Source organism: Pandoraea sp. E26 (genome assembly GCF_000681415.1).
GTDB classification, from domain to species: Bacteria; Pseudomonadota; Gammaproteobacteria; order Burkholderiales; family Burkholderiaceae; genus Pandoraea; species Pandoraea pnomenusa.
Genome location: NZ_AYXJ01000009.1, coordinates 516,536 through 573,187 on the forward strand (window position 1 = coordinate 516,536; position 56,652 = coordinate 573,187).

The 56,652-nt window shown below is 65.0% G+C and carries 51 protein-coding genes and 1 tRNA gene (1 of these 52 running past the window's edge); 23 read left to right on the forward strand and 29 right to left on the reverse strand.

The annotated features are described in order from the left end of the window. The 4 genes from zapE to W930_RS0107770 all read right to left on the reverse strand — a co-directional run. Positions 1 to 499, reverse strand: partial view of a cell division protein ZapE gene (gene zapE, locus W930_RS0107755; protein WP_023595634.1) — the 5' end (the start) only. It extends 599 nt beyond the left edge of the window; the window shows 499 of its 1,098 coding nt (coding positions 1-499); the start codon lies at positions 497 to 499; the stop codon falls past the left edge of the window. A gap of 93 nt (positions 500 to 592) precedes the next feature. Then, positions 593 to 2,032: a dihydrolipoyl dehydrogenase gene (gene lpdA / locus W930_RS0107760; protein ID WP_023595633.1), complete on the reverse strand. Its 1,440-nt coding sequence runs from the start codon at positions 2,030 to 2,032 to the stop codon at positions 593 to 595. Positions 2,033 to 2,126: 94 nt separating this feature from the next. Next, the gene (gene odhB / locus W930_RS0107765) at positions 2,127 to 3,395 is read right to left on the reverse strand and encodes a 2-oxoglutarate dehydrogenase complex dihydrolipoyllysine-residue succinyltransferase (protein ID WP_023595632.1); all 1,269 of its coding nucleotides are present in this window, start codon (positions 3,393 to 3,395) and stop codon (positions 2,127 to 2,129) included. An 89-nt stretch (positions 3,396 to 3,484) separates the two neighbouring features. Then, complete coding sequence (locus tag W930_RS0107770) at positions 3,485 to 6,346, reverse strand: 2-oxoglutarate dehydrogenase E1 component (protein ID WP_023595631.1); 2,862 nt, start codon at positions 6,344 to 6,346, stop codon at positions 3,485 to 3,487. A 543-nt stretch (positions 6,347 to 6,889) separates the two neighbouring features. Here W930_RS0107770 and W930_RS0107775 point away from each other — a divergent pair. Both W930_RS0107775 and W930_RS0107780 read left to right on the forward strand, forming a co-directional pair. Beyond that, a complete protein-coding gene (locus W930_RS0107775; RefSeq protein WP_023871585.1) occupies positions 6,890 to 8,755 on the forward strand; it encodes an assimilatory sulfite reductase (NADPH) flavoprotein subunit in 1,866 nt (621 codons plus the stop codon). Positions 8,756 to 8,894: 139 nt separating this feature from the next. Then, positions 8,895 to 10,613, forward strand: coding sequence for an NADPH-dependent assimilatory sulfite reductase hemoprotein subunit (locus W930_RS0107780; protein WP_023871586.1), 1,719 nt, complete (start codon positions 8,895 to 8,897; stop codon positions 10,611 to 10,613). A gap of 63 nt (positions 10,614 to 10,676) precedes the next feature. Here W930_RS0107780 and W930_RS0107785 read toward each other — a convergent pair whose 3' ends face one another. Both W930_RS0107785 and W930_RS31060 read right to left on the reverse strand, forming a co-directional pair. Then, positions 10,677 to 11,078 carry a hypothetical protein gene (locus tag W930_RS0107785; RefSeq protein ID WP_023871587.1) on the reverse strand — a complete coding sequence of 134 codons (402 nt, stop codon included), beginning with the start codon at positions 11,076 to 11,078 and terminating at the stop codon, positions 10,677 to 10,679. A 110-nt stretch (positions 11,079 to 11,188) separates the two neighbouring features. Continuing rightward, positions 11,189 to 12,811 carry a methyl-accepting chemotaxis protein gene (locus W930_RS31060; protein WP_023595627.1) on the reverse strand — a complete coding sequence of 541 codons (1,623 nt, stop codon included), beginning with the start codon at positions 12,809 to 12,811 and terminating at the stop codon, positions 11,189 to 11,191. Positions 12,812 to 13,122: 311 nt separating this feature from the next. On the opposite strand from W930_RS31060, the gene W930_RS0107795 reads away from it, so the two are divergent. The 5 genes from W930_RS0107795 (at position 13,123) to W930_RS0107815 (ending at position 18,170) form a co-directional block, all read left to right on the forward strand. After that, positions 13,123 to 13,425, forward strand: coding sequence for a hypothetical protein (locus W930_RS0107795; RefSeq protein ID WP_023871588.1), 303 nt, complete (start codon positions 13,123 to 13,125; stop codon positions 13,423 to 13,425). Positions 13,426 to 13,517: 92 nt separating this feature from the next. After that, a complete protein-coding gene (locus W930_RS0107800) occupies positions 13,518 to 14,150 on the forward strand; it encodes a LysE family translocator (protein WP_023595624.1) in 633 nt (210 codons plus the stop codon). A 151-nt stretch (positions 14,151 to 14,301) separates the two neighbouring features. Then, positions 14,302 to 16,818, forward strand: coding sequence for a penicillin-binding protein 1A (locus tag W930_RS0107805; protein ID WP_023871589.1), 2,517 nt, complete (start codon positions 14,302 to 14,304; stop codon positions 16,816 to 16,818). A 237-nt stretch (positions 16,819 to 17,055) separates the two neighbouring features. Continuing rightward, positions 17,056 to 17,850, forward strand: a complete 795-nt coding sequence (locus W930_RS26605; RefSeq protein ID WP_023595622.1) for an AzlC family ABC transporter permease — start codon at positions 17,056 to 17,058, stop codon at positions 17,848 to 17,850. After that, positions 17,847 to 18,170 carry an AzlD domain-containing protein gene (locus W930_RS0107815; protein ID WP_023595621.1) on the forward strand — a complete coding sequence of 108 codons (324 nt, stop codon included), beginning with the start codon at positions 17,847 to 17,849 and terminating at the stop codon, positions 18,168 to 18,170. Before W930_RS26605 ends, W930_RS0107815 begins: the two co-directional genes overlap by 4 nt. A gap of 66 nt (positions 18,171 to 18,236) precedes the next feature. Here W930_RS0107815 and gshA read toward each other — a convergent pair whose 3' ends face one another. Further along, positions 18,237 to 19,859 carry a glutamate--cysteine ligase gene (gshA, locus tag W930_RS0107820; RefSeq protein WP_255343976.1) on the reverse strand — a complete coding sequence of 541 codons (1,623 nt, stop codon included), beginning with the start codon at positions 19,857 to 19,859 and terminating at the stop codon, positions 18,237 to 18,239. A gap of 378 nt (positions 19,860 to 20,237) precedes the next feature. Between gshA and W930_RS0107825 the strand changes: the two genes are divergently transcribed. Next, entirely contained in the window at positions 20,238 to 20,993 is a 756-nt protein-coding gene (locus W930_RS0107825; protein ID WP_023871591.1) for a sulfite exporter TauE/SafE family protein, read from the forward strand. 15 nt (positions 20,994 to 21,008) lie between these two features. Here the strand turns inward: W930_RS0107825 and W930_RS0107830 are convergent, their stop codons facing one another. Beyond that, a complete protein-coding gene (locus tag W930_RS0107830) occupies positions 21,009 to 22,697 on the reverse strand; it encodes an AMP-binding protein (RefSeq protein WP_023871592.1) in 1,689 nt (562 codons plus the stop codon). Positions 22,698 to 22,987: 290 nt separating this feature from the next. Between W930_RS0107830 and W930_RS0107835 the strand changes: the two genes are divergently transcribed. The 4 genes from W930_RS0107835 (at position 22,988) to W930_RS0107850 (ending at position 24,444) form a co-directional block, all read left to right on the forward strand. Continuing rightward, positions 22,988 to 23,064 (forward strand) — tRNA-Pro (locus W930_RS0107835). Positions 23,065 to 23,398: 334 nt separating this feature from the next. Then, complete coding sequence (locus W930_RS0107840; protein WP_023871593.1) at positions 23,399 to 23,611, forward strand: cold-shock protein; 213 nt, start codon at positions 23,399 to 23,401, stop codon at positions 23,609 to 23,611. 76 nt (positions 23,612 to 23,687) lie between these two features. Continuing rightward, positions 23,688 to 23,969 carry a hypothetical protein gene (locus W930_RS0107845; protein ID WP_141571879.1) on the forward strand — a complete coding sequence of 94 codons (282 nt, stop codon included), beginning with the start codon at positions 23,688 to 23,690 and terminating at the stop codon, positions 23,967 to 23,969. A gap of 277 nt (positions 23,970 to 24,246) precedes the next feature. Then, the gene (locus W930_RS0107850; protein WP_023871595.1) at positions 24,247 to 24,444 is read left to right on the forward strand and encodes a hypothetical protein; all 198 of its coding nucleotides are present in this window, start codon (positions 24,247 to 24,249) and stop codon (positions 24,442 to 24,444) included. 49 nt (positions 24,445 to 24,493) lie between these two features. Here the strand turns inward: W930_RS0107850 and W930_RS0107855 are convergent, their stop codons facing one another. Together W930_RS0107855 and W930_RS0107860 are read right to left on the reverse strand one after the other, a co-directional pair. Then, positions 24,494 to 25,201: a VIT family protein gene (locus tag W930_RS0107855; protein ID WP_023871596.1), complete on the reverse strand. Its 708-nt coding sequence runs from the start codon at positions 25,199 to 25,201 to the stop codon at positions 24,494 to 24,496. Between the two features lie 116 nt (positions 25,202 to 25,317). Beyond that, positions 25,318 to 26,229, reverse strand: coding sequence for an AraC family transcriptional regulator (locus W930_RS0107860; protein ID WP_024788505.1), 912 nt, complete (start codon positions 26,227 to 26,229; stop codon positions 25,318 to 25,320). Positions 26,230 to 26,401: 172 nt separating this feature from the next. Between W930_RS0107860 and W930_RS0107865 the strand changes: the two genes are divergently transcribed. Further along, positions 26,402 to 27,235 (forward strand): oxidoreductase, encoded by an 834-nt coding sequence (locus tag W930_RS0107865; protein WP_023871598.1) that lies wholly within the window; start codon positions 26,402 to 26,404, stop codon positions 27,233 to 27,235. 68 nt (positions 27,236 to 27,303) lie between these two features. Here the strand turns inward: W930_RS0107865 and W930_RS0107870 are convergent, their stop codons facing one another. From W930_RS0107870 to W930_RS0107900, 7 genes are all read right to left on the reverse strand, one after another. Further along, entirely contained in the window at positions 27,304 to 27,669 is a 366-nt protein-coding gene (locus W930_RS0107870) for a cupin domain-containing protein (protein ID WP_023595549.1), read from the reverse strand. Positions 27,670 to 27,823: 154 nt separating this feature from the next. Then, on the reverse strand, positions 27,824 to 29,095 hold the full coding sequence (locus W930_RS0107875; RefSeq protein WP_023595548.1) for an FAD-binding oxidoreductase: 1,272 nt from the start codon (positions 29,093 to 29,095) through the stop codon (positions 27,824 to 27,826). 54 nt (positions 29,096 to 29,149) lie between these two features. Beyond that, the gene (locus tag W930_RS0107880) at positions 29,150 to 29,854 is read right to left on the reverse strand and encodes a helix-turn-helix domain-containing protein (RefSeq protein ID WP_023595547.1); all 705 of its coding nucleotides are present in this window, start codon (positions 29,852 to 29,854) and stop codon (positions 29,150 to 29,152) included. Between the two features lie 101 nt (positions 29,855 to 29,955). Then, positions 29,956 to 31,251 (reverse strand): MFS transporter, encoded by a 1,296-nt coding sequence (locus W930_RS0107885; RefSeq protein WP_023871600.1) that lies wholly within the window; start codon positions 31,249 to 31,251, stop codon positions 29,956 to 29,958. Between the two features lie 265 nt (positions 31,252 to 31,516). Continuing rightward, positions 31,517 to 31,990: a DUF934 domain-containing protein gene (locus W930_RS0107890; protein ID WP_023871601.1), complete on the reverse strand. Its 474-nt coding sequence runs from the start codon at positions 31,988 to 31,990 to the stop codon at positions 31,517 to 31,519. Next, positions 31,980 to 33,986: a DUF2849 domain-containing protein gene (locus W930_RS0107895; protein ID WP_023595544.1), complete on the reverse strand. Its 2,007-nt coding sequence runs from the start codon at positions 33,984 to 33,986 to the stop codon at positions 31,980 to 31,982. Before W930_RS0107895 ends, W930_RS0107890 begins: the two co-directional genes overlap by 11 nt. 202 nt (positions 33,987 to 34,188) lie before the next feature. Further along, entirely contained in the window at positions 34,189 to 34,512 is a 324-nt protein-coding gene (locus tag W930_RS0107900) for a hypothetical protein (RefSeq protein ID WP_025249017.1), read from the reverse strand. A gap of 238 nt (positions 34,513 to 34,750) precedes the next feature. Between W930_RS0107900 and W930_RS0107905 the strand changes: the two genes are divergently transcribed. Then, positions 34,751 to 34,996: a hypothetical protein gene (locus tag W930_RS0107905; RefSeq protein ID WP_023595542.1), complete on the forward strand. Its 246-nt coding sequence runs from the start codon at positions 34,751 to 34,753 to the stop codon at positions 34,994 to 34,996. Positions 34,997 to 35,024: 28 nt separating this feature from the next. On the opposite strand, the gene W930_RS0107910 is transcribed toward W930_RS0107905, so the two are convergent. Next, positions 35,025 to 35,384 carry a hypothetical protein gene (locus W930_RS0107910; protein WP_023871603.1) on the reverse strand — a complete coding sequence of 120 codons (360 nt, stop codon included), beginning with the start codon at positions 35,382 to 35,384 and terminating at the stop codon, positions 35,025 to 35,027. A gap of 234 nt (positions 35,385 to 35,618) precedes the next feature. Between W930_RS0107910 and W930_RS0107915 the strand changes: the two genes are divergently transcribed. Continuing rightward, on the forward strand, positions 35,619 to 36,707 hold the full coding sequence (locus W930_RS0107915) for a hypothetical protein (RefSeq protein ID WP_023595540.1): 1,089 nt from the start codon (positions 35,619 to 35,621) through the stop codon (positions 36,705 to 36,707). A 5-nt stretch (positions 36,708 to 36,712) separates the two neighbouring features. Here W930_RS0107915 and W930_RS26610 read toward each other — a convergent pair whose 3' ends face one another. Next, complete coding sequence (locus tag W930_RS26610) at positions 36,713 to 38,257, reverse strand: diguanylate cyclase (protein WP_024788506.1); 1,545 nt, start codon at positions 38,255 to 38,257, stop codon at positions 36,713 to 36,715. Positions 38,258 to 38,488: 231 nt separating this feature from the next. Here W930_RS26610 and W930_RS26615 point away from each other — a divergent pair, with 231 nt between their 5' ends. Then, a complete protein-coding gene (locus W930_RS26615) occupies positions 38,489 to 38,884 on the forward strand; it encodes a BLUF domain-containing protein (RefSeq protein WP_023595538.1) in 396 nt (131 codons plus the stop codon). Positions 38,885 to 39,010: 126 nt separating this feature from the next. Here the strand turns inward: W930_RS26615 and W930_RS0107930 are convergent, their stop codons facing one another. The 7 genes from W930_RS0107930 to W930_RS0107960 form a co-directional block, all read right to left on the reverse strand. After that, a complete protein-coding gene (locus W930_RS0107930; RefSeq protein WP_023871605.1) occupies positions 39,011 to 40,057 on the reverse strand; it encodes an ABC transporter substrate-binding protein in 1,047 nt (348 codons plus the stop codon). A gap of 80 nt (positions 40,058 to 40,137) precedes the next feature. Next, a complete protein-coding gene (locus tag W930_RS0107935; protein WP_023871606.1) occupies positions 40,138 to 41,301 on the reverse strand; it encodes an FAD-binding oxidoreductase in 1,164 nt (387 codons plus the stop codon). Next, positions 41,294 to 42,763 carry an NAD(P)/FAD-dependent oxidoreductase gene (locus W930_RS0107940; protein ID WP_023871607.1) on the reverse strand — a complete coding sequence of 490 codons (1,470 nt, stop codon included), beginning with the start codon at positions 42,761 to 42,763 and terminating at the stop codon, positions 41,294 to 41,296. Before W930_RS0107940 ends, W930_RS0107935 begins: the two co-directional genes overlap by 8 nt. Beyond that, positions 42,756 to 43,160 carry a (2Fe-2S)-binding protein gene (locus W930_RS0107945; RefSeq protein ID WP_023595534.1) on the reverse strand — a complete coding sequence of 135 codons (405 nt, stop codon included), beginning with the start codon at positions 43,158 to 43,160 and terminating at the stop codon, positions 42,756 to 42,758. Before W930_RS0107945 ends, W930_RS0107940 begins: the two co-directional genes overlap by 8 nt. A 23-nt stretch (positions 43,161 to 43,183) precedes the next feature. Next, positions 43,184 to 43,978: an ABC transporter permease gene (locus W930_RS0107950; protein ID WP_023871609.1), complete on the reverse strand. Its 795-nt coding sequence runs from the start codon at positions 43,976 to 43,978 to the stop codon at positions 43,184 to 43,186. A 39-nt stretch (positions 43,979 to 44,017) separates the two neighbouring features. Further along, the gene (locus tag W930_RS0107955; RefSeq protein ID WP_023871610.1) at positions 44,018 to 44,923 is read right to left on the reverse strand and encodes an ABC transporter permease; all 906 of its coding nucleotides are present in this window, start codon (positions 44,921 to 44,923) and stop codon (positions 44,018 to 44,020) included. Further along, the gene (locus W930_RS0107960) at positions 44,916 to 46,025 is read right to left on the reverse strand and encodes an ABC transporter ATP-binding protein (protein WP_023871611.1); all 1,110 of its coding nucleotides are present in this window, start codon (positions 46,023 to 46,025) and stop codon (positions 44,916 to 44,918) included. Before W930_RS0107960 ends, W930_RS0107955 begins: the two co-directional genes overlap by 8 nt. Positions 46,026 to 46,322: 297 nt before the next feature. Here W930_RS0107960 and W930_RS0107965 point away from each other — a divergent pair, with 297 nt between their 5' ends. After that, entirely contained in the window at positions 46,323 to 47,183 is an 861-nt protein-coding gene (locus tag W930_RS0107965) for an IclR family transcriptional regulator (RefSeq protein ID WP_023595531.1), read from the forward strand. A gap of 246 nt (positions 47,184 to 47,429) precedes the next feature. Then, positions 47,430 to 47,906: an OsmC family protein gene (locus tag W930_RS0107970; protein ID WP_023871612.1), complete on the forward strand. Its 477-nt coding sequence runs from the start codon at positions 47,430 to 47,432 to the stop codon at positions 47,904 to 47,906. 42 nt (positions 47,907 to 47,948) lie between these two features. Here W930_RS0107970 and W930_RS0107975 read toward each other — a convergent pair whose 3' ends face one another. After that, positions 47,949 to 48,587 carry a glutathione S-transferase family protein gene (locus W930_RS0107975; protein WP_023595529.1) on the reverse strand — a complete coding sequence of 213 codons (639 nt, stop codon included), beginning with the start codon at positions 48,585 to 48,587 and terminating at the stop codon, positions 47,949 to 47,951. A gap of 63 nt (positions 48,588 to 48,650) precedes the next feature. Continuing rightward, positions 48,651 to 49,673, reverse strand: coding sequence for a DUF72 domain-containing protein (locus tag W930_RS0107980; RefSeq protein ID WP_023871613.1), 1,023 nt, complete (start codon positions 49,671 to 49,673; stop codon positions 48,651 to 48,653). Between the two features lie 355 nt (positions 49,674 to 50,028). Here W930_RS0107980 and W930_RS0107985 point away from each other — a divergent pair, with 355 nt between their 5' ends. From W930_RS0107985 to W930_RS0108005, 5 genes are all read left to right on the forward strand, one after another. Beyond that, positions 50,029 to 50,649 carry a flavin reductase family protein gene (locus W930_RS0107985; RefSeq protein WP_023871614.1) on the forward strand — a complete coding sequence of 207 codons (621 nt, stop codon included), beginning with the start codon at positions 50,029 to 50,031 and terminating at the stop codon, positions 50,647 to 50,649. Further along, entirely contained in the window at positions 50,646 to 51,851 is a 1,206-nt protein-coding gene (locus tag W930_RS0107990) for a sensor domain-containing diguanylate cyclase (protein ID WP_023871615.1), read from the forward strand. The genes W930_RS0107985 and W930_RS0107990 overlap by 4 nt, the downstream gene beginning before the upstream one ends. Positions 51,852 to 51,899: 48 nt before the next feature. After that, positions 51,900 to 52,481: a TMEM175 family protein gene (locus W930_RS0107995; RefSeq protein WP_023595525.1), complete on the forward strand. Its 582-nt coding sequence runs from the start codon at positions 51,900 to 51,902 to the stop codon at positions 52,479 to 52,481. Positions 52,482 to 52,575: 94 nt separating this feature from the next. Next, a complete protein-coding gene (locus tag W930_RS0108000) occupies positions 52,576 to 52,794 on the forward strand; it encodes an RNA-binding S4 domain-containing protein (RefSeq protein WP_023595524.1) in 219 nt (72 codons plus the stop codon). Between the two features lie 281 nt (positions 52,795 to 53,075). Then, complete coding sequence (locus W930_RS0108005; RefSeq protein WP_023595523.1) at positions 53,076 to 55,709, forward strand: EAL domain-containing protein; 2,634 nt, start codon at positions 53,076 to 53,078, stop codon at positions 55,707 to 55,709. Between the two features lie 58 nt (positions 55,710 to 55,767). On the opposite strand, the gene W930_RS0108010 is transcribed toward W930_RS0108005, so the two are convergent. Then, positions 55,768 to 56,001: a DUF3717 domain-containing protein gene (locus W930_RS0108010; protein WP_023595522.1), complete on the reverse strand. Its 234-nt coding sequence runs from the start codon at positions 55,999 to 56,001 to the stop codon at positions 55,768 to 55,770. Positions 56,002 to 56,652: the final 651 nt, after the last annotated feature.

Genomic DNA, 56,652 nt, shown 5'->3' on the forward strand with positions numbered 1-56,652 from the left:
ACGTGTCGGGACGATAGTTGGACGTCATCACGAACTGCACCCCGTTCTTGAACAACTCGGCGAGCAACCGGTGCAGGATCATGGCGTCGGCCACATCGGACACGTGAAATTCGTCAAAACAAATCAGGCGGTATCGCTTGGCGATGCGCCTGGCCAGTTCGTCGAGCGGATCGGGCAAGCCCTTGAGCGCCTGCAACTGGTGGTGCACTTCGCGCATGAACTCGTGAAAGTGCAGCCGCGTCTTGCGCTGGAGCGGCACCACCGAGTAGAAGCTGTCCATCAGGAAGCTCTTGCCGCGCCCCACCCCGCCCCACAGGTAAACCCCCTTGGGCAGTTCCGGATGCACGAGCCACTTCTTGAGGGTATTCGAGCGACGGGACTTGTATGCCGCCCATTCGTCGTAGCATTGTTGCAGACGATCGACGGCGCGCTCCTGCGCCTCGTCGGGCTTGTAGCCGCGCGCGGCGAGCTCTTGTTGGTAGTATTCGCGAACGTTCATGCGGTACGGCGACGGGCCGGGGGGCAAGGGTCATCGGGAAAAAACAAAGGCGAGTCGCCTCGCCTTTGTTCCTGCAAGTCAGCGCGAATCCGCTTACTTGTTCAGTGCGCGCTTCTCGACATCGAGCGCCGCTTCACGCATCACTTCCGACAGCGACGGGTGCGGATGGCAGATACGGCCGATGTCTTCCGACGCGGCCTTGAACTCCATTGCCACCACGGCTTCGGCGATCAGATCCGAAGCGTTCAGGCCGATCACGTGCACGCCGAGGATCTCGTCGGTCTTGGCGTCCGCCAGCACCTTCACGAAACCGTCCGACGAGCCCATGCCCAGCGCACGGCCATTGGCCGCGAACGGGAACTGACCCGGCTTGAACTCGCGGCCCTCGGCCTTGAGCTGCTGCTCGGTCTTGCCGACCCATGCGATTTCCGGCGAGGTGTAGATGACCCACGGAATGCAGTTGTAGTCGATATGCGGCTTCTGGCCCGCGATGACTTCGGCGACCAGCACGCCTTCGTCTTCGGCCTTGTGGGCCAGCATCGGGCCGCGCACCACGTCGCCGATGGCGTACACGTTCGGCACCGACGTCTTGCAATGGTCGTCGACGGGGATGAAACCGCGTTGATCGGCCGCCAGACCGATGGCTTCCAGACCAAGGTTGTCGGTGTTCGGCACACGGCCGACCGACACGATCAGACGGTCGACCTCGAGCGTGTTCGCCTTGCCGTCCTTGTCCGTGTAATGGATCGTGACGTTGTTCTTGCCGGTCTTCACTTCGTCGACCTTCACGCCGACGTGAATGTCCAGACCCTGCTTCTTGAACTGCTTCGCGGCTTCCTTGGCCACGCCCGCGTCGGCGGCAGCCAGGAATTCCGGCATGGCTTCGAGCACGGTGACTTCGGCACCCAGACGGCGCCACACCGAACCCAGCTCCAGACCGATCACACCGGCGCCGATCACGCCCAGCTTCTTCGGCACGGTGTCGAACGAGAGCGCGCCCTCGTTATCCGAGATGAGCTTGTTGTCGACCGGCATGCCCGGCAGATGACGGGCCTTCGAACCCGTGGCAATGATCACGTTCCTGGCCGTGACCGTCTCGACTTCGCCGTCCTGGGTCGGCGAGACTTCGATCTGCACACCGGCGTCGGTCTTGCCGACGAACTTGCCGTGACCCTTGAGCCACGTGATCTTGTTCTTCTTGAACAGGAACTCGATACCACCGGTCATCTTGTCGACGATGCCCTGCTTGCGCGCGAGCATCTTCGAGATGTCGATCTTGACATCCGACGTGGTGATACCGTGATCGGCCAGATGGTGACCGACCTTCTCGAATTCCTCCGACGAGGCGAGCAGCGCCTTCGACGGAATGCAACCGACGTTCAGGCAGGTACCACCCAGCACCATTTTGCCGGTCGGGTTGGTCCACTTCTCGACGCAAGCGACGGAGAAACCGAGTTGGGCGGCGCGGATCGCGGCGATATAACCGCCGGGGCCGGCGCCGATGACGACGACATCAAATTCTTTGTTTGCCATTTTGAGACTCAGTGAAGGTTGACGGCAGGGGGAGGCGCGGGGCGCCGGCCACGCTGCGCGTGGCCGGGCAACGCCGCGCAGTGCGCGCTAACGCTTACAGGTCGAGCAGCAGGCGAGCCGGATCTTCCAGCGCTTCCTTCATCGCGACGAGGCTCAGCACGGCTTCACGGCCGTCGATGATACGGTGGTCGTAGCTCATGGCCAGATAGTTCATCGGGCGGATGACGATCTCGCCGTTTTCCACGACCGGGCGGTCCTTCGTGGCGTGCACGCCCAGGATGGCCGACTGCGGCGGGTTGATGATCGGGGTCGAGAGCATCGAGCCGAACACACCGCCGTTCGAGATCGAGAACGTACCGCCGGTCATTTCCTCGATAGAGAGCTTGCCGTCGGCAGCCTTCTTGCCGTACTCGGCAATCTTCTTCTCGATGTCGGCGAGGCTCATCTGGTCGGCATTACGCAGGATCGGCACCACCAGACCACGCGGCGAGCCCACGGCGATACCGATGTCGAAGTAGCCGTGATAGACGATGTCGTTACCGTCGATCGAGGCGTTCACGGCCGGGTACTTCTTGAGCGCATGGACGGCGGCCTTCACGAAGAACGACATGAAGCCCAGCTTCACGCCGTGCTCCTTCTCGAACTTGTCCTTGTACTTGTTGCGCAGATCCATCACCGGCTTCATGTTGACCTCGTTGAACGTGGTCAGAATGGCGTTGGTCTGTTGCGACTGGAGCAGACGCTCCGCGATACGGGCGCGCAGGCGCGACATCGGCACGCGCTGCTCCGGACGGCCTTCGAGCGACGTGTCGCGGCCCACCGGGGCCGAGACGGCCGGCAGCGAGGCGCGCGGGGCCGGCGCCGGAACCGACGACGTGGCAGCGGCGGCCGGCTTGGCACCGGCGGCCAGGGCGTCGCCCTTGGTCACGCGGCCGTCGCGGCCCGAGCCGGCCACATCCGTGGCCGACAGGTTTTTCTCGGCGAGCACCTTGGCTGCGGCCGGGCTGGCAATGCCACCCGACGCGCCGCCGGCCGCGGGGGCAGCGGCCGGTGCGGCGGCGGCGGCCGGTGCAGCGGCTTCGGCCGGCTTGGCGGCGACCGGGGCGGCAGCGCCTGCCTTGGCTTCGGTGTCGATCTTGGCGATGATCTGCTCGGACGTCACGGTATCGCCCGCTGCGGCGCTCACCTCGACGAGCACGCCGGCTGCCGGCGCCGGCACTTCGAGCACGACCTTGTCGGTCTCGACTTCGATCACGGTTTCATCTTGTGCGAAAGCTTCGCCGACTTTCTTCTTCCAGTCGAGCAGCGTGCCTTCGGAAACCGACTCGGAAAACTGGGGGACTTTGACTTCAACAATGGCCATTTCTGGATCCTGGATTCGATAAACGTTCAATTCGGAAATACGGCAGCGGCCGTCCCTGGGGGAGGACGACCGCTGTAAGACCTGACCGGTTACTGCTTCACGGTCGCGCCCTTGAGGCGACCGAACGCGGTGTCGAGCAGCGACTTGAGCTGTTCGTAGTGCTTGGCGTAGTAACCCACGGCAGGCGAGGCCGAAGCCGCGCGACCCGCGTAAGCCAGCTTCTGACCCGCGCTCATCGCATCAATCAGGTGGTGTTCGATGTAGAACCACGGACCCTGGTTTTGCGGCTCATCCTGGGCCCACACCACTTCGGCGAGGTTTTCGTACTTCTTCAGTTCGTTCTCGAACGCCTTGTGCGGGAACGGATACAGCTGTTCCACGCGCACGATCGCGACATCGCTCGACTTTTCTTCGCGACGACGGGCGATCAGGTCGTAGTAGAGGCGGCCCGAGCAGGCAACGACACGCTTGACCTTCTTGGCGTCGATCGAGGCATCGGTCTCGCCGATGACCGTCTGGAAGCCACCCTTGGCGAGTTCCGACAGGTCGCTCACGGCTTCCTTGTGACGCAGCAGCGACTTCGGCGTGAACACGATCAGCGGCTTGCGCAGCTGGCGGATCATCTGACGACGCAGCAGGTGGAAGATCTGTGCCGGCGTGGTCGGCTGGACCACTTGCATGTTCGTGTCGGCGCACAGTTGCAGGTAACGCTCGATACGTGCGGACGAGTGCTCCGGACCCTGGCCTTCATAGCCGTGCGGCAGCAACATCGTCAGGCCCGACACGCGGCCCCACTTCACTTCGCCGCTCGAGATGAACTGGTCGATCACGACCTGAGCGCCGTTGGCGAAGTCACCGAACTGGCCTTCCCACAGCACCATCGTGTTCGGCTCGGCGGTGGAGTAACCGTATTCGAAGCCCAGCACGGCCTCTTCGGACAGCACCGAGTCGATCACCGTGAAGTTGGCCTGACCGTCGGCCACGTGTTGCAGCGGCACGTACGTACCGTCGTTCCAACGCTCGCGGTTCTGGTCGTGGAGCACGGCATGGCGGTGCGTGAACGTACCGCGGCCCGAATCCTGACCGGTCAGGCGCACGGCGAAGCCCGACGAGACCAGCGATGCGAACGCCAGATGCTCGCCCATGCCCCAGTCGAGCGGCTGCTCGCCCTTGCCCATCTTCTCGCGGTCCTTGATGACCTTCTCGACGAGCGGGTGAACCTTGAAGTTCGCGGGAATCGTGGTGATGCGCTCGGCAAGACGCTTGAGCTCGTTGAGCGGCACGGCGGTGTCGCCGGCGTCGGTCCACTTCTTGTTCAGGAACGGCACCCAGTCGACGGCGTACTTGCTCTTGTAGTTCGAGAGCACCGGGTCGATGGTGTGATGGCCGTCGTCCATGGCCTTGCGGTAGGCCTTGACGAAGCCGTCGCCCTCGTCGGCCGAGATCACGCCTTGCGTGACCAGCTTCTCGGCGTACAGCGCGCGCGTGCCCGGGTGCTGGGCGATCTTCTTGTACATCAGCGGCTGCGTGACCGCCGGGGTGTCCTGCTCGTTGTGACCCAGCTTGCGGAAGCAAACGATGTCCACCACGGCATCCTTCTTGAATTCCTGACGGAATTCGAGGGCCAGTTGCATGGCCAGCACGACCGCTTCGGGATCGTCGCCGTTCACGTGCAGCACCGGCGCTTCGATCATCTTGACCACATCCGAGCAGTACGTCGTCGAACGAGCGTCACGCGGATCCGACGTGGTGAAGCCGATCTGGTTGTTGATGACGATGTGCACCGTGCCGTGCGTGCCGTAGCCGCGCGTTTGCGCGAGGTTCAGCGTTTCCATCACGACGCCCTGACCGGCGAATGCCGCGTCGCCGTGCACTTGCACCGGCAGCACGCTGGCCGCGTCGGCTTCGCCGCGACGGTCCATACGGGCCTTGGCCGAGCCTTCGACCACCGGGTTCACGATTTCCAGGTGCGACGGGTTGAACGCCAGCGACAGGTGGACCGGACCACCGCCCGTCGAGACGTCGCTCGAGAAACCCTTGTGGTACTTCACGTCACCGGCCGGCAGGTCGTCGACGTGCTTGCCCTCGAATTCGGCGAACAGGTCCGACGGCATCTTGCCGAGGGTGTTGACCAGCACGTTCAGACGGCCGCGGTGGGCCATGCCGATCACGATTTCCTGCACGCCCTTCGCACCGGCGTGGTGGACGAGCTCGTCCATCGCCACGATGAACGATTCGCCGCCTTCGAGCGAGAAGCGCTTCTGGCCGACGAACTTGGTGTGCAGATAACGCTCGAGGCCTTCAGCGGCCGTGAGACGTTCGAGGATGTGCTTCTTCTTGTCGGCGCTGAAGTTGGGCGTTGCACGCACCTTCTCCAGACGCTCCTGCCACCAGCGCTTTTGCACCGGATCGCTGATGTACATGTACTCGGCGCCGATCGAGCCGCAGTACGTGTCGCGCAGCGCCTTGAGCAGATCGCGCAGGCTGGCCTGTTCGAAACCGAAGTACGTGTTCTCGGCCGAGTACACGCTGTCCATGTCGGCTTCGGTCAGGTCGTAGAACGCGGGTTCCAGTTCCGGAATGGCCGGGCGCTCCTGACGCTTGAGCGGATCCAGATTGGCCCAGCGAGCGCCGAGGAATCGGTAGGCTGCCACGAGCGACTGCACGTGAACCTGCTTGCGGGCCACGGCCAGGTCGGATGCGCCGGCGTGCGACACGAAGGCATTGGCCTTGGCGCGCTGGGCGAACGACTCCACGATCGGGGCGTGAGCCACGTCGTTGGCGTTGGAACCATCAACAGCGGGAACGTTTTGCAGCGCGTCGAAATACTGGCGCCAGTTGTCCGGCACGGACGCCGGATTATCAAGATACGACTCGTACAGTTCTTCGACATAGGGGGCATTGCCGCCGAAGAGATACGAGTTCGCTTGGAATTGTTCCATCAAACTCATTTTGCGCTCACCTTTTCTACGAGTGTCTCGAGAAATAGCGGGTTACGAAACCTTCCGCGACACGGCCTGACCGATTAGCGGATTGCGAGAATCAAGTGGTGCTTGGAAGGACCTGATCAATCACGGCGAGGAGCATAGCACGTTTTACCGACAGCCATCCCCCCGGAAAGCCGTCACACGGGGACTTCCGGCGTGCCCGCCGCATGCGTCCCCGGCGCCGGCCCGGCCCCGTTCGAACGCCCGTTTGCCATGGTCGCATCGTGCCCACATCCGACCCCCAATGGGCGGCACTGCCATCGAACCTACCGCGAACATGCCGTCATCGCGCACTTTGCCATCCCCCCCGTCCCTGCCCGCCAAGACGCCCCGTCTTTATGCTTATATGGAAAATGGATATATAAGAATTAAATTTTATTATTTTAATTTCTAAGCACCAGCCGATAAGGTGTTGCGTATCCCCTTGCCGGTCCATCTGGGGGTGGCCTGGCGGGATCGACCCGCCCTGGCCCCCATGCTGATCCGGCCCCTGGAGCCAAGCACGACATGCAAGAGACGCCCCTTTCCTCCCAGCAGGCCCAGTTGCTCAGCCAACTGGTCGACGGACTCTCCACCGAGCAACTCGCCTGGGTGCGGGGCTTTCTGGCGGGCATCAATCACTCGGTGCGCCAGGCCGGCGCGCCTGCTGCCACGCCGGCCAATACCGGCGCCACCGCACCAGCGCTGACCATCCTTTACGGTTCCCAGACCGGCCACGCGCAGGAAGTGGCGGAGCAAGCCAAGGCGCGCGCCGTTGCCGCCGGCTTCAAGGTCGATCTGTTCGCGATGGGCGACTACAAGGCCTCGCGCCTGAAGAACGACAAGCTGTTGCTCGTGGCGGTCTCCACGCAGGGCGAGGGCGAACCGCCCGACGACGCGCGCGATTTCTACGAATTCCTCCACGGCGAGAAGGCCCCCGGGCTCGCAGGTACGCGCTTCGCCGTGCTCGGCCTGGGCGATTCGAGCTATGAGAAGTTCTGCCAGGCCGGCAAGGACTTCGACGCCCGACTCGCGGCACTCGGCGCGGAGCGTCTCGTGCCGCGCGTCGACAGCGACGTCGACTATGACGCTCCGGCCGAGCGCTGGATCGAAGACGCGGTGGAGGCGCTCTCGCGCGTGGCCGTGCCCGCCGGTACCGCAGGGGCGACGGTAACGACGGGCGGCAATGCGAGCGCCGCATCCCTCATCGACACCTTCACGTTCGCCGCCCTGGGTGGGAGCGCTACGTCCCCCACCGGCGCGGCGGCCAGTCAGTACAGTCGCAAGCACCCGTTCGACGCCGGCGTCATCGAGAACATCACACTCTCGGGTCGCGGCTCGTCCAAGGAAGTGCACCACATCGAACTGTCGCTCGAAGGCTCGGGCCTGACCTATGAGCCGGGCGACGCGCTTGGTGTGGTGGTCAAGAACGACGCGGCGCTGGTCGACGAACTCATCGACACGCTCGCGCTCGATCCGCAGGCCACGACCACCACGCAGGACAGCACGCTGTCGCTGCGCGACGCGTTCCTCGGCGCGTACGACATCACCACGCTCTCGCGCGCCTTCCTCGAGAAGTATGCCGCGCTGGCTGAATCGAGCGAATTGAAGACCTTGCTCGCGGCGGGCAACGAAACGGCGTTGCGGGAGTATCTCCACGGCCGCGACGTGCTCGACGTCGTGCGTCAGTTCCCGGCGCGCAAGGTCAAGGCCGCCGAATTCGTCGGCACGCTGCGCACGCTCCAGCCGCGTCTGTATTCGATTGCGTCGAGTCTTGCCGCCAACCCGGAAGCGGTCCACATTACCGTGGGCGCCGTGCGCTTCGAGAGTCATGGCCGTGCGCGTCGCGGCGTGGCGTCGACCTATCTGGCCGACGTCGCGCGCGAAGGCGAGTCGGTGCCGGTGTATATCGAGGCAAACCGCAACTTCAAGCTGCCTGCGGACAGCAACGCACCGGTGATCATGATCGGCCCGGGCACCGGCATTGCGCCATTTCGCGCCTTCGTCGAGGAACGGCAGGCACTCGATGCGCCGGGCAGGAACTGGCTCTTCTTCGGCGACCGCAACTTCCGTACCGACTTCCTGTATCAGCGCGAATGGCAGCGCTATGTGAAGGACGGCGCGCTCACCCGCATCGACCTGGCGTTCTCGCGCGACACCGAAGACAAGGTCTACGTCCAGCATCGCATGCGCGAACAAGGCAAGGCGCTGTATGCGTGGCTTCAGGAAGGCGCACACCTGTACGTGTGCGGCGACGCCGATCAAATGGCCCGCGACGTGAACACCGCGCTCGTGGACATCGTCGCGGAGCACGGCGGCCTCGCACCCGACGCCGCGGCCGAGTATGTGAAGACATTGCAGCGCGAGAAGCGCTACCAGCGCGACGTGTACTGAACGTGGCGCGCGCCACGCCCCCGACACGCAAGCGACACGCCACCGATGAGAACGCGATAAGCGTACGGTTCGTCCCCAATTCGCACATGAGGCGCGCCCGAGCACCCGCACCGCGCGCTCACAGAGACAGCAGGCCCACATGACGCAAACTACGCCTACCAGCGCCGCCCCGGCGCGCTCCGAAGTCGAGAAGATCAAGGACGCCAGCAACTACCTGCGTGGCACCATTGCCGAGGGGCTGGCCGACCCACTCACGGGCGCGATCTTCGAGAAGGACGCGCAACTGCTCAAGTTCCACGGCTCCTACATGCAGGATGATCGCGACCTGCGTAGCGAGCGGCAGAAGCAGAAACTCGAACCCGCGTATCAGTTCATGATCCGGCTGCGCATGCCGGGCGGCGTGTGCACGCCCGCGCAGTGGCTCAAGCTCGACGAGCTCGCGCAGAAATACGGCGGCAACACGATCCGGCTGACCACCCGCCAGACGGTGCAGTATCACAACGTGCTCAAGCATCAGTTGCGCCCGCTGATCAAGGGCGTGGACGAAGTGGCCATGACGAGCATCGCCGCGTGCGGCGACGTCAATCGCAACACGCTCGTCTCGAACCATCCGCACCTCTCGCCGGCCCACGCCGAAGCACTCGACTGGTGCCTGAAGATCGACCGCCATCTTCTGCCGCAGACCACCGCGTATCGCGAAATCTGGCTCGGCGACAAGCGTCTTGGGGCAGGCAAGGAAGATCACGAGCCGATTTACGGCAAGCACTACCTGCCGCGCAAGTTCAAGATCGCCATCGCCATTCCGCCGAACAACGACGTCGACGTCTACGCCAACGATCTGGGCTTCATCGCCATCGTGGGCACCGATGGCAAGCTCGAAGGCTTCAACGTCTCGGTGGGCGGCGGCATGGGCATGACGCACGGCGACGCCGCGACGTATCCGCGCACAGGCACCGTCATCGGTTACCTGCCGGCCGATCGCATCGTCGACGTGGCCGAGAAGGTGCTGCTCGTACAGCGCGATTTCGGCGACCGCACCAATCGCAAGCACGCCCGCCTGAAGTACACCATCGACGACCGCGGCGTGGAGTGGTTCAAGGAAACACTCAACCAGTATCTCGGGTGGCATCTCGCCCCGGCGCGCGACTTCCGGTTCACGACCAACGGCGATCAGTACGGCTGGCTCAAGGGCGCCGACGACTTGTGGCATCTCACGCTGTTCATCCAGAACGGCCGCGTGAAGGACTGGGAAGACTATCGCCTCATGACCGGTTTGCGCGAGATCGCCAAAGTGCACGATGGCGACATTCGCATCACGGGCAACCAGAACCTGATCGTCGGGCGCGTGAGCGACGCGAAGAAGGCGCAGATCGAAGCGCTGGTCAGTCAATACGGCCTGCTCGACGGCAAGCACCAGAGCGCCCTGCGCATCAACTCCATGGCGTGCGTGGGTTTCCCGACATGCGGCCTCGCGCTGGCGGAGAGCGAACGCGCCCTGCCCGGCCTCGTCACAAGGCTGGAGTCGGTGCTCGACGACGCCGGCCTCGCGGGCGAGCCGATCACCATTCGCACGACGGGCTGCCCGAACGGGTGCGCGCGGCCGTACATCGCGGAAATCGGACTGGTCGGCAAATCGGCGGGCAAGTACAACCTGTACCTCGGCGCGGGCTTCCACGGCCAGCGCCTGAACAAGCTGTACAAGGAGTCGGTGAGCGAAGACCAGGTCGTGGCCGAGCTCACGCCCCTTTTCCATCGCTACGCGAAGGAGCGCGACGCCGGCGAAAAATTCGGCGACTTTCTGGTGCGCCAGGGCGTGGTGAAGGAAGTCATCGAGGCGCGCGAGGACTTTCACGGCTGAAAAAAGAAAAGCCCCGGCCACATCGTGCCGGGGCTTGCCGTCATGGAATTGCCTGGATCGGGCTCAGTCGTTGCTGCCCGAGTAAGGCACCATGCAACGCTTGACCGTATTCTCGAAATCGCGCGGCAGATGGCTGCCCGGCGTCTCGAAATACTGCAAACGCGTGCCGAAGCCGCCTTGCATGATGTCGACGTAGGGATTGTAGATAGCGTTGCCCTGCGCGTCCTGACCTCGATACACACGCACGCGGTCGGCCCCCTGACGGGCGTACGACGTCGAATCGACGTTCTGCGACAGCTCGCTCCAGCCGTGGTAGATGCAGTTGAGCACCATGAAGCGGTCAGCCCCGGTCCCCTGGTCGAGCAGTCGACCCGTTGCCGGATCGGGCCGGCTCATCTGGTTGATCGGGCCGCAACCTGCCAGAACAGCCACGGCCACCGCCGCCATCAGCGCCATTCGCTTCATACTTCGACACCCTCAACTGAGCAAAAGATGGGCAATGTTACCCGGTTCGGCGTGCCGCCGCCATGAACCTGCCCCGCTTTTGCCCGCGCACCGGCGTCTCGCGCCCCGACTCAGGCCGCCAGCGACAGCGGCGACGCCCCCACGGCATGCAGCGCCGGTCGCCGTGCGGCACCGCTCGTGCCTCCCTCGTCGCCCAGGCGGAACCGCGCCATTTCCTCGCGCAAGGCGTTCGTCTGGTCTTCGAGCGACGCCGCGGCAGCCGCCGCCTGCTCCACGAGCGCCGCGTTCTGCTGCGTCACGGTGTCCATCTGGGTGACGGCCTGGTTCACCTGTTCGATACCCCCGCTTTGTTCGTCGGACGCGGCCGAGATTTCGCCCATGATGTCGGTCACGCGCTGCACCGCCTGAAGGATCTCGTCCATCGTGCGGCCGGCCTCGGTCACGAGCGTCGAGCCGTCGGCCACCTTCTGCACCGACGTCTCGATGAGTCCCTTGATCTCGCGCGCAGCCGTTGCACTGCGCTGCGCGAGCGTGCGCACCTCGCCCGCCACCACCGCGAAGCCCCGCCCCTGTTCGCCGGCGCGCGCCGCTTCCACGGCCGCGTTCAAGGCCAGGATATTGGTCTGGAACGCGATGCCGTCGATCACGGCGATGATGTCCACCACCTGCGAGGAACTCGCCGAGATGCCCTGCATCGTGTCGACGACGCGTGCGACGACCTGACCGCCGCGCGCGGCGATATCCGACGCGTTGACCGCGAGTTGGCTCGCCTGCCGGGCGTTATCGGCGTTCTGCTTCACGGTTGCGGTCAGTTGCTCCATCGACGACGCCGTCTCCTCGAGCGACGCGGCCTGTTGCTCGGTGCGCGCGGACAGGTCGGTATTGCCCGCAGAAATTTCGGCGGTGGCCGTCGCCATGGCGTCACAGCTGCGCCGTACACCGCGAATCGTGTCCGCCAGACGGGACTGCATGGCGTCAAGCCCGCGCATGAGCATCGACATCTCGTCCTTGCCGCGCACCTCCACCGGATTGTCCAGGCGCCCTGCCGCGATCTGATCGAAGTGCGTCAGTGCCTCGCCGAGAGGACGCATGATCGCGCCGCGCAACGAGAAGTAACAAGCGATGGCGATCAGCACGCCGAACACCGTCGCGCCGATGCTCAGCCAGCGAAACGCCGCGAGCTCGGTCATCGACGCCTCGTAGGTGTCGTGCCCAAGCTTCAGCTTGTACGCGGCGAGCGCGTCGCTCGCGGCGGTGAGCGCCGCGTAGTACTTGGGCAGCGCGTTCATCGTGAGATCGTCCATCGCCGTGCGGTCGCGCGCATCGATGGCGGCGAGCATCGGATTCATGCCCTTGTCGAAGAACGTCGCGCGCTGGCGCGCGACCTCATCCGCGAGCCGCGCCTCCTGCGCCTCGCGCGGCAACGCCTGATACGTGGCCCATGCCGCATTCGCGTCCTTGATCATGCCGCGCGCGCGGGCGGCGATCTTGTCGCCATCGGGCGATTCGGGATGCAGCACCACGCGGTCGAGAATGGCCCGGGTGCGCGCGAGCGTCGCGTTGTCCTTGCCAAGTGCCACCGTGGCCGCGAGATGATTGGCATACGTCTCTCGCAATGCGTCACCGGTGCGCGTCATGCCCGCGATGCCCAAGGCCCCTAACAAAATCAACAATACCGCCAGCAGCGCCATGGTGATGCCAAGGCGTGCCTTGATCGAGAAGCTACGCAACATTCTGTCGTCTCCGTCTTTCGTAATGGGTCACCACCCGTGGATCCGGGCCTCTGACGGGCCGTTATCACTTGTCACATCGGCGCGATGTGCACCAGACTTGAGCATCGTGCGGGTTTACGTGCCCATGCGCCACGGGATGTCGCGGCGTCCGGTTGATGCAAGTCAAGTCGTCGACGCATACGAGGTGGCGTCGGGCGTCTCGAACGCCGAAACGGAAAACGCCACGGCGAATGACCATCGCGCCGCCGGTGATCGGGGAAGCCTCGCAATCTTATTACGTTTTTTATATATCAATTACATATATACAAATCATGATCGAAGGACTCGAGAAACTGCTGGCCGCCGGCAAGGACAACGCGCTGCTGCGCTTCGGCCTCGGCAAGGGTTATCTGGACGCCGGCAATTATCCGGTCGCGGCCACCCATCTGACGCAATGCGTGGCGTTCGACCCGGCCTACACCGCTGCGTGGAAGCTGCTGGGCAAGGCGCGCCAGGGCGCCGGCGACGTGGAAGGCGCGCGCGATGCCTGGACGCGCGGCATCGCGGCGGCCCAGGCGCACGGCGACCGTCAGGCCGAAAAGGAAATGACCGTGTTTCTCAAACGGCTGGGCTGATTTCGCATCGCGTGACCGAGCGGTTCGGGCCAACCGGCGAACCCGTCGGCACCGTGGTATCGTGCAGCTTGCCCATTTGAGACGCATCGAACATGCCTGCACTTTCGACCTGGCTGGCCTTCGCATTGGTCGCTATCGGTATGGCCCTCACGCCGGGGCCGAACATGATGTACCTGATTTCGCGTTCCCTGTGCCAGGGACCGGCCGCGGGACTCGTTTCGCTGGGCGGTGTGGCGCTGGGCTTCGTCTTCTACATGCTGTGCGCGGCCTTCGGCATCACCGCCCTGCTCTTCGCGGTGCCGTTTGCCTACGACGTGCTGCGTTTCGGCGGCGCCCTCTACCTGCTCTGGCTGGCCTGGCAGGCGCTCAAGCCGGGCGGGCGCTCCCCGTTCGAGGTTCGCGCCCTGGCGCGCGACGGCAACCGCCGCCTGTTCCTGATGGGCCTGTTCACATCGGTGCTCAACCCGAAGATCGCCATGCTGTACCTGGCGCTGCTGCCGCAGTTCGTGCATCCCGAGCATGGCAGCGTGCTCACGCAGTCGCTGGCCCTCGGCGCCACGCAGATCGTGTGCAGCGTGATGGTCAACGCCGGTGTCGCCCTGTCGGCGGGGGGGATCGCGCGATTCCTCGGCCAGCGTCCGGCATGGCTGCGCATCCAGCGCTGGCTCATGGGCGGCGTGCTTGGGGCGCTCGCCCTGCGCATGGCCACGGAAGCCCGTCGCTGACCCATACGTGGTATGCCTTCCGGGCCTCCCCCCCATTTTTTTGGAGGGTGACGCGCCGGGCGTGGCATACTGCTCCGATTTCGCCGCGCGGCGGGGATCCACGCAGCGCTAGGCCGGCCGGCCTGTTCCCATCCTGCAATTTTCGTTGGGTATGTCCTTGAAGCATTGTTTGCCGCCTCGCACGCCGTCTCATCCGGCGCGCCAACACCGCCAAATCCGCCAACACGCCCCCGCCATCGCATCCCAGGCGCCTGCTGCCTCGACCAGCCGCCATGGTCGTCAGCGCGGCTTCGGCACGCTTGCCGTCGTCCTGGCCACGCTCGCTGGCCTGGCGGTCGTCGGCGCCCTGATCGTCGGTTATGCGCTGATCGTGATGCGCCCCAACCTGCCGCCGCTCGACGTCATTACCGACTATCGCCCGAAGGTGCCGCTGCGCATCTACACGTCCGATAACGTGCTGATCGGCGAATTCGGCGAGGAGCGCCGCAGTCTCGTCACGATCGACCAGATTCCGGACGTGATGAAGAAGGCCGTGCTCGCGATCGAGGACTATCGTTTCTACGATCATGGCGGCGTCGACTTCATCGGCATCCTGAGAGCCGGGGTGTCGGACGTACTGCACGGCGGCGCCGCGCAGGGTGCCAGCACGATCACCATGCAGGTCGCGCGCAACTTCTTCCTCTCGCGCGAGAAGACCGCCACGCGCAAGATCTACGAAATGCTGCTCGCGTACAAGATCGAGTCCGCGCTGTCGAAGGACAAGATTCTCGAGCTGTACATGAACCAGATCTATCTGGGCCAGCGCGCTTACGGCTTCGCGAGCGCCGCGCGCATCTACTTCGGCAAGGATCTCAAGGACATCACGCTTGGCGAGGCCGCCATGCTGGCCGGCCTGCCGAAGGCGCCGTCGGCCTACAATCCGATCGTCAATCCGAAGCGCGCGAAAATCCGTCAGGAATACATCCTCAAGCGCATGCTCGACCTGGGCTACATCACTCGCAACCAATACGAAGATGCACTGCACGAACCGATCCGCACCCGGACCGCGGGCAACGAGTACAACGTGCATGCCGAGTATGTGGCCGAAATGGTGCGCCAGGCCGTGTACGACGAGTACAAGGACGACGCATACACGCGCGGCCTGACGGTCATCACGACGCTGGATTCGAAAAAGCAGCAGGCGGCCTACGACGCCGTTCGCATGGGCGTGCTCGATTACGAGCGCCGTCATGCGTACCGCGGGCCGGAGGGATTCGTCGAGCTGCCGGCGGCCATGCCCGATCGACAGCAATTGATCGAGGACACATTGCTGGAACATCCTGACAACGGCGACCTCGTCGCGGCGGTCGTGGTAGCCGCCAGCTCGTCGCAGGTCACCGCGGTGCCGCTCTCGGGCGACGCGGTAGTGGTCAGCGGCGACGGCATCGGCTTCGCGTCGTCGGCACTCTCGTCCAGAGCGAGCGAGAAGCTGCGCATTCGCCCGGGCTCGATCATCCGCGTGATGAAGGACGCGCGCGGCAAGTGGCGCATCGCGCAGTTGCCGGAGGTGCAAGGTGCGCTGGTTTCGCTCTCGCCCGACGACGGGGCGATCCGCGCGCTCGTCGGCGGGTTCGACTTCAATCAGAGCAAGTTCAACCGCGCCACGCAGGCCTGGCGCCAGCCGGGCTCGACGTTCAAGCCCGTGGTGTATTCGGCGGCCATCGAGAAAGGGGTGAGCCCCGCCACGATGGTGATGGACGGGCCGCTCAACCTGCCGCCCTCGCAGACCGGCGGGCAGGCTTGGGACCCGCACGACGACGACGCCTTCAGCGGTCCGATGACCGTACGCGAAGGCCTGCAGCGCTCGAAGAACCTGGTGGCGATTCGTCTGCTGCAATTCGCCGGCACGCAATACACGCAGGAATACGCCACGCGCTTCGGCTTCGACGCCGACAAGGTGCCGCCGTATCTGCCGATGGCGCTCGGCGCGGGCCAGACCACACCGCTGCAACTGGCGGGCGCTTACGCGGTGTTCGCCAACGGCGGCTACCGTGTCGCGCCGTATCTGATCAGCGAAATTCGCGACGCGCGCGGCAACGTGCTCAACAAGGCCACGCCGGTCATCGCGAATGTGAACGCCGCGCGCGCGATCTCGGCACCGAACGCGTTCATCATGAACAGCCTGCTGCAATCGGTGGCGCAGCGCGGCACGGGCGCCGGCACGAACGTGCTCAAACGCACCGATCTGGCCGGCAAGACCGGCACCACCAACGACGCTCTCGATGGGTGGTTCGCGGGTTACCAGCACACGCTCGTGGCGGTGGCCTGGCTCGGCTTCGATCAACCGAAAACGCTCGGCAGCCGCGAATTCGGCGCGCAGTTGGCGTTGCCGGTCTGGACCAAATACATGAGCGTTGCCCTGAACGGCGTGCCGCAGCAGCAGATGGCCATGCCGCCGGGCGTGAGCGTGGTCAACGGCGAGCTTTACGAGTCGGACAAGCTGCCCGGCAACGGCTTCGTGGCGAGCATCGGCATCGACGACAACAGCGGAGGCTTCTCGCTGCCGTTCTTCGGCAACAGCACCCCCGAACCCGCCGCGCCGCCACCGGCGGCCGCCCAGCCGCCCTCGCCCGGCGGCGTGGATGCCCGCGAAAAGGCGCGCATTCTCGATCTGTTCAAACATCCCTGAGTCGCGCCGGGCATCGTCCATGCGCTGAGCGGCCACCCAGGCGGTGGCCGCTTTTTCATGAGCACGGGCCTTCGACCTCAAGCACCTCAAGCACATCACGCACTTTAAGCGCAAGAACGTACAAGCGCGTCGGCCCGGGCAGGCGCTAAGCTCCGGGCATTGGCGCGCGATCCTGCCCGCGCCGCTTCCATTGACCTGCATCGACTTCGGTCGACTTCTATCGAGGAACGTTTTTCCATGCCGGCTCCGTCCCGTGCGGCAAGCTTCGCCGCAGGCGCTCGCGACACCCTGCCGATGATCGTCGGCGCAGCACCGTTCGGCCTGATTTTCGGTGCGCTGGTTGCCACCACGCCGCTCGCGCCATGGCACGGGCAGCTCATGTCACTCACCGTCTTCGCCGGCTCGAGCCAGTTCATCGCCGCAGGCCTGTTCGCCACCGGCGTAGGTTACGCGGTGCTGTGGGCCACCACGTTGATCGTCAATCTGCGTCACATGCTGTACGCCGCGAACCTGTTGCCCCATGTGAAGCATCTGGATCTGCGGTGGCGCACGGTGCTGGGATTCCTGCTCACGGACGAGACCTTCGCCGTCACCAGCGGTCACTTCCATCGTCACCCGGACGATCCACTGGGGCAGTGGTACTTCCTCGGCTCGGGCCTGTCGATGTACCTCAACTGGCAAGTGTGGACGCTCGCGGGTCTGCTCTTCGGCGCCGCCTTCCCACGCCTGCAAACCCTGGGCCTGGATTTCGCCATGGTGGCCACGTTCATTGCGATCATCGTGCCCCAGATGGCCCGAGTGCCCTGGGCGGTGGCTACCGTGGTCGCCGGCGCGAGCGCCTACGCATGCCAGGGCTTGCCCTACAAGCTCGGCCTGCTCGCGGCCGTGGCGTTGGGCATCGCGGCCGGCATGATCATGCTGCATGCGAAGCGTCGCAACGGCGCACGCCCGTCCCGCAAGAGCGGCGAAGACGATGCGCGCAAACCCGGTGGCATGCGCGCGTCTGGCAAGCCGGCGGGAGGTGCGCAATGAACTACGTTCTGGCGATTCTCGGCATGGCGGCCGTGACATTGGCGGTCAAGGCGGGCATCTTCGTGCTGGGCGACCGGGTGAGATTCCCGGAGTGGCTGCGCGAGGCGCTGTCGTTCGTGCCCGTCACCGTGCTCACGGCCATCATCGTACCGATGACGCTCGCGCCCCACGGCAATGGACTGGAGCTGACCTGGCGCAATCCACAACTCGTGGCCGCGCTGGTGGCGATCGCCGTGTGCGCGGCCACGCGTCATCAATTGCTCACTATCGGCGCCGGGCTGGCGGTCTTCTTCGCCTGGCAACTCGGCGTGCTCGCCTGACGCCATGCCACGCTCGTAAAAAAGCGCCCTGAGGGGCGCTTGTTTCGTAGAGCGGTTCGTTCGGCCTCAGACGCTGACCGTCCCGAGCGTGCCGGCGCGATAGGCAGCCACGAAGGCGTCGAAGTCGCCCACTTGCGTGCGCTCCAGTTCGGCCTGCGATGCCAGCGACTTCTGCGCGAGCGCCTCGAAATGCGCCTCGACCTTCGGGTCGAGCGGCATGTCGCGCAAGGTCTTCGCATGACGCTTGCTCTGCTCGAGCGCGAACGCCTGGAATGCGCCGCCCTTCGTGCCACGCAGCGGTTCGAGCGCCGCCATCACGCGCGCCGACGGCGTGAGCGAGACGTCCTGCACCTTGGCCCGCTGCAGTGCCATGGAGTGCGCATAATGAGCGCCGCCACGCTGGGCGTCGAAGGCCGCCGCCGTGCGATCGATGCGATCGAGCAACGCCTGCGCCCAGTCGAACAGCGTAATGGCTTCGCCGCCGCGATGCAGCACGAGGCCGGGCTTGCGGCCTTCCTTGACGACATGCGCGAAGTTGTCGCGATTTTCCATGTTCTCGGCATTCGAGCACGACGGGCTGTCTTCGAGTGCGCAGAACAGCAGGAACGCGTCGATGAAGCGTGCGGTGTCGACGTCGATACCGACCGGCAGGAACGGATCGATGTCGATGCAGCGCACCTCCACGTACTGCACGCCGCGCCGCGCGAGTGCCTGCACGGGGCGCTCGCCGCTGTATGTGACCCGCTTAGGGCGGATCGTGGCATAAAACTCGTTTTCGATTTGCAGCAGATTGGTCGAGAGCTGGATCCACTCGCCATTGCGCTTCGTGCCAAGCGCCTCGTACGCCGGGTGCGGCTGACTCACCGCTTGCGTGAGCGCATCGATGTAGCTGGGCAGACAGTCGTAGCACGGTGACACCTCCGACTGTGCGCTGTTCTGGTAACCCAGGTCGCTCATGCGCAGGCTGGTCGCGTAGGGCAGGCCGAGCGTGCCTTCGTCGAAAGCGTCGAGGCCGTGTTCGCGTCCGCGCAGGAATTCGGCATGCAACACCGGCGACGCACCGAACAGATACATCAGTAGCCAGCTATAGCGGCGGAAGTTGCGGATGAGCGCAACATAGCGGGCCGACTGGTAATCGCGCGGCGACTCGGTTGCGCCCTCGCGCTTGCGAAGCAGTTCCCACACCGGCTCGGCGAGCGAGAAATTGTAGTGAATACCGGCGATGCACTGCATCGGCTTGCCGTAGCGGAGCGCGAGACCGCGGCGATACACGTGCTTGAGCATGCCGATGTGCGACGTGCCATAGTCGGCGATGGGAATCACGTCTTCCGGCGGCAGCGCGGGCGGCATCGAATCGCTCCACAGCAGTTCCGCGCCGAGCTTGCGATAGGCGAACTGGTGGATCTCGTCGAGCCGGGCAATGACGTCGGCGGCGTCGTGCTGGGGTGGCGTGATGAACTCGAGCAGCGCTTCGGAGTAATCGGTGGTGATTTCGTCGTTGGTCAGCGCCGAACCGAGGGCACGCGGATGCGGGGTCAGTGCGAGCGCGCCATCGGCCTGTACGCGCAGGGTCTCGCGTTCAATGCCGGACAGGCCATCAGCGAGCAGCGCGCGGTGGGCGGGTTGCATGATGAGCGCCAGACGCCGATCGAGCAGCCCGTGAGCGGCCTCCTGACCGGCGTGTGCGATGTGTTCGTGTTGACGATTCTGGTTTTCCAACTTCCATCCCTCTGGGCAGGCGCAATGCATTGGCATGGCTGTCGTCGCCGACGCCCCCTCATGACGAAGGCCATGATCGGTGCGGGGGCAGCGACGGGGGTCTACGGGGTGCCGATGGCATCGGCACGGCCGCCGGAGCGAGGGCTCCGGGGGACGCGCCCGATGCGCGGCACGGCGCGAATTTGGCCTGAGCATAACTGAAAACGCCAAACCGCGTCGGACGCCGTCCGGGCGCAAGCCTCACCGCTCGCGCCAGCCTCAGCGTCTGCCTGAGTCCGCCTGCGCGAATGCCGCATTGGCGGCCCGATGCGCGACGCCGATACTGGCGCCATGACGACGATCCAACACATGACCCATCTCATCCCCGTGCTCTCGCTGGGGCTCGTTACCTTTTTGCTTGCGGGCTTCGTCAAGGGGGTCATCGGACTGGGCCTGCCGACGGTGGCCGTCGGATTGCTCGGCCTGGCCATGCCGACCGCCGAAGCCGCGGCACTACTGATCGTACCGTCGCTCGTTACCAACGTCTGGCAACTGCTCGCCGGTCCACGTTTCGCGGCTTTGGCCGGAAGACTGTGGCCGATGTTGCTCGGCATCTGCGTCGGCACCTGGGCCGGCAGCGGATGGCTTGCCAACGGCGGCAATGTGGCCGGCATGGCACTGGGTGTGGCGCTGCTCGTCTATGCGGCGCTGGGGCTCGCGGCCGTGCGCCTGCATGTGCCCGGGCACTGGTCGCGGGCGACGACCGGTGCGCTCGGGGGTGGCATTGGCGCGATCACGGGCCTGGTCACGGCGGCGACGGGCGTATTCGTGATCCCTGCCGTGCCGTTTCTCCAGGCGCTCGACCTCGACAGGGACGATCTGGTTCAGGCGCTGGGGCTGTCGTTTACCGTGTCGACGTTGGCACTTGCCGCGGGGCTGGCGCACGACGGCATCTTCCACGGACATGCGATCGGGGTTTCCCTGCTGGCGCTCGTCCCGGCGCTGGGCGGGATGTTCCTCGGCCAGTGGGTGCGCACCCGTGTGAGTGCGCCGGTCTTTCGCCGATGCTTCTTTGTCGGCCTGGCAATGCTCGGTGCGGAGCTGGTGATTCAGCACATCCGATGAACATGGCGCCGCACGTCACTTGAGATCGGGAAAGTCGACGTCCCAGAATTCCATCTCGCGGCGCAACTCCAGCGCACGCCCCTCCTCCGCCCGGCGCAATTCGACACGCCGAATCTTTCCGGAGATCGTCTTCGGCAACTCGCAAAACTCGATGCGCCGAATCCGCTTGTATGGCGCGAGATGGTCGCGGCAAAAACGCAGGATATCGAGAGCGAGTTTATCGTCCGCCTGAAAGCCGCTGCGAAGCGACACGAAGGCCTTCGGCACCGCGAGGCGCACGGGATCGGGGCTCGGCACGACGCCCGCCTCGGCCACCGCCGGATGCTTGATCAGTTCGCTCTCGAGCTCGAACGGGCTGATGCGGTAGTCGGACGCCTTGAAGACGTCGTCGGCCCGGCCCACGTAAGTGAAATAGCCGCGCTCGTCACGCATGGCGACGTCGCCGGTGTGGTAATAGCCGTCGCGCATGACTTCGGCGGTCTTCTCCCTGTCATCCTCGTACCCCTGCATCAGTCCGGTTGGACGCGACGCCAGCGCGAGACAGATCTCCCCTTCGTCGGTCTCGTTGCCGTCGTGGTCGAGCAGCACGACGCGGTAGCCGGGCATGGGACGCCCCATCGCGCCCGCCTTGACCGGCTGACCGGGCGAATTGCCGATCTGGCAGCACGTCTCGGTCTGGCCGTAGCCGTCGCGGATAGTGATGTTCCAGGCGCGCCTGACCTGATCGATGACTTCGGGATTGAGCGGCTCGCCCGCACCGATGAGTTCGCGAAACTTCACCGGGTGCCGCGCGAGATCTTCCTGAATCATCATGCGCCAGACGGTGGGTGGGGCGCAGAGGGTGGTGACCTCGCAGCGTGCCGCGGTTTGCAGCGCGGTGCGGGCGTCGAAGCGCGAGAAGTTATAGATGAAGATCGCCGCGCCGGCATTCCACGGCGCGAAGAAGCAACTCCATGCGTGCTTGGCCCAACCGGGCGAGCTGATGTTCCAGTGAATGTCGCCGGGCCGGAGTCCGAGCCAATACATGGTGGCGAGGTGCCCCACGGGGTAACTTTGATGGGTATGCAGCACGAGCTTCGGACGCGATGTCGTGCCCGACGTGAAGTACAGCAGCAGCGGATCGGTCGCCAGGGTCTCGCCATCGGGCACGAACCGATCGCTGGCCTCGTAGGCCGGGGCGAACGGCGTCCATCCTTCGGGCGGGGCATCGCCCACGGCAAGGCGCTGGTAGTCGCCGGCGAGCGCGGCGAACTTGGCGGCCTCGCGCGCGGTGGTGATCACGTGCCGCACGCGACCGCGCTCGAGTCGGTCGACGAGATCGCCCGCGGCGAGCAGCGTCGTGGCGGGAATCATGACGGCGCCGAGCTTCATGCACGCGAGCATGAGGTCCCAGAGTTCGACCTGATTGGGTAGCATGAGCAGCACACGGTCGCCGCGCGCAACGCCTCGCTGACGCAGGAAATTGGCGACGCGATTGGAGCGCGCCGACATCTCGGCGAACGACAGACGCGTCTCGCGCCCATCCTCTTCGACGACCCAGAGGGCGGGCCGATCGTTGCCTTGCGCTTGCGGATCGAAGAAGTCGAGCGCCCAGTTGAAGCGGGTCAGCACCGGCCAGCGGAAGTCACGATACGCCACATCGTAGTGCGCGCGCTGTGCGAGCAGCAGATCGCGCGCGTCCTCGAAATTCAGGGTTTGCGGCATGGCTTGTCTCCGAGCCACGAGGGGGCAGGATGTCGGCAGAATTCCATTATCGTGAGCGCCTTCGAATTCGACATTCGGGATAACCATCACCGTGCTCGGGAGCGGAAATAGGTCGTCCTGGACGCCCGAAAATTCGGTGTGAATCGATGCATGATGCGCGACGAACGCAGCGATGACGCCCGTCACGCAAAAAAATATGCGTCCGGCCCGCATCGACCCTTTCAATCCCGCGAAAAGCTCTGCTATAATCGCGTTCTTTCGAGCGATGCTTCTTCCAGACGCATCTCTCACGGGGCGTAGCGCAGCCTGGTAGCGTACCTGCATGGGGTGCAGGTGGTCGGAGGTTCAAATCCTCTCGCCCCGACCAGAATAGAAAAACCCGCACAGTCATTGGCTGTGCGGGTTTTTCGTTTGTAGCGGTGCCAGCCGACAACCGCGGGCGCGCGTCCGACTTTCAGGCAACCTGAGCGCCCCCGGACGTCGCGTCGCGCGCAAGTGCACTTACACAATATTCATTGTGTTAGGTACCCAACCCGCGTATAAGTGATCTATCGAACATCAAGTCTGACGTTTATCGATCAAGCGTCGATCTCATCGATCTTTGCGAGACACTTCCGATCTCTGAATTTCTTGTTTGTCCGCCACTGGCGCCCAGTCACGCATTTCGCGTTGTCGGCTCGCCGGGAAAACCAGGAGTTCACATGAGCGCCGGAATCGTCAAATGGTTCAACGACAGCAAAGGCTTCGGCTTCATCAAGCCGGATGACGGCAGCGACGATCTGTTCGCGCATTTTTCCGAGATTCAGCCGCAGGGACGCACCGAGTTCCGCAGCCTGCAAGAGAATCAGCACGTCACGTTCGACGTCAAACGCGGCCCCAAGGGCTTGCAGGCGTCCAACATCAAGCCCGCCTGATCCTTTCGCGCTCCGCCTTCCCGCTCGCCTCGCGCATGCACGGTGACGTGAATCTGCTCATCCCGTCGGAGGAAATATGTCCCACATAACCCCGTCGTATCGAGGTTTTCGCCTGGAAACGTTGGTGTTTCACGACCCTGCCGGCGATCCGAACGGGCGCAAGCACGAAAGACTACTCGCCGTCTCGGTACGGATCAGCCCGGTCGACGCGGAAGACCGGGCGCCGTCGGACGACTCGCGCGTCTTTCGACTCGAGAGCGTGCTGTTCGATTCCATCGGTGACGCACGCCGCGCCGGCGATGAGTACGCACGCTCGCTCGTCGACGGCTTTTTCGACCGAAGCGCGGCGCAGGCCTAGTGCCAACATAACGCCCATGACCGCACCCGCCCATTGGTTTCCGTTTGCGCGGCATGCGCCGTCGAACCCGGCGAGGTTGCTTTCGGTCGCGTCGATTGATGACGCCATGGAACTCAGCCGAAAGACCGCTTCCGCGACACGATGCCGACACGGTCGCGTTGGAAAATGGACCCGGTTGCGCGCCTCACCGGCCGTCCACGCCCTTCAACGCCCCCACTGAGCGTCTCTATCGAAACGCAATCCCGAGGGTTTCCTACAAATCCAACAGGAGCACATCATGCTCGCCCTTTCAGCGCAAGCCATTACCGCCGCGCTCCAGCGCATCGCGGAAAAAAGCCCTCAGCAGCCGTCGGATGCGGTGATCAACGCGTTGCTCGCGCGAGAACTGATCCGCCCTGTCGGCACGCACTTCGAACCGACCGAGTTTGGCCGCGCCTATTTCCGGCACGCATACACGATCCGACCGACGTGGTAACCGTGTAGCCGTCTGCGACGGCTACACCGCGGTCGAACCGTCTACCGACTCAGACAGTGGTGCCGAACACGGCCCCCACGCCGGCAGTCACCGCCATGGCCAGGGTGCCCCAGAAGGCCACGCGCAAGGCGCTTCTGAACAAAGGCGTTCCGCCCACGGCGGCGGCGGCGACACCGAGCAGGGCAAGGAAAACAATCGCCGTTGCCACCACCCAATAGAGCAGGCTTTGCTCGGGTGCCAGCAGAACCACCGCCAGCGGCATGGCGGCCCCGACGGCGAAGCTCCCGGCGGAAGCCAGCGCGGCTTGCAGCGGACGCGCGCTCAACGCCTCCGAGATCCCCAATTCGTCACGCGCATGCGCGCCCAGCGCATCGTGCGCCATCAGTTGCGTGGCGACCTGGTCCGCGAGCTGGTGATCCAGGCCCCGCCGTACATAGATGGCGGCCAGTTCCCGATGCTCCGCTTCGGGGCTGTTCTTCAGCTCTTCGCGCTCCCGCGTCAAATCCGCCTTTTCCGTGTCGGCCTGCGAATAGACCGATACGAACTCGCCAGCCGCCATCGACATGGCCCCGGCCACCAGTCCCGCGACCGCCGTGGTCGTGATGCTGGCATGGCTCGCATGGGCCGCGGCGACGCCCGCGACCAGACTGGCCGTGGAAATGATGCCGTCATTGGCCCCCAGGACGGCGGCACGCAACCAGCCGATGTGTTCGGTGCGATGACGCTCCGGATGAGCGCGGCGTTGAAACGTTGTCATTGAGGATTCCGATCCGTGTGAAACCGCATTGGGCAGTCCGTTCATGCGCGACACCCGCCACGCATGCGACGCAGTATGCTCCCGCGCAGCATCCGGGTGAAGCGGTCGCGCAAAATTCAGTGCGACGAGACATAAGGCGTATCGGCAAACTCCGCCGGAATCGCGAAACTCTCGCGCATACGCCGGGCTTCCGCCGCGGGCGTCGAACCGAACAGACGCCTGAACTCACGACTGAACTGCGACGCACTCCCGTACCCCACGGCAAGGCCCGCAGCCTCCGCCGTCATCCCCCGACGCACCATCAACAGACGCGCCTGATGCAGCCGTGTCGACTTCAGATACTGCATCGGGGAGACCCGCGTGATCGCCTTGAAATGACTGTGAAAACTCGGCACGCTCATGCCCGCTTCCCGGGCCAGTTGGCGCACGTCGAGACGCTGTGCGTAGTTCGCGTGAATCAATCGCAGCGCGCGGCCGATCCGGCCGAACTGCCCGCGCATGGCCAACGCCTCGCGCATCGCGCCACCCTGCGCGCCGGTGAGCACGCGGAAATATAGCTCCCTCAGCAGTCCCTCCCCCAACACCGCCACCTCCAGCGGCCGATGCAGCGCCTCGAGAAGGCGCAGAACGGAGGCGCGCATCGCGTCCTCCATCGGCGTCGACATCATGCTCTGCGGCGCCACCCCCGACGCCGCGCCCCCTTCGTGAGCAATCCGCTCCGCAAGCTCGGCCGCCAATGCGAAATCCAGATGCAGGTACAACGCGAGCAACGGACGATCTTCGGAGGCATCCGTCTCCATGCTGAACGGCACGGGCACCGATACGGCCAGGTAATGCTGCTCGTCGTATAGGTATAGCTGATCACCGAAATAGCCTCGCTTGGTGCCCTGACAGACGATGACGATGCCCGGATCGTACAGAACGGGGGTGCGCGACAACGGACGATTCGAGCGCAGGACGCGAACGCTCGGCAGCGCCGTCAGGTTGTAACCCTCATCCGGCGCCAACGCTTCCAGCAAGGCGACCATGCGCGTTCGACCTCGCGGGGAAGGTGCGGACCGTGGCGACGGCGAAGACAGCGAATTTGAAGCCGGTCCGAGATTCATAGTTTTGTGCAAGAAAGTTCGCGGAATTTGGATTAACTCCGCACCTTCACAAGCCTAACATGCAATCTTCCATCGACATTTGGGAGATATCTCCATGACACCCGGCAAGACACTTCTCATCACTGGCGTCAGCAGCGGCTTCGGACGCGCGCTTGCACGCGAAGCCCTGGCGGCGGGGCACAAGGTCATCGGCACGGTGCGAAGCGACGAGGCGAGACGAGAATTCGAGTCACTGTCGGCAAACGCCGCGTGGGGACGTGTGCTCGACGTCACCGACTTCGTCGGTATCGACGGCGCCGTAAGCGCCATCGAAGCCGAGGTCGGGCCGATCGACGTACTGGTGAACAACGCCGGTTATGGGCACGAAGGCATCATGGAGGAATCGCCACTCTCGGAAATGCGGCGGCAGTTCGACGTGAACGTCTTCGGCGCGGTCGCCATGATGAAGGCTGTGCTGCCGCACATGCGTGCGCGCCGCCGCGGCCACATTCTGAACATCACGTCGATGGGCGGCTACATCACGATGCCGGGAATCGCCTATTACTGTGGCAGCAAGTTTGCACTGGAGGGCATCTCGGAGGCGCTTGGCAAAGAGGTCGCACCGTTTGGTATCGCGGTGACGGCGGTGGCGCCGGGCTCATTTCGCACCGACTGGGCAGGCCGCTCGATGGCGCGAACGCCTCGCTCGATTGCCGACTATGACGAGACGTTCAATCCCGTGCGGCGTGCGCGCGAGGAAAAAAGCGGCAAGCAACCGGGAGACCCGGTGCGAGCCGCGCGCGCCATGTTGACCGCCATTGCGGCGGACCATCCTCCCGCGCATCTCCTGCTCGGCAGCGACGCGCTCGGGCTCGTTCGGGCAAAGCTGTCCGCGTTGAACGAGGAATTCAACGCGTGGGAAGCGATCACGGTTTCGACGGACGGTTGACGAGGACAGGTCGATGCCGCGAGCCACGGCGCTCCCGCCCCGTCAAGTCAAGTCGGCGCGCCCCCGCCTCAATCCGTGAGCGACACGAACCAGACCTTCTTGACGAATTCGTCGACCTCCCAGTGGCCCTTGTAACCCTCGGGCATCACGAACGGATCGCCGGTCTTCAGGGCGTGCACCGTGCCGTCCGGATCGACCACGCGGCACTCGCCTTCGAGGATGTAACCGAATTCGATATAGCCCGTGGTGTCCGCCCGGAACTTGCCCGCCGTGCTCTCCCAGACGCCCGAGGACGCGCGTCCCCCGTTACCTTCAAAGCCCTGCATGCTGCGAAACACGGTATCGCCCTCCATCGGGCGCTTCGGCTTGCCGACAATGGGATGCTCCAGGGGACCGGCGCTGAAACGCACCAGACGCGAATGACTCTCGGCCACAACTCACCTCGTTATCGATGGGAAAAAATTCTGGAATGAATCGCACGACGAACAGCGCGTGAAGCACAGCGCACGACGAACACACATGCCAGCCGGCACGCATCGCGACGCCCTGCCTCGGTTCGTCATGCCGGGAAAGTTCGAGGCCCGTCGCTCACCGTTTGTCGTACCTGGACAGACGGAAGGCGTGCGGATCGACGCGCGGCGAATTGCCCTGCACCAAATCCGCCATCAGCGCCCCGGCGGCCGGACCAATGCCGAAGCCGTGGCCCGAGAAGCCCGACGCCAGATAGAAACCGGGCACCCCATCGACGCCCGAGATCACGGGAATCGCGTCCGGCGTCACGTCGATGAAGCCGGCCCACGCGTGCGCGACCTGCGCAGGCTCGAACGCCGGAAACGCCTGCTTGAGCTTGTCGAGCGCCACGCCAATCGACTTCATTCCCGGTGCCGGGTCGAGCGTGCGATGCACTTCGAACGGCGTGACGTCGTTCGCGCCAAAGCGGGTCGGCATGCGTAACTCGTCCAGAAAGCGTTTGCCGACGCGCAGCTTCAGATACTTCTTCTCCGAGAGCCACGCCGGGAAGAATTGCCGGCACAGGCGAATGCTGTCGGGCGTGAGATCGGCCACCGACGCCCCCAGTTGCGACACCGAATACCCGCCATCGGCACGCTTGCGGCAGGTGAAATCCTTGCCATTGATCGCAAGGTCGAGCCCCGCGTCGACCGGCGTGGTGCGCAGTACCGACGCATGCACCTTCAGTTGCGGAAAACTCACGCCAGCATTGCCGCAGAACAATCGAGACCACGCGCCACCGGCCAGCACCACGGCATCGGCCGCCACCCGCCCGCGCTCGGTCATGATGCCGCTCGCAAGTCCGCCCGTGCGGTCGAGACAGCGCACGGCCGTCTGCTCGAATACCTGCGCGCCGGCAGCGATGGCGAGCTTCGCGATCGTTTGCGTGGCCCGATCCGGCTCCGCCACGCCATCCACCGCACAATGCAATGCGCCGATCCAGGCGCGCGCCGAGCGTGTCTTGAACAGACCAGGCAGCTGCTCACGATCAAGCAGTTGCGCCGGCACACCCAGCCCTACCGCCTTGTCGAGCCATGTGCGATAGCCGTCCATGTCGGCCTGGGTCTCCGCCAGATAGGCCACACCGGTTTGCCGATACCCCACATCGTGCTGTGCCTGAATTTCCTTCCACAGGTCGATGGCGTGCATCGCGAGCGGCAGTTCCCTCGGGTCGCGGCCCACGGTCCGGATCCAGCCCCAGTTGCGTGACGACTGCTCGCCCGCGATCACGCCCTTCTCGAACACCGCCACGCGTACGCCGGCCCTGGCCAGTGCCCACGCCGTGCTCAGTCCGATAATGCCGGCCCCGATGATCGCGACATCGACCTGTTTGGGGAGAACGCTAGCCATAAATTACCCATCGAGAAGAGAAGATGAATCGGGATGCCCGCGCGGCGAACCCGCTCAGACGTAGAAGTGGTTGCTGTTCACGACCATGAAGACAGTCGTGTCGTCCCAAGCGTTTTCCCAGCGATACGGCCGGTTGCCCGTGAAGCCGTAGGTATCGCCCGGCCCCAGCAACAGCGTGGTGTCGTCGATATGGACACGCAACTTGCCGCTCAGCACGTAGCCGACCTTGTCACCGCTCGCCACCAGCAAGTTCGCGTCGGACGATGCCCCCGGCGCCAGCTCCATCAGGAAAGCCTCGAGCGACGCACAGTTCGCCGGGGTGATCCGCGACTTCGTCACGCCCGAGCCGGCCAGGCGCAGCGGCTTGCGCTGGCTCGCCCACACGACGAACTCGCTCGGTTCGGTCGCGCTCGGAGCGCCTCCCGCCTCGGCCGGCGCCGACGCAAACAGCGCCGCACCGTCGACCCCCAGCGCATGACACAACTGGCGCAACGAACGCATCGACGGCGAACTCACGCCTCGCTCGATCTGACTCAACATGCCGATCGACATGTGGGTACGTGCCGCAAGCGCCTTGAGCGTGAACTTGCGCTCGGTGCGCATCGCCCGCAGGCGCATGCCCAGCTCCCGGTCGCTGGCCTGGGCCGAATCGTCCTCGGGTAAATCGCCCGTCACCGGGGCGAACGTCTCGGTCTCCGGCTCATGCCCGGCAATCACGGAGGAGGTCGGTACGGCAGCGGCTTTCGGCTTCGATGGCATGGCAATGGAAAATCAGGATCGCGACGAAGGCGCAAATGGGGGGGGACTGAAACTTGCGCCAGGCAAGTTTCAATCATACTTCAAAGATATCGAGGCACGGCTTACGTCACGTGCTTGCGGCTGGCGTAAAGGCCGATCAGCGCGAAGACCGCGATGACCACGATGTAGTAAGCGGGGGCCATCACGCTGCCCGTGGCCTTCACCATGAAACCGACCACCAGCGGCGTGATGCCGCCGAAGAAGGTCTGCGCGATCACATAGGCAATCGACACGCCGGTGGTGCGGCAGGACGTAGGGAACAGTTGCGAGAGCAGAGAGCCGATCGGCGAGAAGTAGAAGCTGTAGAACACGACCGAGAGCGTGCACTGGAACACCGCCAGCGTGAGCAGCGAGGGCGATCGCGTGAGCAGTTGGAACAGCGGGAAGACGAGAATCACGCCCAGCACCAGCGCCGTGCGCATGACCTTGACCGTGCCCAGCCGGTCGGCCGTGATCCCGCCGAGCATCGGCACGAGCGTGCAGACCACGCCACTGCAGATCGAGGCGATGAACGCGTCGTCCTTCGTCAGCCCCAGATTGTTGATGGCGAACGTCGGCATGTAGAGATTGAGGAAACTGGCAACGACGCCCGCGGCCGCCACGACGGCGCCGATCAGCACAAAGCGCTTGTGAGAGCGAAACGTCTCGGCCAGCGGATTGTGCACCGTCGCCCCCTCGCGCTTGACCTGCTCGAAGTCGGCTGTCTCCTCGATCCTGGAGCGGATGTACAGGCCGACCGGCCCGATCAGACAGCCGAACAGGAATGGCAAGCGCCAGCCCCACGCGTAGATCTGGTCCTGCGAGAGGAAGTGGTTGGAGAAATAGGCGAAAAGCGACGCGGCAAGCACGGCGAGCCCCGACGCCGAGAACTGCAGGCTCGCAAAGAATGCCTTGCGCGAGGCACTCTGCTCCGTCAGATAAGAGTTGGCGGTGCCGAACTCCCCTCCGACCGAAAAGCCCTGCAACAACCGTCCCGTCACGAGAATCACCGGCGCCCAGACGCCGATCGCGTCGTAGGTCGGCGAGATCGCGATCAGGATTGTGCCGGCGAGCATGAGCATCGCGGCAAAGCTCAACGTCGCGCGCCGGCCGACCTTGTCGGCCATGATGCCCAGCACCACCGCCCCCACCGGCCGGATCAGGAACGAACTCGCGAACGTCATCAGGCTCAGGAGCAGCGCCGACTGCGGATCGCCCTGCGGAAAGAACAGCCTGGAAATGGTGATCGCGAACATCGCGTACACCAGAAGATCGAACCATTCGAAAAACGTACCGAAGTTTGCCGCAATCACGTCGCGCGTGCGGCTTCCCGTGCGAGGCTCCCGGGCGACGAAACTACCGATTTTGGTGCTTTCCATATGTGACATTCCAGAGCGAGACGTTGCTGTGACCTGCGCCTGCATTCTGGGCAGCCGAAATCGCTGTCGATATTAGAGATTTCACCTATGTGAAATTAACCGACATATTTACGTGAAATTTTCACTAAATTGAAATTCACTCCCCCGATTCATGAACATGAGCCTCTCCCCTGCCGTCGCGCCGTCGCGTTGGGGCGAAAAAAAACCGCCATTTCTGGCGGCTTTCCGTCGAGGCCCTGTGCGGTCGGCGACCGCGCTGAGTGCATCAAGCTGTCAGGCGCGCAAGCAGCGTGCGCGGGCGGGCCGCGCGTCCGGCGGCGACTTGTGCAGCTTCTTGCCAGCGGGCCGTCGGCACGTCCGAAGGCGAGAGCAGGCTGTCGAAGCCACAGGCCCACAGCATCGCCAGTTGGTCCGGCAGCAACGGACCGGCGGCACGGATGGCGCCTTCGAAACCCCACTTGTCGCGTAGCACCCTGGCAAGCGTGAAGCCCCGTCCGTCTCGCGTCTTCGGAAACTCGATCACGACGAGCTCGACTTGCGCCAGCCACGGCGCGATGCGTTCCGGGTCGTCGTGGCCCTGCACGCGCACACCGGCAGGCGCCGCGCCTTGCGCGTTCGCCGACAGCCAGGCGTCCAGCGGCAGCACGTCTTTGTTGCGCGCCCCCGACGTCGCCGAAGCATCGTCACCGAGATAGGTCCAGACGTCTGCGGCCGGCAGCCCGTTTCGATCAATCAACATTCAAAGCTCCCTTGAACGGTTCTGCGCCCACACGAGCGAGCGTATCGATGAAGCGCTCGCCCTCGTGTCTGAGCGAGCGATAGCGATCGAGAATGTTCTCGATCACCTGCGGCACGTCGTCGTAGCTCACGCCGGGGCCGAGAATCTTGCCGACCGCGGCGTTGTCGTCCGCCGAGCCGCCCAGCGTGATCTGATAGTTTTCCTTGCCCGCCTTGTCGACACCGAGAATGCCGATGTGCGCGACGTGATGGTGCGCGCACGCGTTGATGCAGCCCGACACGTTGAGCGTGATCGGCCCGATGTCGCGTTGCTGCTCCGGTGTGAAACGCAGGGCGATGCGCTGGGCCACGGGCACGGAGCGGGCGTTGGCGAGCGCGCAGTAATCCAGGCCCGGGCACGCGATCGCGTCGGAAATCAAGCCGATGTTGGGCGTCGCCAGTCCGGCCGCCTTCAGGCGCGTCCACAGGGCATGGAGCTCGTCGCGCTTGACGTGCGGCAGTACCAGATTCTGCTCGTGCGTCACGCGCAACTCGTTGTGCGAGTAACGCTCGGCCAGGTCGGCGAGCAACAGCATTTCCTGCGAACTGGCGTCGCCCGGGATACCGCCGGCGGGCTTGAGCGACACAACCGCGCTGATGTAGCCGGGCACCTTGTGCGCATGGGTGCAGGTGTCGACCCAGCGACGGAAATCGACGTCGCTCGCGTAAGACTGCTCGAAGGCGGCGGATGTGTCCGGCAGCGTCGCGAATTCCGGCACGATGAATCGCTCGCGAATCGCGGCGATGACCTCGTCGGGCAACGGGCGATGCGTTTGCGCGATACGCTCGAATTCGTCCTCGATCATCTCGATGAACTTCGCCGGCTGCATTTCCTTGATGAGGATCTTGATGCGCGCCTTGTAGATGTTGTCGCGGCGGCCCAGCGCGTTGTACACGCGCAGGATGGCCTCGACGAAGCGCAGCAGATCGCCCTCGGGCAGCCAGTCCCGTACGAGCGTGGCAACGATCGGCGTGCGCCCCAGACCACCGCCGGCGTAGATCTGGAAGCCCACTTCGCCGCGTTCGTTGGTGCGCGCGAGAATGCCGATATCGTGAAAGCGCACGGCCGCACGGTCGGTCTGGCCGCCCGTGATTGCAATCTTGAACTTGCGCGGCAGATAGGTGAACTCGGGATGGTCCGTCGACCATTGACGCAGGATCTCGGCATATACGCGCGGATCCACGATCTCGTCGCGGGCGGCGCCGGCGAACTGATCGGTCGTGACGTTGCGAATGCAGTTACCGCTCGTCTGAATGGCGTGCAGGTCGACGTCGGCGAGCTTCGACAGGATCTCGGGAGCATCGGTCAGCGTCGGCCAGTTGAATTGCAGGTTCTGACGCGTGGTGAAATGGCCGTAACCCTTGTCGTAACGGTTGGCCACAAAGGCCAGCTGCCGCAACTGAACCGCACTCAGCGTGCCATAGGGAATCGCCACCCGCAACATGTAGCCATGCAGTTGCAGGTACAGGCCGTTCATCAGGCGGTAGACCTTGAAGTCGTCTTCGCGCAGTTCTCCGCTCAGGCGACGCGCCACCTGCTTGCCGAACTCGTTGGCACGGTCCTTGAGGAACTCGCGCTCCGACGGATCGTAGCGATAGATGCCCGCATGTTCCGGCGCGACGCTCAGCGCCGGCGCGTCGGCGAGCGCGGCCTGGACGGCGGCGTCCGATGCCTGCTTGCCGAGGTCCGCACGCACGGACGGGCCGCGCGAGCGCAGTTGCTCGCGGAAATCCACCGGCACAGGGCCGGTCGGTCCGATCTGCGCCGGGCGCGGCATCGGATCGACGATCCGGTTGGCCGCCAGCGCGACCTGCGCGGCCGCCTGGGCCGACTCGAGGCCATGCTCATCGAACACTTCCGCCTTCGCAAGGTCGTCGACCCAGTCGTGATGCTTGTCCAGCCAGACGACCAAGCCGTCTTCGAGCCGGTTCGCCGAAATCAGATTGCCTGCATTCATTCCACGCTCTCAATGCCTGTTGTTTTGTGGTCGCATGTCGCGAGTCGACCGGCAGGCTATCAAGCTGAGCGGGAATAGACGACCATTAAGAAGTAATTTAGACATTACGCGATGTTGTTTGGACATCGCGCCACCCCGCATCGTCCTGTCCGGTGCGGCTCGTGGCGAGGTGGCGGCAGGCAAGCGGCCGGCGCGTGCGCGCCTAGTCGGAGATCGGGATATAGGCGCGCAGGGCGAATTTCGCGTCGGGCATGACCACCAGGCGCGCCTCCACGACGCGGGTGCCTTCGACCTTTGTGAACACAGGCATCACGTACACGCAGTCGAAAACCCGCTGGATCGTGGGGTCGGCGCCCGACTCCACGGCATTGAGGCGCATGCAGCGCAAACGGTCGAGCAGGAAACCCCGGATGTCCTGGTCGGACGGCGATTCCACGCCGATGGACCTGGCGAACTCGTCATGGGCGAACTTGCGCACGAGATCGACCGTCTCGTCGAGATTGGCTTGCACGGCAACGACTTTCATGTCTTCCCCGCTCACGATGGTCTGCGTCCAGTGTTTCGAGGCGAACTCCCCGAGCGCGTCCGCCGGCGATGTGCTCGCCCGCCGTCGTCGACGCCACATATTAGCAGGCGCGCGCCTCGGACCGGAACGCCCCGGCGCCCCGAAAGACGAGCGTGCCGGGCCTCGCAAAATGCCTGTATTTTTATACAGTATTCATGCTACATTTCCGCTCATCACTCCCATCATCGAGAGAGACATCATGAGCGACACCAAATCCATCAGGTTTATCGTCGTGCCGTACCGCAAGAACAAGGACGGTGTGTTGCAGCCGGGCGAGTTGCGCCAGGCAAGCACGGAATTCGGTGCGGTGCGCATCGCACAATCGATGGCGTCCGGCTTCGCGGGGATCGCCGCCTACGAGGTGCTGGTCGACGAGGAAGACGGCACGATGGACGCGCCACGCGTGCTTTTCCAGGAAGGCGCCATTCCCGCGATGGCCGAGTAACGCGACGTTGCGGCGCGTGCACGCGCGGTCACTGTGCCCGCGTGGGCCGTGGGATGGCGTCGAACGAGCGGGTCTGGCGGGGGTGCTGGAGGTCGCGCGTGTCGAGCGCGCGCTCTCTTGCCGAGAGTGCCTGTTCGTTCGACGTGGACGCGGCACCGTTGCGCTCGCTGGCGGTGCGGTTGATGGTGGCGCTGGCGCTTTGGGCATCCGTCACGCCGATCGACGGCGCACCGACCGCCGTGACCGCCGGGTTTCGGGCCGGCGACTGGTTGGCCTGACGGATGCTGCCAAGATCTCCCGCCCCCAGATAGGACTGCGCGCCGGCCTGGCCGGACAGCAATGCGGCCGCGAGACTCAGAAAGACGACGATGAATTTGCCGTGGTTCACAATGGCTCCCCGTTGGATGGACCCGGTTGCAACGTGCGGTCTCCGCGCCCTTGCGCTTTCACACCGCCTCGCGCAGGCCGGATCCCGGCATGGCTCGCATTGTCGCAGCGACGCGACACATTGTCGCCTGCATAAATCACAGTAGACTTCCCTATCAATATCGACAGCCCGCTCTGCTACACTTCGCGAAAAAGCGAGTCAACGGCTCGGCAATAAGCGATAACGGGGGGTCCCATGTCGGACGACGTCAGTTTTCGACGAGCATCGGAAGCGGTGCGGGCCGTGGGCGCCGGTCAGGCGGACTGGCTGGATGTCGTGCAGACGGCGCGCGAATTTCTCGGCGCGGATGCGGCCACGTTCCTCTGCCACGACAAGCAAAGCCGTTCGGTGCGCTTCGTCGAGCAATCCGGGCATGAGGCCGGCCTGATCGAAGAATATTCCCAGCGCTTCTACCAGTATGACGATTCGACGCGGCGCTTCTGGGACGCGCCGGCGGGCACCTGGTTCGACTCCTCCATCGCGCTGAAGCACGAATCGGCGAACGACCGCGTGTTCTGGAACGAATTCATGCGGCCGCACCAGCTACAGCAGCTCGTCGGCGTGGTGATCTGCAACGACGACGACGCCCTCACGGCACTGAGCATCCAGCGCATGCATGTGGTCGAACCGTCCTTTGCGCATGCTGCGCGAATCGCCGAGTACGAACGACAGCTCGCCGCTGCCTTCGCAACGCGCCGCGCCGCCACGCGCGCCAGCCTCGATATCCTCAGCCAGATGCTCGACCCCGAGCGCGAGGGGTTCGCCATCGCCTCCCCGGACGCCTGGATACTGGCCTCGGCGCCGGGACTCGATTCGCTGCTCGGCGGCAACGACAGCCAACTGATGATCCGGCAGCGCAAGCTCGTGCATCGCCAGTCCGAATGGCAGGCACGCCTGACGCAGGCCTTGCAACGGGTCGGCGCCTCACGCGAACCCGCCTCGCTCGTACTGCCCGACTCATGGGGCAACGCGTTTCGCCTAACGATGCGCGCCGTGGGGCACGAAATGAATCACGGGCTGCGCTCAGCGGTCGGGATTCGCATCGAACGCCGCAGCATTTTCAATGTGCCCACGGAAGCCGCCCTGCGCCACCATTTCGCGCTCACGCAGGCCGAAGCGCGCCTGTTCCACCATCTTGTGGCGGGGCTGACCATCGGGGAGTGCAGCGAGGTGCTGAAGCTGAGCGCCAGCACGTTGCGCACGCAACTCTCCTCGATTTTGCGCAAGACCGGTTGCCATCGCCAGGGGGAACTGTTGCGGCTTGCCGCAATGCTCTCGCCATAAAGGACTCACGCGCCCGCGTTTTCGCGGTGCACCACCACCGCACTGACCCGGTTTCGCCCGGCCAGCTTGGCAAGCCGGCGCTGCGCTTCGGCCGCCTTCAGGAGCACTTCGGCACTGTCGCACTCCCCAGGCACGCCGGTCGCCGCGCCCACGCTGATCGTGAGCGTCCCCGTCGCGCTGCCCTCGTGCGCGATATGCAGGCGCTCGGCGTCGCGGCGAAATTGCTCCGCCATGACGGCCGCGGCCGCCGCATCGGTCTCGGGCAACACCACCGCCAACGCATCGCTGTCGTATCGCGCCGTCAGGTCGGTATCCCGACGCATGTGTCCACCGATATTCGAGGCGACCGCGCGCAAGACATCGTCGGCCACGGCGTGCCCATAGGTGTCGTTGAAGTGTCTGAAGTGATCGATATCGGCGATCAGCACCGACAGCGGATTGCCGGAACGCTGCGCGCGACGCCACGCATCGGCCAGTTTCGCGTCGAGCGCACGGCGATTGCCCTGCCCCGTCAGGCCGTCCGTTGCCGAGAGACGTTCGCGTTGCGCGACGGCTGCCGCCCGCGACCGCATCGCCGCCACCAGCAACCATGACCCGGCAATCAATGTGGCCGCGCAAGTGGCGGCGATCGCACCCAGCAGCGCGGCGTTACGCCGCCATTCGCGCATCGCCGCTTGCGTCGACGGCGTGACCACCACGTACATCGAAGCCCCCGGCACGCGCACGGAGCGATACTCCCGCGCTCGTACGCCCAACGGGAAAGACAACGCTTCGGTCAGGTTGCGCTCGCGCGTGGCATTTCCCGGCAGCGACACGAGCGCTCCCAGGCGCGATCCGATGCAAGGATCACAGGAAAGCACGGCGCCTTTCTCTTCGACGATGTCGATCGTCCGAAGATCGGCCGAATCGATGTCTTTGACCAGCGAGCCCAGGTGGTCCAGGCGCAATGCAATGACGGCGACACCATTGAACGAATGATCCGGCGCCGCTATCCGGCGCGTGAGCGCGACGGATAGCGTCCCCCGGTGATTGCGCGATGCATAGGGCTGCGAGATATAGAGCCCGAGCGACGGGTTCACCTGGTGCGAGCGGAAGTAATCGCGGTCCGCCACGCTCTCGGGCGCCGCCTCCATGGCGCGGAGCGGCGCCGCGATGATGCCGCTCTTGTCGACGATGTAGGCATCATCGAGAAAATCGCGGACGAGCGCCTGACCGAAACGAACGCGCTCGCGCACGCGCTCGGGAAACATGGGGGTGGCGGGGTCTTCCGCCTCGCGCACCATCTCCTTGAGCAACGCGTCATAGACGGCGATATTGGCGCCAAGACTTGCCGCGACCACGGATGCCACGCTCTGCGCCCGCTCCAGTACAAGCGTCTCCCGGGCCTGCTGGTCCATTCGCAACAACACGCCCACGCCAATGAGGATCGCAAGCGCCATCGCGGTGCCTGCCCAACCCACTACCGACGGCCGGGCATCGATCATTTCCGACAGGGCACGCAGCCTTGCCGGCCACTTCTTTTGCGAAAGTACTCCCGAGCGTTGGGTCATATCGAATGGCCTTGCGGGATGACAACGAAAGGTTGCGATGTTCCCGGCCGAGATCGTGGGACGACACGACCCCGGCGCCGTTCACACCGGGACACCGCACATCGAGTATTCTAATGTGCGCGTACGCTTGGCCGGTGCGCTTCGTCGACATCCATTCGCCAAATCGTTCGGATGCCTATCGCGTGCGACTTCGCGTGCGAGTTCGCGTGGACTGTCTTGGGGACACCAAAATTGCTTGAGTGCTACGCATACGTCAGCCGCGCGCTGCCCGATCTCGATCCGCTGGAACTGTCGAAAATCATCGTCAATTCCCGCGGGTTCAATGCGGCGCACGGCGTCACCGGCGTATTGCTTTACGACGGCGCAGTGTTCTATCAGTACATCGAGGGACCTCATGCAGCGATCGCGGATGCACGCGGGCGCATCGAGGCGTCGCGCCATCATACCGACATCGAAATCCTGATCGACGGCACGCCACGCACGAGTGGCGCGTTCTCGACGTGGAGCCTGGGCTATCTGATGCTCGATGAACCGGCGCATTCGCTGCGCGCCTTCGTCATGCCCGCCGACCACGCGGCGCTGGTGAGCGCCTTCGGCGCGCTTGCGGCGAAATCCGACGCCATGTAGCCCCCGCCCGACACCATCCGAAATCGCGCCGCAAAAAAACGCCGGATCCTCTCGGGTATCCGGCGTTTTTCCCTGACATCGCCGCACACGCGAGAGGCTCACGTGCGAGGCCGTCCGTTTCGGCGCTTATTGCTCGATCTGTCGATTCCAGCGCTGATCCCACTGTGCGCGGCGCTGGTTGATGGCGTCCCAGTCCACCGTCTTGAGGTTCTTGACCAGGTCGTCGATCTTACCCAGGCGCTTTTGCATGGCGGGCGGCATGGTGGCCTGCGTATTGGTCGGGATATAGGCGCCCGCCGCGGCGGCCAGCGTCTGCCCGCGGGCCGAGAGGAGATACTGCGCGAGCTTCTGCGCCATCGCGTTGTCCGGGCTGTTCTTGACCACGCACAGGTCAACCAGCAATTGCACGGCGCCTTCCTTGGGCGCGACGTACGCAACCGGAATGCCCTTTTCCTGGAGTTCGCTCACGGCCGTGGGCGTGAGCGGGAAGATCGCCGCCTCGCCGGTCTGGATCATTTCCGAGAGCTTGGCCGAGTTCGGGATGTACTCGACGACATTCGGCCCCACGGTGGTCGCCCACTTGCTGAAGCCCGGCTCGACGTTCGTCTCGCTGCCACCCCAGATCCGGTTGAGCGCGAGGAAGCCATGCAGGCCGAACGTGCTGCTCGACGCCGACTGAAACACCACCTTGCCCTTGTACTTCGGGTCGGCGAAGTCCGTCCACGACGTCGGTGCCGCCCAGCCCTTCTCCTTGAAGATCTTGGTGTTGTAGCCGATACCGGTCATGCCCAGTTGCACACCCGCGGCCATGTCGTCCTTCACGCGGGCCGACGGCATGAGCTCCTTGAGCACCGGCGAGTCGTCGAGCTTCTGGCAAACGCCCATGGCGATGGCACGCGCCATCACCCCGTCGTCGAGGAACACGACATGCAGTTGCGGGCTGTTCCGGTTGGCCAGCAGCTTGGCGAGCACATCGGACGACGTGCCGGGCACGACCACGACCTTCACGTTGTTGGCCTTCTCGAATTCCGGAAAGACCTGACTTGTGTAAGCCTTTTCCATCGAGCCGCCGTTCATGCCGACGTAAAGCGTTTTGGACTGCGACCAGGCCGCGCTGCTCGCGCCCAATGCCAGCGCCGCAGCGCACATGACGACCTTTCGGGATAGCTTCATCGTGGTTCTCCTTGCGTTTTCAGGGTGTAAGGACTGTGTGGGTTGAGACAGACTCGGAACCAGGGTTCGCGCCTGGCGCATCAGGCGGCCTCGCTCACGGCGGCGAACCGGTCGACGGCAAACGCGCCGATCGGTGTTTCCGTCTCGCCGTGGGTAACGAGGTCGGCCAGCACTTCGCCGACGCCGGGCGCGAGCAGGAAGCCGCCGCCCGAAAAGCCGAAGGCGTGCACGAGCCGGGGCGTGGTGCGGCTCATGCCGATGATCGGGTTGTTGTCCGGGGTCTCGCCTTCCACGCCGCTCCAGGTGCGGATGAGCAGCGCGTTGCGCAACGCGGGCAACAACGCGCACGCCTCGCGCATGACCGCGCGGGTGGTGTCGGCCGACGGCTGCGCGTACTCGCCGTTGCCCGTGCCGCGCCCGCCGCCGATCACGCAGTTGCCCCGCTCGACCTGACGCGCGTAGACGCCGCCACCGTACACGCCGAGGTTGTGGCCGATGAACCTTGGCAGCGGTTCGGTCACCCACATGTTCGGATAGATGGCGTGCATCGGCACGCGCTCGCCGAAGGCGCCCGCGATGTGATTGGCCCAGGCACCCGACGTATTGAGCAGCCAGTCGGCGCTCACGTTCAGGGGCTCGCCGGTCTCGGGCTGCGCCGTGAGCTGAAAACGCACGCCGTCATGCGCCATCGCCGTGATCGGCGTGCGCTCGTGGACCTCGGCGCCCAGCGCGCGTGCCGCGCGTGCAAACGCTGGCGACACGAGCCGTGGATTCGCGTGGCCGTCGCTCATGCACAGCGAACCGCCCACCGCGCCCTCGCCCAGCCAGGGGAAACGCTTGCGAAATTCCGCGCCGCGCAGCACGGTGGTGGCCAGACCGTAACCGGCTGCCATCCCGGACCACGCGTCGAGCGGTGCAAGATCGCTCTCGCGGCGCGCCAGGCGCAGGTGCCCGGAGCGCACGAACTCACCATCAATGCCGATGAGTTCCGGCAGCCGGTCCCACAGCCGGCGCGCGCGCATGGCAAGCGGAAGCTGCTCTTCCGGTCGTCCCTGGCAACGCACGCCGCCATAGTTCACGCCGCTGGCCTGCGCGCCGCAGTAGCGGCGCTCGAACAATGCGACACGCATGCCACGCTCGGCCAGCGCGCGCGCGGCCGACGCGCCGACGAGTCCGCCGCCGGCCACCACGACGTCGTAATGCCGGGTGTGCGGCGTATGACGGGTATTGAGCGCGCTACTCATCGCGGGCCTCCTCGGGAATCGCCGCAACGTTCTCGTCGAACAGCATGGGGGCGATCGGAATCGGTTTCACAGGCGCCTGCGCACGCAAACGCCCCACCTGTGCGAGGGTTTGTCCGCTCGCCTCGGCCAGCAGATGGCACGCTGCCTCGCCGCACATGCGGCCCTGGCAGCGGCCCATGCCGACGCGCGTGAGCGCCTTGAGGCGGTTGATCTCGGTCACGCCATCATGCCGCACACAGTCGCGCAGCGTACGCGCGTCGATTTCCTCGCAACGGCACACGAGCATGTCGTCGGGCCAGTCGGCGGAGGGATCGCGCGGCAGGGCGAACGCCTGTTCGATGCCCTCTCGAAAACGCCGGATGCTCGCGAGCTTGCGCTCGAGCGTGAGCGCGTCCGGCCCGTCGGTCGCAGTGGCGGTGACCGGTGTCGTGATACCGATATCCTCGAGCAAGGCGAGCGCCGCGCGCCGACCGGCCAGCTCGGCCGCGTCGGCCCCCGCGATGCCCGCGCCGTCGCCCGCCAGATAGATCCCGGATTGCGAGCTCCGCCCAGCCGCGTCGCGCTCGGGCAGCCAGCACTGATTGAGCGTGTCGAAGACAAAGCGGCAGCCCGCCAGATCGGCCAGTTGCGTCTCGGGACGCAGGCCGAAGCCCAACCCGACCGCGCTGCACGCAAGCGTGTGCCTGCGCCCGTCACGACGCCAGTGAATCGCCTGCACGCCGGCGCGCTTCCCGCCCCCCATGCTCCCCTCGATCCCCTCGCCCCCCTCGATCCCCTCGAGCGTGACACCGTGCTCCACGCGAACGCCACGCGCACGCAATGCGCCGACATAGTAAAGACCCTTGGCCAGCGTGGCAGGTTGATTCAGCATACGCGGCGTGGCCAGGGCCTGCCGAACGAACGTGTTCGTGTCGAGCACGGCCACCACGTTCGCCCCGGCCTTCGCGTACTGATACGCAACCAGATACAGCAGTGGTCCCGTACCCGCGAACACCACGCGCTCCCCGATGGCACAACCCTGGGCCTTGAGCGCGACCTGCGCGCCCCCCAGCGTGTACACGCCCGGCAGCGTCCAGCCCGGCACCGGCAACACGCGGTCGGTGGCACCGCTGGCGATGATCAGATGCGTGAACGAGACGGGCGTCTCGCGGCCGCCGTGCATGGTGTGGAGTTGTTTCGGATCGCAGGCCCATACGAGCGTCTCGGGCCGGTAGTCGACCCGAGGCAGCAGCTCGGCCATGGTGCGATGAATCGCTTCGGCCTTCGCCGCCTCGAACCCGTACAGCGTTTTCGGGGAACGGGCGAAACCCGCATCCGCTGGCGGCTGCCGGTAGATCTGTCCGCCCCAGCGCGGGTTTTCGTCGAGTACCACCGGGCGGAGTCCGGCGGACACGAGCGTCTGCGCCGCACGCACGCCGGCGGGACCGGCGCCGACGACTACGACCTTGGCGGGCTCAGTCATGCGCGCCTCCCCGGTCGTCATCGGCATGCGGGGCGCGGGGCGCATCGGTCAGGATACGCATGCCGGCCTGTACCGTCGTGGAACAGGCGCGCACGCGGATGCACTGCGCGTCGCCCGGGACCCCGCCCGATGTCTCGCAGCGCACCCAGCAATCCTGGCATGCGCCGATCAGGCAAAAGCCCGCGCGCGGCGCGCCGCTGAATTCGCTGAACCGAAGGTGCCGTTGGTGCGTGAGGATCGCCGTGAGCAACGTGTCGCCCGCGAGCGCCTGCACCGGCGCACCATCGAGATAGAACATGACGGGCGTGCGCGCCGTCTCGGCCAGGCGCGTCAATTGGGGTTGCGCCGACGCGCGCGGCACGCTCGCGTCTGGCAGGCAATGGGAAGTGCGGGACATGAATGTCGTTCCGAAGCGCGTGTTCAATGCTGGCCGATCAGAATGCGGTTCAGGCCATAGACCCGGTCGAGCAGCAGCATCGCGCCCAGCGTCACGGCGATCACCAGCGCCGAGACCGACGCCATCATCGGATCGATCGACTCGGTCGCGTACATGTACATGCGCACGGGCAATGTGACCGTCTGCGGCGACGTGATGAAGACCGACATCGTCAGCTCGTCGAAACTGTTGATGAAGGCGAGCAACCACCCGCCGGTGATGCCGGGCAGAATCATTGGCATCGTGACGCGGCGAAAGGTCGTCCACGACCCGGCGCCGAGCGAGGCGGCGGCGTGCTCCACGCTGCGGTCCAGGCCACTGATCGACGCGAGCACCAGGCGCATGATGAACGGCGTAACGACGATCATGTGTGCGAACGTGAGCGCGGCAAACGAGCCGGTCACGCCGAGCATCGCGAAGAATCGCAACAGCGCGATGCCGAGCACGAGGCCCGGGATGACCAGCGGCGAGAGCAGCAGGCCGTTGAGAAAGTTGCGCCCGGGAAAACGCGAGCGCCCGATCGCCAGCGCCGCCGGCAGCGCAATCGCCAGCGAGAGCGTGGCCGACAGGAAGGCGAGCTTCAGGCTGGTGAAGAACGACGCGATGAAGTCCGGGTAGTCGAGAATCGCGCGGAACCAGCGAAGCGAGAGACCGCGCGTGGGCAGCGACAGCGTTTGCTCCGGCGTGAACGCGACGAGCACCACGATGATCATCGGGGCAAGCACGAAGAGAATGACGAGCGCGTGGAACGCGAGCGCCAGGGGACTGTTTTTACGCATGATGGCCAATGGATTCTGTTCTGCGGAAAACGTGGCGCCTCAGCCCATGCTGCGCGAGTAGCGGCGCTCGAGCAGGCGGTAATACGTCAGCATCACGATCAGGTTCGCCACCAGCAGCAGCACGGCGATGGTCGCGCCCAGCGGCCAGTTCAGCGAACTCAGGAACTGGTCGTACACGGCGGTGGCGGCGACCTTGAGGCGTCGCCCGCCCAGCAGGCTCGGAATTGCGAACGCGCTCGCCGACAGGCCGAACACCATCAGACTGCCCGACAGGATGCCCGGCACCAGTTGCGGCAGCACGATGCGACGCAGCGTGGTCGCCTGCGAGGCCATGAGCGACAGCGCCGCGTTCTCCGTCTGCGGATCGAGCCGTTGCAGCGACGTCCATACGGGAATGACCATGAACGGCAGCATCACGTGCACAAGCGCGATCACGATCGCGAAATTCGTGTACTCGAGCTTGAAGGGCCCCATCCCGAGCAGGCCGAACGTCTGGTTGACCAGACCGCCCGAGCCGAGCAGCATGCTCCAGCCAAAAGCGCGCACCACGATGGACACGAGCAGCGGCGAGAGAATGATCAGCAGGAACAGCGAGCGCCACGGATCGCCCATGCGCGAGAGCACGTAGGCCTCGAATGTGCCGACCACGGCACACACGGCCGTGACCGTGAGCGAGATGCCGAACGTGCGCAGGAAGATCGTATGGAAGTACGGGTCGAAGAGGACTTCCCGATAGTTGTCGGACTGGAACGCCGCAATCGGACCACTCGCCGGATCGAACTGGTAGAACGTGAGCGCGAGCGTCATCAGCAACGGAATGAGCACCAGCGCCACGAACAGCAGCATGGCCGGCGCGCTCATCAGCCACATCGGCAAATACGCATGCCAGGGCGCGCGTGCGGCGGGCGGGGCGTCGGCGCGCATGACTTGCAGCGTCTCAGACATGGGCGCGCTCTCCTGCATTGACCGCCCCCTGCGAGATGAAGCGCACAGCCTCGGACTGCCAGTCGAGCCCCACCGGCGCCCCCTCGTCGAGCGGCTCACCCCCTTCGTTCTGGCAACACACGAGCACTTCGCCCAGTGCGCTGTCCACGCGATAGAGCCATTGGCTGCCCAGGAAGAAGCGACTTGTCACCGTGGCCGGCAAGCGGCCTGCCGCGGGCGCGCACAACCGGACCTTTTCCGGGCGCAGGCACAACGTGATCGCGTCGCCCACGGCCAGGTCGCGCTCGCGCGGCGAGAGCTCGGCAAGCGACGCGCGTTGCGTGAGCTGCGCGCCCAGCGCGACATGCAGATGTTCGCCGTCGCGTGCCGCCACCCGGCCGGCGAGCATGTTGGCCTTGCCGATGAATTGCGAGACGAACGGGGTTTCCGGACGCTCATAAGCGCGATACGGCGTGTCGACCTGCGTGATGCGCCCAGCCTCCATCACGACCACGCGATCGCTGATCGAGAGTGCCTCGGACTGGTCGTGCGTGACCATGATGGTGGTCGTGCCGATCTTGCGCTGAATCGCGCGCAGCTCGAACTGCATGTCCTCGCGCAGCTTGGCATCGAGGTTGGACATCGGCTCGTCGAGCAGCAGCACGGGCGGTGCGATCACCACGGCGCGCGCGATCGCCACCCGCTGACGCTGCCCGCCGGAGAGTTCGCGCGGATAGCGATGACCCAGCGCGTCGAGCCGCACCAGGGCGAGCGCCTCGCGAATGCGCGCCTGGCGCTCTGCCTTGTCCACGCCGCGCATTTCCAGGCCAAAGCCCACGTTGTCCGCGACGGTCATGTGCGGAAAGAGCGCGTAGCTCTGGAACACGATGCCCAGACCGCGCTTGTTCGGGCGCATGTGCGTGATATCGCGCCCGTCGAGCGTAATGCGCCCGGTCGTGGTTTCGACGAATCCCGCGATCATCTGCAAAGTCGTGGTCTTGCCACAGCCCGACGGGCCGAGCAGCGAGACAAACTCGCCCTTTTCCACCGAGAGATTGACGTTCGAGACGGCATTGAGCTCGCCGAACGTCTTGGAAACATCCGTCAAAGTCAGGAAAGACATGGTCCCTACCTTCGGGCGCAGGTGCGCCGCTAGAAATGCAATTGCATCGAACAGTAGCGAGCCAAATTGCTTGCCGCAAGACAACGATTCCGCGAAATGAGATAAATTTTCTGATTATTTCGATTGACGGAATGTTTGCGCAACACGGGGATCGATTCGTTTCGCGTCAACGCCTCGGGATAATCCCTAAGCTATGGTGAATACAGGCCGTTTTTAATAAAACTGGCATGCCGCGATAGTTTTCAAGCATCGACGGCTTAGGCTAACATTTCGTTTGACGGAATAATTGAGGCTCAAATGACGACCGCCGATTCACCTCGCACGACGACGCCGGACGCTGCCGGCACGGGCATCCTGCAGCGCACATTTGCCGTAATTCGCGCGTTGGGCGATGCCAAACCCGAAGGCGAGCGCGTCACCCACATCGCCAAGGCCGTCGGGCTGAGTCAGGCGACCGTGCACCGAATCCTGCACGCGCTCATCGCCGAGCATGTGGTGGAACAGGACGAAACGTCGAAGATGTATCGGCTGAGCATCGACTTCTTCGCGATGGCCGCGCAGGCCGGCAATCCGAGCGGCATGCGCACGCTATGCCGGCCGTCGCTGCTGCGGCTGTGCGCCAGCCTGGGCGACACCATCTTCCTGCTCGTGCGCAGCAGCTTCGACGCCGTATGTCTCGACATGTGCGAGGGCCCCTTCCCGATCCGGTCGTTCACCGGCGACATTGGCGGACGGGTCGCGCTCGGCGTCGGCCAGGGCAGCCTGGCGATTCTGGCGTTCCTGCCCGAAGCCGAGCGCGAAGAGATCATTCGCTTCAACGTGCCGCGGCTGCGCGGCTATGGTGTGCTCGACGAGGTCTATCTGCGCACCGAGATCGAACGCGTGCGGCAACTGGGATACGCCGGCAGCAACAGTGGCGTGCTCGATGGCATGGCCGGCGTGGCCGTGCCCGTGTTCGACCGCACCGGGCACGCCGTTGCCGCACTGAGCGTGGGCACGCTGGCCGCAAGGCTGTCGCAGGATCGATTGCCGATGGTGGTGGAATTGTTGCGTCGCCAGGCCGAGCTGATCGGCCCGCAGACCAATCCGTTCGACGTGGCCATGCGCCGCCCGATGCATGGCCTCACGCGTGCGCTGACGACCGAGCCGCTGGCATGACGCCGTCCCGACGCATGGCACCGGTCGTTTTGGCGTCTTGATGATCTGATGGCCGAAAATGGCCAGCGCCGCGCCTGCTTGCCTGCGAAAATGCCGCATGGTCAGGCGGCCAGCTGGCGCGTTTGCGGAAGATCGCACCTCCCGTGCATCCCGCACATCGTGCCCATCGTGCGCACGATTGCACAAACCTCGCGCCAGGCTTCTTCCCACCCCTACGGCTGCGTGCACACGCAGCGGAGACACGTCATGGCATCAGGCGAACATCAGTACCGAGTCAGCATCGAGTGGATCGGCAATCAGGGCAGCGGCACCTCCGGGTATCGCGACTACGGGCGCAATCACGAGATTCGCGCCGAGGGCAAGCCCACGATTCCCGGCTCGTCCGACCCGGCCTTTCGCGGCGATCCGGCGCGCTGGAATCCCGAGGACCTGCTCGTGGCGTCGGCCAGCGCCTGCCACAAACTCTGGTATCTGCATCTGTGCTCGGAGGCGGGCATTGTCGTGGAGGCGTACGTCGACCACGCCGTCGGCACGATGATCGACACGGCCACGCAGGGCGGCTTCACGAGGATCGTGCTCCACCCGCGCGTGACGATTCGCGCGGGCGGCGACGTTGCGCTGGCCGAGCGTCTGCATCACGCCGCGCATGAGAAATGCTACATCGCCAATTCGGTCAATTTTCCGATCGAGTGCGAGCCGGTCATCGAGGCCCTGGAGCGTTGATCCTGGCGCGGCGGACGAAGGCGGCCCCTGCGTGCCGTTCGCTCAGCCCGACAGTTGCCTCGCGAACTCGGCATCGCGCGCGAGCGCACGGGCCACGCTTTCGCGCTCACGAAAGCGGGTGACGTAGGCCGTGATCGCGGGGGTCGGCGGAATCAGTTTGAAGTGCGTGAGGAAGTGCATCGCATTGCCCCACAGCGCGTCGGCCGCCGTGAACGATTCGCCGAGCCACCACGGCCCCGGGTTCTGCGCCCAGTGCCGATCGATGGTCCAGATGACCGACTCGTAGTCGCCGTAAGGCGATCGTGAACGCTCGGCGCCGTCGCGCCCGAGCGACTTGTCCACCACTGCCGGCTCGACGCACGAGCCGTAGTAGACCATCCACCGCAGATACGGCCCCCGCCGGGGATCGCCAGGCGGCGGCGCCAGCGATTGCTCCGGATAAAGCTCCGCCAGGTACATGTAGACCGCAGCCTGCTCGGTAATCACGGCGTCGCCATGGCGAATCGCGGGCACCTTGCCCATCGGATTGACGTCCAGATAGTCCGAGCCACGTTGCTCGCCGGTGGCGAAGCGCAGCAGATGCAGATCGTACTCGGCCTGCAGTTCCTCGAGCAGCACCAGCACACCCGATGAACGAGTGTTGGGCGCATGAAAGAAGGTTACGCGGCGGTCGGTCGCCATGGTGTCGTCTCCATTATTTCGATGTCGAAACGTCAGAACGCATGCTTCGGCTGGCGAAATATCTTACTGCATCGCATCATCGCCCAGCAGATGCATCAGGGTCGTCGCATTACGCTGCCCCTGATCTTCGTAGTTGTTGTTGAACACGACGTACACGCGTGCGACCTCTCTGGCGATCACGCGTATCGGGTCGACCAGCGCGGCAAGCTCCGCGTCGCGATAGTCGTAGTTGAAGCGATCCGACGCCGCGGTGCTCTCGCGCACGTTCCACGTGGCGTGATTGCGGCCATGCAGACGGACCACGGCGGCGAGCGGCGTGGTGGTCTGCCAGACTTGCGGAATGCTGTTCGCGAAGCCCTGTGGCTCATCGACGATCGTGTTGACCCAACCGAGCAAGCGCAGCCAGGTCAGCGTCTCGTCCGCATGCACCCCATCGAACCAGCCGCGGGAACGGAACTCGGCGGCCACGCCGTAGCCGGCCATGCGCTGCGCGCAGTCCTCCACGTGCGCGCGGCTCTTCCGATCGCCGGTGAGCCACGGCGGAAACTGGAAGTGGACCAACCCCAACTTGCCGGCCAGACGCAACGGGGCAAGCGCTTCGAGATAGCGCCGCCAGATCTCGTCCCTGAGCGCGTCGGGCATGTCCTTGTAGTAGACGTTCGGCCCGCCGCCCGGCGGCAGTTCGGGCTGAAGGTCTTTCGGAAACGCGATACGCGGCGTCTGATGGCCGGTCAGCAGGCGGAACGCCTTGATGTTGAACACGAATGCCGCGGGCGTGCGCCCGACCCAGAGCTGCGCATTGACGGCCGACGGCATGGCGTAATAACTGCTGTCGACCTCGACCATCGGAAAGCGGCTGGCGTAGTAGCGCAGGCGCGCCTCGGCCGACGTATGTCCGGGCGGATAAAAGCGCTTGCAGGCAATGAGCGATTTGTCGGTCCATGAGGCCGTGCCGACGTAGACGTTGGCACCGGTGCGCGCCATGCCGCGCCCCGACCCGGCATGCTGCGGGACGTTCGCGTCCTCGGGCGTGCCGCCCGTCAGCAAATCGCGCTGCCCCGCGCTCGACGACTGAGATCGGCGCATACCCCGCCCTCCCGTTGGCAATGACAACCGTTGGGGTGCTCCCGGAGACGGCGGCCAAATACAGACCCCCCCCCCCGGACATGCGCCTCAGTATAGGGCGATCGGGGCGATCGGGGCGACCGGGGTGATGCCATCCCACGCGCATGGGGACCGGACTGGGACGAACGCATGAAATACTGCGAGCACATCTGATCCGGCACGCGCTCCCCGCACCGTGCCGTTTGTACGGCCCGCAGCTCACCCTGCGGGCCGCCTTTTTCGGATGTCAGCCGTCGCGTCAAGCGCCGCCGGCAGCGTGCCGATGCGCGCTATCATGGGCCGCCTGATCCTTTACTTCGCCTGCCGAGCGCCCATCATGACCGAACGTCTGCCCGTCGCACTCCCCAAAGCCTACCGGCTGCTCAATCACGGCCCGACCGTGCTCGTGGGCAGCGCCCATGCCGGGCGCCGGAACGTGATGGCCGCCGCCTGGTCGATGCCGGTGGACTTTTCCCCACCGAAGATCGCCGTCGTCATCGATCGCAATACGCTCACGCGTGAGCTGGTCGACGCCTCGGGCGAGTTCTCGCTGAACGTGCCGGCACGCGCCATCGCACGCGAGACACTCGCGGTCGGCTCGATCTCCGGGCGCGATACCGACAAGTTCGCCCCGGGTACCGGGGTGCGGGCGTTCAGCGGTTCGCAGATCGGGGCGCCGCTCATCGAGGGCTGCCTGGCATGGCTGGAATGCCGCGTGATTCCGGAGCCGCACAACCAGGAGCGCTACGATCTGTTTCTCGGCGAAGTCGTGGCGGCCTGGGCCGATCCGCGCGCCTTTCGCGACGGACGCTGGCAGTTCGGGACCGATGAGACCGGTGCGACCGGTGCGACCGGTGAATCCGCCGGATCGGGCGGATCGGGAGGATTGCGAAGCCTGCACTACATTGCCGGCGGCAACTTCTTCGAGACCGGCGAAGCGTTCGAAGTCAAGCCATGACACTCGCCCTTTGCGCCCCGGCCGACGCCGGGCATTTGCCCCCCTCCCCCGAGGACGAGCGGCTGGCCGCTCAGGCGCTGTGGCAGACGGGCCACGTGCCGGGGGCGGCACGTTCGACGGCGCCGCGATTGCCAAGCGAGGGCGGGCGCGGCAGAATTGACGGCGTCACGGAGGCTATCGATCGAGTGTCGACATTGACAGATCCCCTGAATTTCCACTCCCATCCGGACGAGGCCGAGCGCCTCGCCGCCCTGCGTCGCTACGAGATTCTCGACACCCCGCCCGAACCCGCGTTCGACCGCATCGTGCGGCTGGCGTCGTACGTGCTCGGCACACCGATCTCGCTCGTCTCGCTAATTGACGAGTCGCGCCAGTGGTTCAAGGCCCGTCAGGGCCTGGAAGCCGAACAGACACCGCGCTCCATGGCGTTCTGCGCCCACGCGATTCTCGACGACGAAGTCCTGGTGGTACCCGACGCCCGCGCGGACCGTCGCTTCGCGGACAACCCGCTGGTCGTGGGCGAACCGAACATCCGCTTCTACGCGGGCGCCCCGCTGCGCACGCCACAGGGGCATCGCCTTGGCACGCTATGCGTGATCGATCGCAAACCGCGCACGCTCGACGACGAGAAACGCGCGTTGCTCGCCGACCTGTCGGCGCTGGTCGTCGACGAGCTGGAACTGCGCCGGGTCAATCAGGTGCTCGGCGACATGGCCATGCGCGACGCGCTCACCGGCGCGCTGAACCGCCGCGCGTTTCTCCTGCAGGCCGAGCGCCAGTTCGCGGCAGCCCGGGCACAGCAGCGCCGGCTGGCCGTGCTGATGCTCGACCTGGATCACTTCAAGGCGATCAACGACACCTGGGGGCATGCCGTCGGCGACCGCGTCATTGTCGAACTGACGGTGGTGCTGCGCGCCACGCTGCGCAAGGACACCGTGATCGGACGGCTGGGGGGCGAGGAATTCGCGGTGCTGCTGCCCGACGCCGATGCCGAACGCGCCATGCAGGCAGCCGAGCGATTGCTCACGGCCATTGGCGGTGCTAGCGTGCCCGGCCCCAATGCACCGATACGCTTCTCCGCGAGCATTGGCGTGGGCGGTCTCGCACCCGACGACGCCGAGTTCGGCACGGTGCTCCAACGCGCCGACCGCGCGCTGTATGCCGCAAAGCAGGCCGGGCGCAACCGCGTGGCCGCGCTGTAATACCGACGCTGTAATACCTATCCTCGATCCGCAAGCACCTGGACACGCATGGGCAAGAGCCGACTGGAAGCCTTCAGCGATGGCGTAATCGCCATCATCATCACGATCATGGTGCTGGAGATGAAAGCGCCGCATGGCAGCGAGCTGGCCGATCTGTTGCCGATCGCGCCGACGTTCCTCACCTATATCCTGAGTTACGTCTACGTGGGACTGTACTGGAACAACCATCACCACCTTTTTCACGTCGTGCAGCGAGTCTCGGGCGGCGTGCTCTGGGCCAACCTGCACCTGCTGTTCTGGCTTTCGCTGATTCCGTTCGTCACTCACTGGCTTGGCGAGAATCATTTCACCGCGTGGCCGACGGCGCTCTACGGCGTGGTCCTGTTCATGGCGGCCGTCGCGTACTACATCCTCACGCGCGCGTTGCTCGCGGTGCATGGCGAGGGCGGCAACACGAAGCTGGCCGCCGCGCTGGGCCGCGACTTCAAGGGCAAGATGTCGGTACTCGTCTATGCCGTGGCCATTGGACTGGCGTTCGTGATACCGGAAGTGTCGCTCGCGCTGTATGCGCTGGTCGCCGCCGTGTGGCTGATTCCGGACCGCCGGATCGAGCATGTGCTCGAGCGATAGGTTCGACCTTCCTCGCCCTCCAATTCAGCGGCACCCGGACGATGCGCGGCGGCTGTCGACGCGCGTTGGGTTTTTACGTAGTATCCGCACCATCATGCAAAACGTTACTTTTGAATTGACCGGCGAATTCGTCGCGCTGAACGATCTTCTCAAACTCACCGGTGTGGTGGATTCCGGCGGTGCGGGCAAGGTCATGGTGGCCAATGGCGCGGTGAGCGTCGACGGCCGGATCGAGACCCGCAAGACCTGCAAGATCCGCGCCGGCCAGACCGTTTCGGTTGACGGGGTGCGCATTCGCGTCAGGGGCGCCTGAGGCCGTCCAGGCCCGTTCGCCTTCGTTCGCCTTCGTTCGAGACATTGTTTCCGAGTTTGCCCATGGCCACCCGAGGCCGTCCGACCCGCTGAAAACGTGGCAATCGGCGCCCCACTGCGCCGATCGCCCGCTGCCCGGGGCGGCGTCACCCCCGTGACGCTCTCCCGGTTTCTCCCACGTGAGCCTGCCGTTGCAGGTCGCTATACTTGAAAGCGTTTTTTGGCGTGTCAGCCCCAGTCACATCCGACAATGTCCACAGGACGTCCGAGGAGGTCCTTTCGATGGTCGTGCGCGGTTCACCGTCCACCGCCGGCGCCAATCCCACGCCCGGACGCGAGGCGCTGCTCGCGGCGCTCGATCACTCGCTGGGCATGCTCACGCTGACGCCGGACGGCATCATCGTCGGCGTCAACGACAAGCTGCTCGGCGAGTTCGGCTACACCCGCGACGAACTGCTCGGTCAACCCCATACGCTGCTGTGCGCACCGGACGACCCGACCTGCGGCGACGCGCTCACGCAAGTCCTGCGCTCCGGGCGCTCCCATACCGGACAGGTCTGCCGCCGCAGACGCGATGGACAGCCCATCTGGCTCGAGGCCACCTACAACCCCGTATTCGACGACGCCGGCGAGCTTGCCTTCGTCATCAAGCTGACCGTCGACGTGACGGCACGCGTGGCGCGCCAGGCGGCCGACGACGCGCGTCTGCATCTGCTCTCGCTCGGGGTCGACGAGACCGACAACGCGGTGCTGATCACAGACGCGCAAAGCACAGTCTGCTATGTCAATGCCGGCTTCACGCGCATGTTCGGCTATGCGGCCGAGGATGTCGTGGGTCAGTCGGTCGGCAATTCGTTCGGTGCGATGTCGACCGATGAGCCGTCCGACGGCGCGGCGGCCGTGGACGTCAAGCAGGCGCTGGTCGGGTGCATGCTCTCCGCCCGCGATGGCCGAAGTTGCCATTGCGAAGTGCTCGTGCGCACGGCGCAGCATCAACCGCTGTGGGTGTCGATGGTGACCAACAGGATTCTCGACGCGAACGGCGAACTCGCGCATTCCGTGGTGCTGTTCACGGACATCACGCAGTCGAAGATTCAGGAAGTGCTCCAGCACAAGGCGCTCGCCGCCATGGTGCGCGATGCGCCCCTCGTGGAAGTGCTCACGCTCGTTTGCCGCGAACTCGAACAGATCGCCCCGGAAGTCATGGCCTCGGTCGTTCGGGTCGACGCCGAAGGACGGTTGCGTCCGCAAGCGGGACCGAGCCTGCCCGCGCGTTACCATCAGATGATCGACGGCCTGGCCATCGGCCCGAACGTGGGCACCTGCGGCACCGCGGCGTTTCAGGCGCGACCGGTCGTCGTGACCGATATCGCCACGGATCCGCGCTGGGCCAATTTCCGCGACATGGCCGCCGAGTTCGGACTGGCTGCGTCATGGTCCATGCCGATCATCGCCAACGATGGACGTGTGCTCGGTGTGCTCGCCTTCTATTACCGTACGCCGCGCGGTCCCGACGCGCTGCACGAGCGCCTCGTAGACGTGTGCGTGCATCTTTGCAAGCTGGCCTTCGAGCGCGACGAGTCGCGCACGCGCATCCGCCAGCTGGCGTTCTCCGACAGCCTCACCGGCCTGCCCAATCGCAGCATGCTGAACGTGCTCGCGGCGCAGGCCATCGCCAGCGCGACGGAATTGAGCACGCGCATGGCCGTCATCTTCATCGACCTGGACCGATTCAAGCAGGTCAACGACTCGCTGGGCCATCAGGCGGGCGACGTTCTGCTGCGCACCATCGCGCAGCGTCTGCGTCGCGCGCTGCGCGGCGCGGACATCGTGGCGCGCCTGTCGGGCGACGAGTTCGTGGCCGTGCTCACCGAATGCGACCCCGAGCGCCTGGACATCGCCATCGAGCGTATGCGTAGCGCGCTCAACGCACCCTGCCAGGTCGACGGGGTGACCCTCGCACCGTCCGGCAGCTTCGGCATCAGCCTGTATCCGAGCCACGGCAGGGAATTCGATATCCTGCTCCAACGCGCGGACATGGCGATGTATCAGGCGAAGATGACCAGCCCCGGCAGCGTTCGGTTCTTCAGCGAGGACATGAACATTCACGCGCAGGAGCGGCTCGAGCTGGAAACCGCCATGCGCGAGGCCCTGCGCCGCGGAACACTGCAACTGTTCTACCAACCGCAGATCAACCTGCTCGACGAGACCGTGTACGGTGCCGAGGCGCTGACGCGCTGGCCTCATCCGCAATACGGCGACGTGCCGCCGTCACGCTTCATCGCGCTGGCGGAGGAATGCGGGCTGATCGGGGAGCTCGGTACGTGGACGCTGCGTGAGTCCTGCCGGCAACTGGCCGATTGGCGCCGTCGCGGTGTAGGCATCGCGAACGTGTCGGTCAATCTGTCGCCCACCAACTTCCACGATCACGAACTGCCGCGCACCATTGCGCAGGCGCTGGCCGATCACGGATTGCCGCCGTCGTGCCTGGCCATCGAGATCACGGAAAGCGTGCTGATGGATCACAACCCGAGCACGCTGCGCATTATCGACGAAGTGCACGCGATGGGCGTGCGTATGTCGATGGACGACTTCGGCACCGGGTATTCGAGTCTGGGCTATCTGCGACGTCTGCCCGTGTCGGAGCTCAAGCTCGACCGCAGCTTCGTGCATGACATCACGCGCGACGAAACGGTGCGCGCGTTGACCAGCGCCATCATCGGCATCGGCCACAGCTTGCACCTGACCGTGGTGGCCGAGGGGGTCGAAGACGAGACCCAGCGCGATGTGCTCGTTGCGCAAGGCTACCGCGTCGGCCAAGGGTATCTGTTCTCGCCCGCCCTGTCCGCCGGGGATCTGGAGCGCTGGCTGGAGCGCTGGTCCATGCGGCTCGCGTCGCCCCCCCTTTCATCATGAGGGTCGCGATGGTCCCGCCGGCGTTGCGCACCATTCGCGCGACCGTGCCGCGTCCGGATCACGGCGCGAGGCCCAGCTCCATCTGGTGCAGGGCCGTCTCGAGGGCCTGACTCTGCTCGGCATTGAGCGATTCGGCCGCAACGCTCGTCGCACGCCGGTAGATCATCTCGCCGTACACGTTGGCGAGCGCGCGGGCCGACTTGCACAATGACAGGTTGCTGTCCGCTGCCTGATGGCTCGTCCAGTAGTTGATCGCCTGCTCGATGTCGGCGATGGAGTAATTGGCTTTCATGTGAGGTTCTGTCTCGCCGTAGAGGAGGATACTGTAATTATATACAGTATCTGGCGCATCGGAGAATGCCATTTCGCATCGAATGGCGGTTGGGTCGATTCTCGGCTGCACGTTTCGGAACTGCAACATCTCCCGCAGGCCGATCGGCAAACGCGCGCCGGACAATAACAAATTCCCAAGAAAATCATTGGCTTGCGCACTCCGGCATGAAATTGGCTTGCGAATGTGCGAACACGCGGCGTCCTCCTCGCGAGGCGCGACGTCGCGATCGTCAACGTCCGCCCCGACGGAGCGAACCATGCCGCCGAGACACCTTGAGCGTTCCCCGTGCCATGACATTCGTCATGTAGCCGACGCCCCCTGCGCCAACGCTTCGCGCCTCGGCCTCATGGTCGGAGCCCTGATACTGGCGATCGGTTCCGCGAGTGTGCGCGCCCAGTCGATACCCGCCGGCCCGACGCCGGTCGACCTCTTTCATCAGCCCTGCGTTGCCGTACACCTGCCGTCCGGCGCCGCCGCTGACGCGCTCGTCGCGCCACTCGGCCTCAATGCGCCGGACGTTCGGGACGTTCGGCGCCTCAGGCAATATGTCGATCTGGATAATCGCTGCGCCACGCCTCCCGCGTTCGCACCGACCCGCATCAGCGATCC

Excerpts from the sequence above, each read along its gene's own strand:
- W930_RS0107795 (WP_023871588.1), top strand. The coding sequence starts at position 13,123 with ATGATCGAAGGACTCGAGAAACTGCTGGCCGCCGGCAAGGACAACGCG.
- W930_RS0107990 (WP_023871615.1), top strand. The coding sequence starts at position 50,646 with ATGACACTCGCCCTTTGCGCCCCGGCCGACGCCGGGCATTTGCCCCCC.
- W930_RS0107830 (WP_023871592.1), bottom strand. The coding sequence starts at position 22,697 with ATGCCGCAAACCCTGAATTTCGAGGACGCGCGCGATCTGCTGCTCGCA.
- W930_RS0107890 (WP_023871601.1), bottom strand. The coding sequence starts at position 31,990 with ATGTTGATTGATCGAAACGGGCTGCCGGCCGCAGACGTCTGGACCTAT.
- W930_RS0107825 (WP_023871591.1), top strand. The coding sequence starts at position 20,238 with ATGACCCATCTCATCCCCGTGCTCTCGCTGGGGCTCGTTACCTTTTTG.
- W930_RS0107960 (WP_023871611.1), bottom strand. The coding sequence starts at position 46,025 with ATGTCTTTCCTGACTTTGACGGATGTTTCCAAGACGTTCGGCGAGCTC.
- W930_RS0107805 (WP_023871589.1), top strand. The coding sequence starts at position 14,302 with ATGTCCTTGAAGCATTGTTTGCCGCCTCGCACGCCGTCTCATCCGGCG.
- W930_RS0107850 (WP_023871595.1), top strand. The coding sequence starts at position 24,247 with ATGCTCGCCCTTTCAGCGCAAGCCATTACCGCCGCGCTCCAGCGCATC.
- W930_RS0107915 (WP_023595540.1), top strand. The coding sequence starts at position 35,619 with ATGTCGGACGACGTCAGTTTTCGACGAGCATCGGAAGCGGTGCGGGCC.
- W930_RS0107800 (WP_023595624.1), top strand. The coding sequence starts at position 13,518 with ATGCCTGCACTTTCGACCTGGCTGGCCTTCGCATTGGTCGCTATCGGT.
- W930_RS0107895 (WP_023595544.1), bottom strand. The coding sequence starts at position 33,986 with ATGAATGCAGGCAATCTGATTTCGGCGAACCGGCTCGAAGACGGCTTG.
- W930_RS0107855 (WP_023871596.1), bottom strand. The coding sequence starts at position 25,201 with ATGACAACGTTTCAACGCCGCGCTCATCCGGAGCGTCATCGCACCGAA.
- W930_RS0107905 (WP_023595542.1), top strand. The coding sequence starts at position 34,751 with ATGAGCGACACCAAATCCATCAGGTTTATCGTCGTGCCGTACCGCAAG.
- W930_RS0107875 (WP_023595548.1), bottom strand. The coding sequence starts at position 29,095 with ATGGCTAGCGTTCTCCCCAAACAGGTCGATGTCGCGATCATCGGGGCC.
- W930_RS0107880 (WP_023595547.1), bottom strand. The coding sequence starts at position 29,854 with ATGCCATCGAAGCCGAAAGCCGCTGCCGTACCGACCTCCTCCGTGATT.
- W930_RS31060 (WP_023595627.1), bottom strand. The coding sequence starts at position 12,811 with ATGTTGCGTAGCTTCTCGATCAAGGCACGCCTTGGCATCACCATGGCG.
- W930_RS0107975 (WP_023595529.1), bottom strand. The coding sequence starts at position 48,587 with ATGGCGACCGACCGCCGCGTAACCTTCTTTCATGCGCCCAACACTCGT.
- W930_RS0107885 (WP_023871600.1), bottom strand. The coding sequence starts at position 31,251 with ATGGAAAGCACCAAAATCGGTAGTTTCGTCGCCCGGGAGCCTCGCACG.
- W930_RS0107770 (WP_023595631.1), bottom strand. The coding sequence starts at position 6,346 with ATGAGTTTGATGGAACAATTCCAAGCGAACTCGTATCTCTTCGGCGGC.
- W930_RS0107965 (WP_023595531.1), top strand. The coding sequence starts at position 46,323 with ATGACGACCGCCGATTCACCTCGCACGACGACGCCGGACGCTGCCGGC.
- W930_RS0107980 (WP_023871613.1), bottom strand. The coding sequence starts at position 49,673 with ATGCGCCGATCTCAGTCGTCGAGCGCGGGGCAGCGCGATTTGCTGACG.
- W930_RS0107860 (WP_024788505.1), bottom strand. The coding sequence starts at position 26,229 with ATGGTCGCCTTGCTGGAAGCGTTGGCGCCGGATGAGGGTTACAACCTG.
- W930_RS0107950 (WP_023871609.1), bottom strand. The coding sequence starts at position 43,978 with ATGCGTAAAAACAGTCCCCTGGCGCTCGCGTTCCACGCGCTCGTCATT.
- W930_RS26605 (WP_023595622.1), top strand. The coding sequence starts at position 17,056 with ATGCCGGCTCCGTCCCGTGCGGCAAGCTTCGCCGCAGGCGCTCGCGAC.
- W930_RS0107930 (WP_023871605.1), bottom strand. The coding sequence starts at position 40,057 with ATGAAGCTATCCCGAAAGGTCGTCATGTGCGCTGCGGCGCTGGCATTG.
- W930_RS0107955 (WP_023871610.1), bottom strand. The coding sequence starts at position 44,923 with ATGTCTGAGACGCTGCAAGTCATGCGCGCCGACGCCCCGCCCGCCGCA.
- W930_RS0107900 (WP_025249017.1), bottom strand. The coding sequence starts at position 34,512 with ATGAAAGTCGTTGCCGTGCAAGCCAATCTCGACGAGACGGTCGATCTC.
- W930_RS0107815 (WP_023595621.1), top strand. The coding sequence starts at position 17,847 with ATGAACTACGTTCTGGCGATTCTCGGCATGGCGGCCGTGACATTGGCG.
- W930_RS0107780 (WP_023871586.1), top strand. The coding sequence starts at position 8,895 with ATGACGCAAACTACGCCTACCAGCGCCGCCCCGGCGCGCTCCGAAGTC.
- W930_RS0107940 (WP_023871607.1), bottom strand. The coding sequence starts at position 42,763 with ATGACTGAGCCCGCCAAGGTCGTAGTCGTCGGCGCCGGTCCCGCCGGC.
- W930_RS26610 (WP_024788506.1), bottom strand. The coding sequence starts at position 38,257 with ATGACCCAACGCTCGGGAGTACTTTCGCAAAAGAAGTGGCCGGCAAGG.
- W930_RS0107865 (WP_023871598.1), top strand. The coding sequence starts at position 26,402 with ATGACACCCGGCAAGACACTTCTCATCACTGGCGTCAGCAGCGGCTTC.
- W930_RS0108000 (WP_023595524.1), top strand. The coding sequence starts at position 52,576 with ATGCAAAACGTTACTTTTGAATTGACCGGCGAATTCGTCGCGCTGAAC.
- W930_RS0107945 (WP_023595534.1), bottom strand. The coding sequence starts at position 43,160 with ATGTCCCGCACTTCCCATTGCCTGCCAGACGCGAGCGTGCCGCGCGCG.
- W930_RS0107785 (WP_023871587.1), bottom strand. The coding sequence starts at position 11,078 with ATGAAGCGAATGGCGCTGATGGCGGCGGTGGCCGTGGCTGTTCTGGCA.
- W930_RS0107985 (WP_023871614.1), top strand. The coding sequence starts at position 50,029 with ATGACCGAACGTCTGCCCGTCGCACTCCCCAAAGCCTACCGGCTGCTC.
- W930_RS0107995 (WP_023595525.1), top strand. The coding sequence starts at position 51,900 with ATGGGCAAGAGCCGACTGGAAGCCTTCAGCGATGGCGTAATCGCCATC.
- W930_RS0107775 (WP_023871585.1), top strand. The coding sequence starts at position 6,890 with ATGCAAGAGACGCCCCTTTCCTCCCAGCAGGCCCAGTTGCTCAGCCAA.
- odhB (WP_023595632.1), bottom strand. The coding sequence starts at position 3,395 with ATGGCCATTGTTGAAGTCAAAGTCCCCCAGTTTTCCGAGTCGGTTTCC.
- W930_RS0107840 (WP_023871593.1), top strand. The coding sequence starts at position 23,399 with ATGAGCGCCGGAATCGTCAAATGGTTCAACGACAGCAAAGGCTTCGGC.
- W930_RS0108005 (WP_023595523.1), top strand. The coding sequence starts at position 53,076 with ATGGTCGTGCGCGGTTCACCGTCCACCGCCGGCGCCAATCCCACGCCC.
- W930_RS0108010 (WP_023595522.1), bottom strand. The coding sequence starts at position 56,001 with ATGAAAGCCAATTACTCCATCGCCGACATCGAGCAGGCGATCAACTAC.
- W930_RS0107935 (WP_023871606.1), bottom strand. The coding sequence starts at position 41,301 with ATGAGTAGCGCGCTCAATACCCGTCATACGCCGCACACCCGGCATTAC.
- W930_RS0107970 (WP_023871612.1), top strand. The coding sequence starts at position 47,430 with ATGGCATCAGGCGAACATCAGTACCGAGTCAGCATCGAGTGGATCGGC.
- W930_RS0107845 (WP_141571879.1), top strand. The coding sequence starts at position 23,688 with ATGTCCCACATAACCCCGTCGTATCGAGGTTTTCGCCTGGAAACGTTG.
- lpdA (WP_023595633.1), bottom strand. The coding sequence starts at position 2,032 with ATGGCAAACAAAGAATTTGATGTCGTCGTCATCGGCGCCGGCCCCGGC.